The organism is Actinomyces minihominis (genome assembly GCF_900187855.1).
Taxonomy (GTDB): Bacteria; Actinomycetota; Actinomycetes; order Actinomycetales; family Actinomycetaceae; genus Scrofimicrobium; species Scrofimicrobium minihominis.
The window spans coordinates 56844-114514 of the sequence record NZ_FYEG01000006.1 but is presented as its reverse complement, the minus strand read 5'-3'; the positions used below and the strand labels follow the sequence as shown (position 1 = coordinate 114514).

Sequence of the window (57671 nt, the reverse complement as noted above, 5' to 3'; positions counted from 1 at the left end):
ATACCTTGTGCCTTTGTCATCGCGGTCCATCCGCGGAACCCAGTCATACCCATATGGGGGATCTCCTGGTGAGGGGTGCCCCTGTAGATGGCGGGTTTGATCATAGCGCTTGCGTCGGGCTTGTTTTTCGTGAATCTCTTGGTCTGCAACCAGGGCTAGCATCTTGAGGAAGAAATCATTCGTTGCTGTGTCGATGCCTTCCCTAACGGTGAGAATCCGTATGTCTCGCTTGGGACTGGTGACTTCGAGGATATCTTCGAGGCTACGAGTTAGCCTTGCTGTTGCTGCAACTATGAGGGCATCAAACTGGCCAGTGTCATAGGCTCTGAGCATCTGGTTCCAGCCGGTTTTTTCGCCGCGCTTCTTCGTTGCAGACACGTCGTTGTCAACGAACTCCGCAACTACTTTTAGCCCCATTTGACTGGCTTTCAGGCGGCAATCTTCTAGTTGCTGGGCAATGCCTTGCTGGTCTGCCATTGATTGCCTGGCGTAAATCGCGGCTCTACCTGGTTGGTCTGTGTTGCTCATGGTGTCACTGTAGCGCCCTATGGCAAACTGTGAGTATGCCTTATGTGTGGCGCAGTTGCTACAGCCCCGATTGCATATTCCACCGTTGTCGAGCCTTCTTCGCCAGAACCATCACCCCCATTCTGCGAGGGCATCCCCGGCTGAAAAGCCGAGTCCGGGAGCCGGTCAAGATGGGGGTGGCTTGAAGGACCACCCGGTCCTCTAACTGGAGCCAGTTGCATCATGTTTCTTGTCCTTTCAGGGTCGAACGCCACCAGATGTGACACCCCGAGCCTCTCGTGGTCAGAACCCCCAAACCAGACCGCCTTGTCACCCCTGTGAATGGGACCCAGGAGACCACCCTGTGGAAATACCTCCCACCCTCAGAAGCCAAGGGAGAGCTGCGAACCCACCAGGGAGAAGAACACGGGCAGCAGGCCCAGCAAAATGAACGAAGGAAGTAGAAGCAAACCGAGGGGCAACGCCAGCTTTACCCCAAGGCGCTCAGCGGCCTCTTTCGTCGCGCTAACTGATCGTCGGCGAGCGTCCTCGGCTGCCTGCTTTAGAAGGGGAGCCGGCGCTACCCCGTCCTCCCAAGCAGGTTGAAGAACCCTTCGCAGCAGGGCTCCGGCAGGTGGAAGCGGGGTCCAGGCTTCCTCCCAGGTTGCGCCGAGAAGAAGTTCGTTGGCGGTGATTATGAAAGCCGGTTCGTCTGTGGACTCTCCGAGAGACTCCAAAACCCGGGGGATGCTCGCACCGCCCCGCAAACCAGCCAGGGTGAGATCACAGAGAACTGGTTCCCGAAGCGCGTTCCTCTCGGATCTGGCGGCGGCCTCAATCAACCTTTTGCTCACCAGGTGCCCCGCAAGCGCCAGGACCACCCCGACCAGACCGCAGGCCATAGGTAGTGGTGCGGACAGGAACCATGACAGGGGCCGAGCCCCCAGAACCTCGCCGCCGATGAGACCGGCGACTGGAAGCAGTGAGAGGATCCGCGCCGAGAGACGGGGTCCAGTAAAGGCCACCTTCTGGGCTGCCAGCCCCTCTTCGAGCTGGTTGAGACTGCGTCCGCAGGCAAATAGAACATCAACCAGTGGGGCGCCCGTGAGAAGGGAAAACCTGGTAGCTGCCACCAAAACTGCTGCCGCTTCCCCCTGCATCTGCTCAAGCTGAGCCGGCACCCCTCCACTGATCTCCACTCGGGCCACCCCCGTGGCATGTTCCCAGGACTTTTGCCAAGCCCTTTCAACGCTGCTTCCTGCACGGAGGTGCGCGGCCACCTCAACGCAGATAGAGGCCAGGTCAACAGGTGCGTTGAGGTGGCTTCCACCCCTAAGTTGAAGCCACCGCACACGGCCCGCAGTTGGCCCATTTCGAGAGCCCGGCTCTAGACCCTCCATGATCTGCCTGCTCTTCCGCCAGGCTTCAAGCAGGAGAAAGCCGACCAGGGTTGTGAAGGTAACTATCAGACCCGTCAGGGCGGTCTCAAGACCCACGGGTTTCCGTTTGACCCGGGGCCGTCCACAGGGTCTCTCCGATCAGTTCACTTCCACGCAGTCTCAGTTGACCAAGAGAACTGACGAAGCGCCTGCCAGTTCGGTCCCGCTCCAGAAACACCACCGAGTCAAATGCCGCTGCCGCCATGGTCGCCACAGCAGTCCGATCCATTTTGGCGAGGAGACCAAGCGCTATCAGACGCGCCGGCACGTCCTCGATTGAGTTGGCGTGGATCGTGGCCATACCCCCGCGATGCCCAGTGTTGAGCGCGGTGAGGACCTCACGTACCTCCGGCCCACGACACTCACCGAGGACGAGACGATCGGGGGCCATCCGCATGGCGGCACGAACCAGTTCATCAAGTCCCACGCCCCCCTCTTTCTCAATGTTCTGGGCCCTTGCCTGAAGTGAGACCACGTGAGGGTGGTCGATTGCCAGCTCGGTGACCTCTTCGATCACCACCACGCGCTCAGCGGGATCAACCAGTCCGAGGAGAGTCGCCAAGAGGGTGGTTTTCCCAACCCCTGTCGCCCCTGCCAAGAGGATTGACTGTCTCCGATTAACCGCCTCTTCCAGCAGCTTGATGAGGTCGGGATCCAACGCCTTCCTTTCTTCTAGGTCACGAAGCGTAAATGGACGAGGACGAAGCACTCGAAGGGAAATCGAAGTTCCACTCTGCGCCAGCGGCGGAATAACAGCATGCAGCCTGATGGGTCCCGGCAGAACCGCGTCCACAATCGGTTGGGCATCATCTAGTCGACGCATTGCCGCGGCTGCCATGTGTGTTGCCAGGATCCGCACCTCAGCTTCACTTTCAAGACCCAGATCGACGGGCTCAAATCCACCTCCGGTATCAACCCATGCCCGTGTCCCAGAGATGACAACATCGGTAACATCCGGGTCCCGCACCAGTTGCCACAGTGCCAGAGTCATTCCACACTTGCTGGCCTGCATGGTGTGCCACTGCGCCACTTTGGCACGCGCACCAGCTGAAGCTTCAGACTCGTCCGCAACGGCCTCCGCTGGGGTACGTCCCCCAGCAACCGACCTTCGAGCACGCGCAGTTGCTAGGCGGCCCACAGTCGCTCTCCGGTTCTTCGCCAGGCCCGGGGTGCTGCCCGCCGGGGTGCCCTAGACCAACTCACCCCATGCCTCTCAGCAACGATGTGGAACATGGGGTGGGGTCGCCCCGTGACCAGGTAGAGCGGTTCCACCTCGCTCTGGAAACTCGAACGCCACCGGCCAAGAGCCGCTGCTCCCCTGTCAGTCCCAGTTCCTGTCAGGACAGCTCTGACCTTCTTTCCCCTCGCTTCAAGTTGCTCCGCGAGGGCAAAGAGCTGCTCAAGGTGAGTCCCGCAGTCGATGACTGTGGGCCGTCGCAACTGGTCTGCCACCTCTCGGACGAGGACGTCTCCGGGAGTGAGGGGAACCCCCGTTCTCACGGTCAATATGGGAACCCTGCCCACCCGCGGCAGGCTGGATACCAGCTTCCAAGGCGGGGGTAGATCCGAGGGAACCAGATCGGACCACGACAGATAGTCGCCAAGTGGAAGCTCGCCACCCCAGTTACCGGCTGCATCCAGAAGGACCGCGCGGGTCAGCCGCGCCAGATTACGGGCAGTCGTCGTGGCTCCCCCTCCCCCATTCCAAGCCCCAACCAGGACGACTGAATCAGCTTCCCTAACCGGGTCTGCTTCATCAGCCGGCTCTGAACGGCTGGTCAGAAGCTGAAGAAGTGCGACCTCATCACCGGGAAGAATGACATCTACCTGAGCCGACCCATCGAGGACCTGACTTCGTCCCGCAACACTGACCCTGGCCAGTTCAAGAAGGGGGTCGGGAACCTGTTCCCCCACTTCAACCAGGACTGTGTCGACGTCACGGACCCCACCCCGGGCCACCTTCACAGCCTCACCGTCAACAACTATCGGGCGCATGAGGGCGAGCCTGCTTAGATCAACTAGCGACTGCCTCAGTTCAGGTTCCTGGGCGATCACCCACGCTTGAGGACGGCGTTCAACTTGGTTTTCTCTCATGCCCCTAGGGAACGTGATTCAACCCGGGGCCACCTCCATCGAGCCGATCCTCTGTGTAGAGAACCGCCCCTACTGACCTGTGGACGGATTAATCTTGCCGACCTGAATCGACCTTGAGATCTGCTCCCCAACCGCGCACCCTTCGATAATGCAGAGGTTGACCAGGGACTCCCAGTCCGTTGCATCCCCGTCAGGACCAGCGGCCGCAAGGTAGGCGGAACGGTTCTGAGAGGGCCACGCTGAAAGCACCGCCACTCCGGTCGGTTCAACGCCTGTCTGAGCCAGCATCCACTTGGCAAAAATGACTCCGGTGGCCCCCGAGCCGACCTCAAACAACCTCTCTGCCGCAGTCATCCTCCACGCCCGCGCCACCCTCTCAAGAGCTGGTCCGTCGTTTCCCCCCACCATTCGAAGGAATCGGGAGAGGACACTGGCATCTCTCGGGACCGCCACGGATCCCGCTTCGAGGTACCCCCCGGCCACCATGTAGGAGCAGACGTTCCGATTGATCTTGGCAAGAAGCGCCGGGACCGCCAGGGGTGCCGATACCGATCCGACCGGTCCCGCCTGATTGAGGGGAGCCAGCATCTGCTCAACCTCCCACACCGCCCTCCACACGCCCAGCGCCTGAGCTTCGGTGGGGCTCAGGTCAGCTGCCTCAACCTCGCTGGCCACAAGCAACCTCAGCTCTTCAACGGGCATTCGCAACCCATCGACAAAACAGAGGTTACTGGCCTCACGTAGAGCTGCTTCGGCACGGGCTTCACGCCAGCGTCGCCGCAACCCCTCCGAAAATCGCAGCCTGGCACAGGCCTCGTGAACCGAGTCGCTGGAAATTTCCACGGTGTCGAGCTCTCTTTCAGCCTGCATTGGAGGACAGGTTCAGTCAGTTTATGGTGGCTACTTGTCTACTTTGCAACCAAACCGCGCGAAAACCCGTGGCGCTTCCTCTATAACGCACCCAGTGAGCGATATGTTTGCACCAACTGAGGAGGTTCATATGTCTGATCAGAGGAACGACGACGAGCTAACCGGGGACGACCCCGCCGTCGACATCACCCCCGTTGATAGCGAACGCCGTCCGGGTCTCACTTCCGAAGAAACTGACGCAGAAACTGCCGGGTTTACACCCTCGACCGAGCACACCTCGCGCTTCTTCGACAATGATGTGAATCCTCGAACCGAGGAAGAGTTCATTGGTTTTGAGGAGAATGTCAGCGTATCTGACCGCAGTTTTTCCGCTGCCTCCCAACCCGTCGAGGACGTCCTCGCCCAGCGCGCCCCCACTCCCGTTGACGGGATTGTTGAGGTCGATGATGCCGTGACTGTCGAAGAGGCCGTCGAGGATCCCACCCAGGTTCTGCGCCGCTCCTTCGTCCAGGGTGACATCGTGAGCCCAGAACCCGCTCCCGGCACAACCCTTGGCTTCCACCCCGCTGAAGGAAGCGCGACCTTCGAAGAGGCCATGTCGACCCCGGCCCAGGACTACACGTTCGAGGGCGAAGCGCTGCCAGTCCTTCCTGGACGCGGCTTGCCCCGCTTCCTTTCGGTTCTACTGACCCTGATCTTCACCCCGGTGGCCTGGTACCTGATTGCGGACTCCGCCGCACGTCTCGCATTCGCAACCGACAACCCGATGACCTCAGGCGTCGTCAATGTCGCAGCGCTCGGTGAACTACTGGCCGGCCTCATCGCCCTCGCCATCATTGCGATTCTGGCAGCGCAGTCCTCCCTGGGACTGCTGGTTGTCGGCGTCCTCGTCATGGCTGCGGGTGCCCCGTTCCTCTTTGTCCCCGGACTTGTGGCCGATACGGGCTACTGGGGTGCCTCTAACATCTCTAACTGGAACGACTTCGGTGGCAATATCGCGAACCACTTCCTGGCTTCCGGGTTCACCGGCCTTCTGTTCGTGTTCGGTTTCCTAATGGTTGCCTTCGGATGGGTCATCGCGGCCGTTCGTAGAACTGGCAGGGCTGAGGAAGCTCTGCGAATATCGGTTGCAACAACTAACCCCAACGCCATGAAGGCACGCTGGGGTCGTAAGGCAACAGAGAAGGCTCAGCGTTACCAGTGACAAAAATTTCCACCGTTCGTGCCGAAGGGCCATGGACGCACAGCAATATCCATGCCCGCGGCATGTCATTTCACGTGGTGATTGCAGGGGATGAACCCGGGCGTCCCACCGTCATTTTGCTACACGATTTTCCCCTGCACTGGTGGTCGTGGCGCCACCAGATCGCCGCCCTCGCCCACGGTGGCTACCGCGTTCTTGCCATGGACCTGCGCGGCATGGGCGGAAGCGACCTGCAACCCGGTCCCGTTGATCTCGTCGAACTTGCCGAGGACGTCCGGGCGGTTGCCAGCGCAACGGGAACCACCTCGTACACCCTGGTTGGCTCCGGTGTCGGTGGCGCGGTGGCTTGGACTCTTGCACACATGGCTCCCGGTGAACTGGAGTCCGTTGTAACCATCGCTGCACCCCACCCCCAGACCCGACGTCGCCGCGCCGCGTCGAGGGCGATTGCGGCCTCGCGTGTAGATCGTGAGTTGGGAATGCCCTTAATCCGTAGTCGCGGACTGCGTGACGGCACACTGGTGAGAGCGGTTCTGCGAACCTGGGCCGCCCCTGAACACGCTGAACACATGGCTGAAATCAGTGAGCAGTACGAGGTTCCGCTCAGCCGAGTCTTCTCGGCCAACGCAGCCCTCGAGACCCAAAAGGCAGCTCGAACGCCTTCTTCAGCGGCCAGGAAGCTGTTTGAACGTCCTGTGACAGTACCCCTGTTGTCGGTTCGGGGCGGTCGGGACGGGCGTATCAATCCGCAGGCATACTCGGGTGACACCACCTTTGCGAGACGATCTGTAATGCATGTGGAGATCCCTGGCGCGGGGCACTTCCCGAATGAGGAGACCCCGGATGAGGTGACAAAAATTCTGTTGGACCACCTCTTCGAGGTTACCCACCAGCACCCCAGGGACTCCCATAGTTAAGCTCACCACTGTAGATAAGTCGGTAATTCCCCTTATGGCGCCAATCTCTTGATAACATCTATCATTGGCGTGGGGTCACTCACATCACCGTGGGTGCTTAGACCGGGAAACCCCTCCTTAAGCAAACGCTATAGATACGGAGTCAAGTTAAGATGAGCATAGATGACCAGTTCATCAGCAGGGTGCCCCTGTTTGCCGGCCTCAATGAACAGCAGTTCGCCGCACTGGCAGCCCGGACCAGCCACGTGTCGCTGCGACGCGGTGAGGTCCTCTTTGAGGAAGGTGATCCCGGGGATCGCCTCTACATCGTTACCGAAGGCAAGATCAAACTGGGACACACCTCAAATGATGGGCGTGAGTCGCTGCTTGCCATCCTCGGCCCTGGTGAGATCATCGGAGAACTGACACTGTTTGATCCAGGTGCCCGCTCCACGACCGCAACCGCCGTTTCTTCGGCAACCCTGCTGTCACTGAACCACTCGGACCTGTCGGCTGTTCTGGATACAAACCCAGAGGCCGCGAAGCACATGCTGCGCGCGTTGGCCCAGCGCCTGCGCCGCACGAATGAGTCCCTGTCCGACCTCGTCTTCTCTGACGTTCCCGGACGTGTTGCCAAGTCGCTTCTTGATCTGGCCCGCCGCTTTGGCACCCAGACAGAGTCGGGTATTCACGTTCCTCACGACCTCACCCAGGAAGAACTGGCCCAGCTGGTCGGTGCCTCACGTGAGACCGTCAACAAGTCCCTGGCCGACTTTGTGTCGCGCGGCTGGATCCGCCTCGAAGGTCGTGCAGTCACGCTGCTGGACGTAGAACGCCTGCAGCGTCGCGCCCACTAGACAAAGACATAAGGGAATGGCGTCACCGACTGGTGACGCCATTCCCTGTTAACTACTGCTTCTCTCGCTTGAGGTAAGCAACGAGGTTCTCAGGGTTTGAGGGGCCCGGCACAACCTGCACCAGTTCCCACCCGTCCTCACCCCATGTGTCGAGGATTGCCTTGGTGTTGTGAATCAACAGCGGAATTGTCGCGTACTCCCATTTAGTCATGGGGCAACCCTATCGTGTTCAGAAGGCGGCGAACAGGTTCATCATCGGACCCGAACTTCAGTTATTGACGTCCTCGTCGGACTGCGAAGGACTAGGAACGGACGAGGGCGAGGACCCGGGGTGAGGCCGACAGCCTAAGCTCTGCAGCCACTGTCTCGTCAGAGGTCTCCAGCCACTCCATCCAGTCCTCAACAGCGGGGAAGCGACGTCGAATTGCACGCCGTTCCCTTTCTGTTAGGCCGCCCCAGACTCCGTAGTCACAGGCGCACTGAAGCGCATCAGCCAGACATTCGAGCCTTACGGGACAGCCGACACAACGTTGCTTGGCAATCCTCTGGGCAGCTCCACGGACGAACAGTGAATCTGGCGGATCATCGGCACACCTCGCCTTGACAACCCAGTGCTGATCATCCAAGTTTTCAGATCTAGACATCGGTCACCTCCGCGCACCCATTGCCCCGCACTCCAGTGTGACAGGGGTCTCGCAAGATGCGCTTCTATTCCACCACCCTAGTCTACTGGCTAGGCTATAGACATGGCCAGTTCGCCCAAACCACGTACTTCCCGTCGCCTTAACCCGGCCCAGTTCATCGCAATTATCGTTGCAATCGCACTGACATCAACCCTACTTGGTGCCCTGATTGCAGGTCTTGCGCTGCCCGTTGCAGGTGCCGCCGGGGCAATTACCAAGGCTGTTCCAGCGACTTTTGAAGAGCTTCCCTCGGACATGGAGGTGATTGAGCCTGCCGAAGAGTCCCGCATGCTCAATGCCGACGGCGGGGTGATGGCGCGCTTCTACGCCGAGCGACGCACCGTGGTGACGTCGGAGCAGATTGCTCCGATCATGAAGCAGGCGATGGTCGCCATTGAGGACCGCAGGTTCTACACCCACCACGGGATTGACCCCGACGGCATGGCACGAGCATTCATCAACAACCTCACCAGTGGCAACACCCAGGGTGCTTCGACGATCACTCAGCAGTACGTCAAGAACATGCTTCTTGAGAAGGGCCTTCAGGCCGGCGATCAGGACATGATCGACGATGCCACCGAGGTTTCGGCCGAGCGCAAACTGCGCGAAGCGCGCTACGCGATCAGCCTTGAGAGCGCTCTGAGCAAAGACGAGATCCTCACGGGCTACCTGAACCTGGCTACCTTCGGAACCAATCTGTATGGTGTCGAGGCCGCGGCTCGCACCTACTTCTCAAAGTCTGCAGCCGACTTGAATATCGCGGAGGCCGCTCTTCTTGCCGGCACCGTGCAGCAGCCGGGTCTCTACGATCCCCTCATCAACCCAGAGCAATCCCTGACCCGTCGTAACATCGTCCTCGGCGAAATGCTTGAGGAAGGCTACATAACCGAAGCCGAGTACGACGAGGCCTACGCCCTGACGATTGAGGACATGCTTAACCCCAACATCACGGTGGCGGGTTGCGCGGGGGCTGGGAGTGCGGCTTACTACTGCCGCTTTGCTGTCGAGACGTTCCTGAATGACCCCACCTTCGGTGAGGACCGGGCAGAACGCGAACACCTCCTCAACACCGGCGGCCTCACCCTGCGGACCTCACTGGACCGTGATGCCCAGAAGGCCGCATACAGCACGGTGACAGGGCGCGTGGCGGTGAATGACCCCTCGGGGCTCAACGTTGCACTGTCGTCTGTCGTTCCCCAGAACGGGCATATCGTCGCCATGGCTCAGAACACCAACTACGGGATCGGAACCGAGTCGGACCCCAGCGCTACCGAGATCTCCTTCAACGCCGATCCGGCTCACGGCGGCGGCCTGGGATTCCAGACCGGTTCGACCTTCAAGGTCTTCACCCTGGTTGAGTGGTTCTATGAATCCAAGTCGGCCTACCAGGTCGTCGGCGGTAAGGGTAATAGCTTCCCGACTGGATCGTTCAAGTGTGGCGGTCAACCGATCTACACCGAGACCTGGACTCCGGGTGAGTCGAATCAGGGCAAGGCCGGAGCCTACTCAGTAATCGACGCCACCCGATTCTCGGTGAACCAGGCATTTGCCGACATGGCAACCCAGGTCGACTTCTGCCAGATCTTTGAGCGAGCCAAGGCCATGGGAATCACCGACTCGGAGGGCAACGCGGTCCTTCCCGTACCCGGCAACCTCATCGGATCTTCAGAGGCAACCCCTCTCGATCTAACAGCTGCATTCGGCTCGCTGGCAGCAACTGGATCACTCTGCACCCCGATGGCACTCCTTGAAGTTGAGGACCGCGATGGACGCATCCTCAAGACATACTCACCTGACTGCGCCAATGTCATCGATCCGACGGTTGCCAAGCAGGTCACCAACGTCCTCTACAAGGCTTACGCCAATGAGACCTTCCAAATTGGCCGTCCCTTCGCGGGCAAGTCGGGCACGACTGATGGAAACTCAAATGTCTGGTTCGTTGGTTACACCCCGCAGCTGGCAACAGGCATCTGGGCCGGTGTCGCCAACAACCCCAACCGACCCGGTCAGAACCTAGTCGTCAACGGCGAGTACATCGACTACCTCTACGGCGGTCCCTTCCTGGGGCAGGCCTGGGCTAACTACATGATGGCTGCGCTAGAGGGCAAGGAGGTCCTCGGCTTCGAGGATGTCTTCATTGGTAACAAGCCTCTTCCCCCTAAGGTTGAGACACCCAAGACTGAGACCAAGCCCAACACGCAGGCCGACAGTGGCAACTCGGGAAATAACAGCAACAACAGTGGTAACACTGGAAATGCTGGAAATGTCGGCAGCGAGAACAACGACGATTAGTGAGTGACATGCTCTTCCCCAAGTTCAAGGAAATAGGTCGACGCGAATCACTGATGGGTTCGCAGTTCGTTGGCTTCATGCGTTGGACCGGGGGTGCGATTGCCGGAGCCGTGGCACTCGGTGGCGCCGCACTCGTTGCAGCAGCCGTTGAGGCACGCTTCCCGATTGTCCGTCGCTTCGATGTGCATGTACCCGCTCGACCCGGCCTCAGAGAGACGACGATCCTGCACATTTCTGACCTGCACATGTTTGAGCGGCAAGGGTTCATCAAGAAGTTCCTCAAGCGGGTGGCGCAGACCGAGCAGTTCGACATGGTGATCTCGACCGGTGACAACCTAGGTTCGGCCGATGCCGTTCCGGATCTTCTCGACGCGCTCCAGCCACTACTCGAAAAGCCGGGTGCATTCGTCCTCGGCTCGAACGACTACTACTCCCCCGAAATGAAGGCGTGGGGCACCTACCTGATTCCGGGGCATTCGGCGGGCAAAGCCAAGGACAAGTCAAAGCTGGAACCCGATCTGCCCTGGGTAGAGATGGTCAACGCGATGACGGAGGCCGGGTGGATCGACCTCGACAACCAGGCTGGGACACTGCACCTTCAGAATGGTCCCGAGGGCGAGGAATCTACCGTTGCCCTCGTCGGCGTCGATGACCCCCACATCAAACGAGACCGGCCGACACCGCCGAATCGCGACTGGTGGGAGGCCTCGTCACTTCGAGTCGGAGTCATGCACGCCCCATACCGCCGTGTCCTTGACCGCTTCGCCAATCTGGATGCCGACCTCATCCTTGCCGGACACACGCACGGCGGACAGATTCGCATTCCCCTCATCGGCGCGATTGTGACGAACTCCGATATTTCGAGGCGTTACAGTCGAGGTCTACACCGCTGGTTCCCCTCGGGTCATGGAACGCCGTCATTCCTGCATGTTTCTGCGGGTTTGGGAACTTCTCGCTACGCCCCCATCCGCCTGTTCTGCCGCCCTGAGGTCTCATTACTTCGATTTTGCCCGGAAGAATAGCGCCCCTATACTTGCTTAGTCACGGGGTGTGGCGCAGCTTGGTAGCGCGCTTCGTTCGGGACGAAGAGGTCGCAAGTTCAAATCTTGTCACCCCGACTCGTGAAAAGTTGGGACATCCTGGTTGGGTGTCCCAACTTTTTTGCTCTTCGGGGGTGCGTTTTCGAGGTCTTTGAAATGAACCTGGGATCTAGGTGTGGGCCCTCGGCACTTCTCACCTGCGAGAATGAGGTCATGGGAACTCGAGCATCATCTCCGTCAAAGCAGCGGGCGCGTCGCCTAGTTCGAGATGGTTGGATTTCGAACCAACACGGGGCTTGGGCCATGATGCTGGTTCCCGTCATCGTTGGCAGCCTGCTCGGGGGCCTGGCCTGGCAACAGCTGCTTCTGTTGGTGGCGTGGCTGGCAGCGTTCTTCTATTTCAGCGCCCTTGGGCTGTGGGTCAAGGTGTACTCAAGTGCTCGCGCTCGGGCGCGTGCAGCCGGAAAACCCCTTGGCGAAGCACGCCTAGCCACCATCAGGAAGCGTCAGGGACGCTTCCGCAACGCCTTGGTGGCCTACGCTGCGGTCGCTGCGGTCGGGGCACTCAGTTTGCTCATTCTCAAGCCGAGCCTGGCACTGTGGGCGCCGGCGTTCGCAGTTTGCTTCGGGATCGCCCTGTGGGAGATGTGGAACGACAACGAACGCGGACTGCTCTCTCGGGCCTCCGCCATCATCGCTTCACAGTTTCTGACCCCCATCGCCTTCTCGCTGGGATCACACCCGGACGATTGGGGTAGGGCCTGGCTGGCAACAGCCATCCTCACCCTCTACTTCATCGGGACCGTTCCGCTGGTGAAAACTCTGATCCGAGAGCGCGGTAGTTCGGCCTGGCTGATCGGCTCCCTGACATTCCACGGGGTCGTCCTCGCAGTCACCTTCGTGGCGGCCCTGCTCGGACACCTCAACTGGTGGATCGTTGCCCTGTGGGCACTCCTGCTGATCCGGGCGGCAGCCTTCCCGGCCTGGTCCTACCGAACCGGGAAGCCGCTTCGCCCAGCCATAATTGGCTTCAGTGAGATTGCGGTGTCGACGACCGTCGTCCTCGTCCTTACCCTGCCGACCACCCTCACCTAGTCACGACCTAGTCGTTGCAGCGCGCCGCCTCGTACTCCGCCATCATCTCGATGCGCTCAATGTGGCGCTCATCGTCCGAAAATGGAGTCTCCAGGAAGGCGTCAACCAGCCGCATGGCCTCTTCCATGGTGTGCTGACGCGCGCCGAGGGCGATGACATTCGCGTTGTTGTGCTCGCGAGCCAGGCGGGCCGTCGACTCATTCCACACCAGGGCCGCGCGGACACCGTCAACCAGGTTTGCAGCCATCTGCTCACCGTTACCGGATCCACCGAGGACGATCCCCAGGGAACCTTCATCGGCCACCACGGCTTCACCACAGGCAATGCACATCGGGGGGTAGGCGTCGAGGGCGTCGTAAACGTACGCGCCGTGGTCAACGACCTCGTACCCGCTGTCCTTCAGGTGCTCCAGTAGCGCTTCCCGAAGTTCAAAGGCTGCGTGATCAGCGGCGATATGTACGGTTTTCATTACTTCTCCCTCTGTCCCTTCGTGAACCATCGCGGTCACGACCTAGTCCATCATCCCAGACCCACGACTAACCGGCCCGCAGCTGCTCCAGGGTCTTGCTCAGCGCGATACACAGGAAGTCTATGTCGCCTTCCGTCGCACAGAGGGGTGGGCTAATCCTGACCACGGAACCATGCGCATCTTTGATGAGGACGCGGTTGCTCATCATCTGCTCACAGACCTGTCTGCCGGTGACGAGGTCGGGGTTGAAGTCGACACCGACCCACAGGCCGATCTGACGGAACCCCAGAAGAAGATCCGGGAACTGCTTCTGCAGTTCAACCAGGTGATCCCGCAACTGCCGGCCACGTTCAGCCGCGTTCTGCTGGTACTCGCCCGTCCTGATCATGGAGATGACCTCGAGGCCGATGGCAGCCGCAAGCGGGTTGCCACCGAAGGTCGACCCGTGGGTCCCAGCGGTAAACACCTCCAGGACCTCTCGTTTGCCGGCGACAGCTGAGACCGGGTACACCCCACCACCCAGCGCCTTGCCGAGGGTGTAAAGATCCGGCTGTACCCCAACCAACTCGCAGGCGAAGGTGGCTCCGGTGCGACCGAACCCAGACTGGATCTCATCAACAATGAGCAGAACATTGTTGTCATCGCAGATCTGACGCAGTTCTGGAAGGAAGCTGGCGGGTGGAATCACCACTCCGGCCTCTCCCTGGATCGGTTCGGTTAGGACTGCAACCGTATTCTTCGTGATGGCACGGCGCACGGCCTCAGCATCCCCGAATGGGACCGAGACGAAGCCGGGAGTGTAGGGGCCGAAGTCATCGCGGGCGTCGGGGTCTGAAGAGAATGACACGATCGTTGAGGTACGACCGTGGAAGTTGTCGTCCATGACGATGATCTCCGCGCGATCCCGCTCGACACCCTTGACGAGGTACCCCCACTTACGCGCCGCCTTGATCGTGGTTTCCACCGCCTCGGCGCCGGTGTTCATCGGAAGGACCATGTCCATTCCAGTCAGTTCGGCAAGGGCTGCGCAGAAGGGCCCCAGGTTGGCGCTGTGGAAGGCGCGGGCGATGAGGCCCAACTGCATGGCCTGGTCGGTCATGGCCCGAATGATCTGCAGGTTGGAGTGACCAAAGTTCACGGCTGAGTAGCCCGATAGCGCGTCGAGGAATTCACGGCCATCCACATCGGTGACCCATGCCCCCTCACCCTTTTCGAGTACGACGGGTAGTGGATGGTAGTTCCCAACGACTACACCCGCTTCGGCCTCAATCGCGCGCCTTGTCGCGTTGCCCGGCTGATAGGTAGTCCTGCCCATAATCTTCGCCTCCCCATTGAGTCTTACGCAGGGATTATCTGCGTCCCCGATTCTTCACCTCTTTCAAGAAACTACCGCAGTACGGGGGTGGAGGCGCAGGTTTACTGGCTTCGGTTCGGGAACACTACCCCGACGATGCCCGCGACGATCCAAGAAATGATGGCGGTGACAGTTCCGCCGAAGATTGCCCCGAACCAGCCGTCAACGATCAGGGGGACATTGACGAGGCCGGAGAGCCAACCCACCAGGAAGAACATCAGGCCATTGATTACCAGACTGAACAGTCCCAGGGTGAGGATGTACAGCGGTATGGAAACGAACTTGACAATGGGCCGAACCAGCTGGTTCGCCAGGGTCAGGATCAGCGCGATCACAAACAGGTAGGCAACTGTGTAGCGCCAGTCCTCATTCTGCCGGAAACTAACAGCCGGAATGATTGAAGCCGCCACCCAGATGCCGACCATGTTGCCGAGAGTCTTGATCAAAAATCGCATGGGGACAGTCTGCCACGCATCAAGAAACCGCAGTTCAAGGGATGTATCACCGGACGCGAGTGGTCTGGAAGTAGAGGGTCTCTGTTCTGGTTTCCACCTCGAAGCCAAGGGCAGATCTTCGCTGTTCCTCCCAGGCACCCACCGGGTCCACCATGGGGTTCACCCCGACCTCGCGCCCCATCTGAGCTGCGGCAGCCACGTAGGTGCCGAGGTCGTGGGAGTGCTTACCCTCCGGGAGTGCAAGGGAGGAGGAGTCGAAGAGAACCGTTGTTGTCGAAGGCGCCCGGTCAGCTGCCATGCCGTCCAACGCCGGCACAAGGTCATGGATGCTCTCCAGATTAAGGACGGCCGCATCAACCCCTCCCCCGAGGCGTGCAGTTGGAGCCCCAGCAGTCAGGACCGAGACGATATTGAACTGCTGCTTGAGTTGCGGGTCACCTGCAATCTTGAGGGCGATAGCCCCGCCCTGGGAGTGACCCACAAGTTCGACAGGGTCCCCCGGCTCGATTCCAGATGCCCTCATCGCCTCTTCTACCGCCCGCTGTTGATCACTCTGCTTCCCCGCGACCGCTGAGAAGTTGGACTGCATGTCCTGGGGGTTGAGGGAACCCGGAAGCCACTCCTGAGTTCCTCGAATCACCACCGACCACGACCTTGCGCTACTTGCAGAAGAGTGGCGCAGAACCTGCACCTCACCCACCGAGGGAGACGAACCACTACCGGCGACCCGGGCCAGCAATGCCGCTGCCGTCAGCGGGACCACCGTATCGATAGCCTGGGCCCTTGACGGGGCCATCCGTTCCAGGGGTAAACCAGAGGCGTCCAAACCCACCCCGGCCAGTAACTCCCGGACATCTTCACGCACCGGCTCCACTTGCTCGAGCCTGCTGTGTGCCTGGCGAAGCCCACGGTCACCAACCTGTTGAAAGGAATCACTTGAGAAACTGGCAACCGGGCTTGATTCCCCCTGCTCCCCCACCCAGGTGTAGTTCCGGGGGCCGGACTTGAGGAGAATGCCCCGGCTGGGAGAGGAGGCGAAATCACCCAGACTGCGCCACCAGGTTGCAACTGCAACCACGGCCGACAGGAACCGCTCCGATCCGCCCGCAAGCGACTGCAGGTGACCTTGAAGCAGCACCCCGGCTCCGGCCTCACCCCGACTGCCACCTCCGTGGGCCGTGAAGTCTCCTATCATTCCGGGCAGTGCTCCAACCAGTTGGGCACCGGCCTGCAGGCGGCCGCCAACTCCCTCTCCGGTTGTGAAAGAGCAACCCAAACCTTCCAGAAGAGAACAGGCCCGGGCGTACCCCGCCACCCCCTCCTCTGCGGCGGCATAGATGAGTGCCGCCTGGGCCACCCAGTCGGAGAAGGCACCGGTGCGACTACTAAAGTCCTGCAGGTCCTCATGCACCTGGCTGAGTCGAGACTGCACCAGGGCGGTGCGCTCAGCGATCTCTGCTGCCAGAGGGGAGTCCAGGGTCGTCACCACCTCCGAGAGCCACCCTGTGCTCAGGCCTGGTCCCCAGGAAAGTTCGTAGAGGTGAGCGGAAGCCGATCGACCCGCTGACAGCGCATCCGACACCTGCCCGGCAGCTGCCATCAGCTCACTTGTGTCCACACTGGTCACCACCTCGGTGACCCAGAGCCATGGTGTCGTCACCATCCCCCTCCTGTTGTAACAGAGCAGGCAGCTTGGGAAAGAAGTGTGCTCCTCAGCAACGCAATCTCTTCAATCTCAAGGCGCAGCACATGAAGCTGCCTGTAGAGGTCTGAGCCGAGAGTTGCCAGTTCCACCCGCATCTGGTCCGCGGCCTCGGCCGCACTACCTTTCCATCCCGGGCAGTGCGCGTGGGCAAGCGCGGTTACCGCGTAGTCAAGAACCCCCTGTGCCGAGGCCACGCGTTCGGCGTCTTCATATCCAAACATTCGACGACGCTACTGCGCCACACCCAAATCCCTCGCGGACCGAAGCGCAGTCTGTGGATCGTCGCGGCAACCGCGCCCTGGGAACGGCCGGGGTGATGGCTGCCGTTCACTCCTGGTGGCGGCGCGCCTATCCTTAGGGGTACCTCATTCCGAGCCGAGCAGTATTGGAAGTTCCATGTCCAACGCATCTTCACCCACGCCCCACAACGATTCGGCAGTAGCCGATCGCGGCTGGGCTCTTTCTCCACTGGATAGCCGCTACCGGGCTCAGACCTACCAGCTCACCGAGTACCTCTCTGAAGATGCGATCAACCGCCTCCGTCTCCACATCGAAGTTGAGTGGCTGGTGTTCATCTCCGAACATGCTCTGGTTCCTGGACTACCCGCCCTCTCGGAGGACGAGGTCGCCTACCTGCGAGACCTTCCAGCCGACTACAACGAGGAACGACGGGCCCGTCTGGGTGAGTTTGAGGCCGAAACCCGCCACGACGTCAAAGCCGTCGAGTACCTGGTTCGCGAACACATCGCCGGCTACGGTGACAGCACCTCTGACGGGGGTGGCTCAAGCGCGCTGAACCGCTACCAAGAGGCCGTTCACCTGCTCTGCACTTCCGAGGACATCAACAACCTGGCAGTCGCCCTCGGCACCCGAGGTGCCATCGAAGAGGTTTGGCTTCCCAGCGCCCGCTCCCTCGTCGCCACCATCTCAGCCATGGCGAGGGCGCTTGCGGAAGTTCCCATGCTGGCCCGCACCCACGGCCAGTCCGCAACCCCCACCACCGTCGGTAAGGAACTGGCCGTATTCGGCTGGCGTCTTTCCCATGCCATCAGGCGCATCGAGGGAGCCGAGTACCTGGGAAAGTTCAACGGCGCCACGGGTACCTACTCGGCCCACACCGTGGTTCTGCCGGGTCTTGACTGGTTTGAGATCAGCCGACTCTTCGTGGAGGGTCTGGGTCTGACCTGGAACCCGATCACCACCCAGATTGAGTCCCACGACTGGCAGGGCTACCTCTACTCAGACCTCGCAGCATTCAACCGTATCGCCCACAACCTGGCGACAGACATGTGGACCTACATTTCCCTGGGCTACTTCCGCCAGGAACTGGCTGCGCAGGGATCCACTGGCTCATCCACGATGCCCCACAAGATCAACCCGATCCGCTTTGAGAACGCCGAGTCAAACCTTGAGCTCTCAAATGCCCTGCTCAACACATTTGCCGAGGTTCTCTCCACCTCAAGGATGCAGCGCGACCTCTCCGACTCTTCCACTCAGCGCAACATCGGGGTTGGGCTGGGCTACAGTCTGGTTGCTTTCGACAACCTGGTGCGTGGTCTCAAGGGTCTGACTGCGAACGCTGAACTTCTTGAAGATGAGCTGACAGAACACTGGGAAGTAATCTCCGAAGCCATCCAGCAGGCTCTGCGGATCGCAGAGCTTGGCGCCGACGAGGACGCACACGCAGCGGCGTATGCCCCGGGGGAGGGACCCTACGAACTGCTCAAGGCTGCTACCCGCGGGCGCACAGTTACACGTGAGGCAATGGCCGAGGTCATCCAGGGAGCAGATCTGCCCGAAGATTTGCGGACCAGGCTACTCACACTGTCACCCCGCAGCTACACCGGCCTCGCCCCCCAGATCGTCAGCTTTCTGGACTAAGAGGTCGGGCGACTACGGGCGCCAGTCAGGATCTGAATCCGGGGCACCAAGGCGTTCGTAGAGGTCGCTGACCCGCGCGATCTCGTCCTCAAACCCCAGATCCGTCATGTCGGCAACCAGGTACTGCTCCCCACCCTCATCAGCCGGTGTGACGACGAGGACGCGCCCCCGCACACCCACGGGCGCCACCTCTGGGTTATCCCAGGCGACGGTGGCCGCGCGGTCGAGGAGGTCGGTGAAGATTCTCTTCAGGGTCTGGCGCTCTTCCGTTGAGTACTGGTCCATCTCGCTATGACTTAGTGTCGCCACCAGATCAATCGTTATGAGAAGCGGTTTACCAAAGCCCTCTTGGACATCAACCCGCACCTCAAGCTCTTCAGGATCCGGCAGCAACCGCACCGCTGGCGCAGCTAGGACCGTGTCCGTCACCAGCTTGAGAATGCGTTCGTTCCGGCCTGGGACCGGCTGGTGCTTCATATTGCCGAAAAGGTTCTTGACGGTGTTACGGACAGCCTTGAGCGCCGTATGGGGGACGAGGCCACGCAGGTCCAACGAAGTGGGATGCACCTTGAACTTCTCAATCCAGAGCCTTGGATCCGATTCCATGTCCCCCCTCCTTTTCAATTCCTACTGCGGCCAGGTGACTGGCTAGCTCTCCGATGCGGTCAACGACGGGAACCGCCACCGCCTCATTAATCTCAACTTCACCGTCGTATCGAACCGGCTGCCAGTCCTCGGGAAGCTTGACGTCAAAAATGTCGGCCCAGGGCTGCAGGTCCTCGGGGTCACGGACTTCCTGCCACACGTAGGAGTGGAACACCCTGGTCGGTTCCCCAACCTTTGGAAGGTAGTCCTGAAGCGCCTTGAGTGCCTCCGCCTCCCGACCCCAGGGAGCCACTGCGCTCTGCCGCTCCGCCCTGCGCAGCGTCTCCGTGTATGTCGATGAGGCGTGTGCATAGAAGAGGGGATTCCATCGCGGAGGGTTGAGTTTGCGCTGAATTGTCACCCGCTGATCGGGGTTACGACGCGGAGTTCCGTCGAGGGAGGGCACGATGTCCTGGTCATGTTCCACCGCGACAGCCACGACATCCTCGCGAAGGCGCAGGCGCCGAGTTGGGGAACCGAGGGTGAGAATGCGATCCACGTTGATTCCCACCTGCTTGGGATCCGCTGATGCCAGTGCCGCCGCAATCATGCCCCCCTGCGAGTGTCCGCAGATGAACACGTGCTCGTTGACAATCTCTTCGGGCTTCACCCCGTCCTCGAGCATGGCTGATCGAATCACCTCGATGGCACCACGGCGCATCGCATTGGGCATGTTCAGCTCTTCACGCAGATTGGCCTCAAGGTCCGCGGGGTTCGGCTGGGTCTCAAACTCAGAGTGATCCGTCCCGGGAAGGGAGACCAGCCACCGCCGCGCCTCTCCCTCTCCAACTCGAGTTACCTTGATGGACTGTCCGTAGGCGCTGGCCCAGTACAGATCATCAATGTCGGCAGCCATGTCACGAAGGGAGAGCGGGGCTTCAAACCTGCGCACCCGGGGCCTCGAATGCCCCTCGTCAAACTGCGGGTCCCTCTCAGGATCAGCGCTATCCCACCACAGCCGGCTAACGACCCGACCACCGCGGAAGTAGCCAAGCGCCTTCCCTGCCGACAGCCCAGTCACCATCAGGGCGTCATAGCCGGTCTGGGGAAGGACCTTCAGATTGCGAGTCGCCCTGCCGGATTTGTCCAGGCCCAGCTTCAGTTGAGTGCGCAGGATTCGGGCCGCACCGTAGGCAACCTCTCTTCCCATCTTGCTCATCATTCTGACAGTCAGGGTGTCGAGGCCGGGGTTCGCGAAGTAGATGTGCTGCATCCTCATCAGAGTCTCTTCACCAGCACGGCGCGCCTGCTCAGCCCGCGAGGCCCTCACCCTCTCATCCCCTGTGGGAATCAGTGATGCCCGTGCGTGCGCGGCAATGCTTCGAGAGAGTGGCCCTGCCAGTTCGCGCAGGTGAACCCACAGTTCCCGACCGGTTGCAGTCTGGGGTACGCGCCGCAGCGGATAGTAGTGCTCCACCTTCACCTCCCTGTACCTGGTTCATAGTATCCAGTACCCCCGACGTTTCCCGTCTCGTTCACCTTGGGCTTGCACCTCTAGAGGACTTCCGTGGACCCCGCTATCGTTGCAATTGGCACTAACTCGCCCACCTCATCGAAAGGTATTCCCATGGCGTCAATCGATCGCACCACTGAGATGTACGTAGATGGTCTGACCTGCGGACACTGTGTCGCAAGCGTCACCGAGGAGCTCTCAGATATCCCCGGAGTGAAGAACGTTGAAGTTATCCTCAACCCCGGCGCCACCTCCCGCGTCACCACCGTGTCCGATGTCGTTCTCGACGACGAAGCCCTCCGTGACGCCATTGCCGAGGCCGGTTTCGAACTTAAGGAGATCAAGCGGGACTTCTAACCGCCCTCCCCTATCACCGCACCAAACTATTGAAAGGGACATCTCTTGTCCACCACCACGCGTGAGGTAGCAAACACCGCTGGTCTCGACTCCTCCTACGACTCAACCCCCCGGGTCGGCGAGGATACGCTCGATCGTGCCAGAGTCCTGCGTCTCCGTTTTCTGGTGTCCCTCCCACTCGGCGTCATCATCATGGTGCTGTCAATGGTGCCCGCACTGCAGTTTCCGGGTTGGCAGTGGCTGGTTGCGGTCCTGACGCTGCCGGTGGTGACCTGGTGTGCCTGGCCTTTCCACAAGGCGGCTTTCGCTGCGATCCGTCACGGTACGACCACCATGGACACCCTGGTCAGTCTGGGAATCATCGCTTCGGCCGGGTGGAGCTACTGGGCTCTGTTCTTCGGGGGTGCCGGGCAAATCGGCATGAAGATGAACATGACTCTGCTGCCCCGCATGGATCACGGTCACGGCGGTGTGGCAGAGCTCTACTTTGAAGCCGCCGCCATGATCGTCACCTTCCTGCTTGTGGGCCGCTGGGCTGAGGCACGCACCCGCTATCGCGCGGGTGACGCCCTGCGAAAGCTCCTCGACCTCGGAGCTAAGGAAGCCACCCTGGTGACCTGGGATGGGGACGGAAACACGGTGGAGCAGGTCGTTCCCGCCCGGTCCCTGACGGTCGGGGACCACTTTCTGGTGCGTCCGGGCGAGAAGGTTGCAACCGACGGCGTGATCACCGAGGGCGCCTCCGCAATCGATACCTCCCTACTGACGGGCGAGTCCCTGCCCCAGGACGTCGTTGCCGGTGACGACCTGACCGGCGGAACAATCAACACCTGGGGCTCCCTGGTGGTTCGGGCCACCCGGGTTGGTGAAGAAACCACGCTGGCCCAGATCGGACGCATGGTTGCGGACGCGCAGGCCACCAAGGCGCCGGTTCAGCGTCTTGCCGACCGGGTCTCCGCGGTCTTCGTTCCCATCATCATCGGCATAGCGCTCATCACCCTGGTCGTGTGGCTGCTGCTGGGAAATCCCCTCCAGGCCGCCTTCACCGCAGCCGTCGCGGTTTTGGTTGTGGCCTGCCCCTGCGCACTTGGACTGGCCACGCCCACCGCACTTCTGGTGGGGTCCGGTCGAGCATCACAGCTGGGCATTCTGATTCGCAACGCCGAGGTTCTAGAGCAGACCAGAACCATCACCACCGCGGTCCTCGACAAGACGGGAACCGTTACCTCCGGAGTCCTCAGCGTCGACCACATTCTGCTGGCCTCTGATGATGCGGCACAGGACGTTGACGCCGGTGAGCTCATTCCCGCCAGCCCCGAAGCCGACCTTCTGGCCCTGGCCGGGGCGGTCGAATCGGGTTCTGAACACCCGCTGGCCAAGGCTATTCACCGCACTGCCAAGGAACATGACCTCCCCCTTCCGGGGATCAACGGTTTCGTGAATCACGCTGGCAAGGGTGTTTCAGCCGCCCTCAACTCTGAGGACTCCCCGGTGGTGCTCGTCGGTGGTTCCCGCTGGCTCAGCCTGCACGGGGTGACTCTGCCCCCCTCCCTGGCTGCCGCCCAGACGGAGTATGAGGCGTCCGGTGCGACCGTGGTTGCCGTCGTCACCGCTCCCTCACGTAACTTTGGGGAGGCAGATCCGGTCGACCGGAAGGCAATCGCAGACCTTCTGACCGAGGCCGAAGAGATCACCCACCTGGCTCGCATCACCATGGACGTTACCGGCATGACCTGCGCCTCCTGCGTGGGGCGGGTAGAGCGGAAGCTGAAGAAGCTGCCTGGCGTGTCAGCTGAGGTCAACCTGGCCACCGAAACCGCCACGATTACGCTCGATCAGGAGTACACGGATAAGCAGCTCGAGGACGTCGTTGTCGGCGCGGGATACGGCGGATCCGTTCGTCGCCGTGATGCCCTCGATCATCCGCCGACCCCCGCCGCGGAGCAACAAATCGGTGAGCGTATCCTTCCCGAACAGATCGAAGGGGCGGCAGTACTGGGTTTGATTGTTCTGCGGGACACCATCAAGCCGGATTCCGCCCAGGCCATTGCAGAGTTGAAGAAGCTAGGGATCTCCTCCCTCCTCCTTTCCGGCGACAACACGGCGGCGGCACAGTTCGTTGCCAGGCAGGTTGGAATCACCGAGGTTCGTGCCGAGGTGCTGCCCTCTCAGAAGCGTGATGAGGTCGAAAAGCTGCAGGCCAGCGGAAAGACCGTCGTCATGATCGGGGACGGTGTCAACGATGCGGCAGCAATGGCTCAGGCCTCCAAGCAGGGCCTGGGAATGGCGATGGGTTCCGGGACGGATGTGGCGATGGCAGTCGCTGACATCACCCTGGTCAACTCGGACCTGCGTTCTGCGCCCCGGGCCATCCGTATTTCCCGACGCACGCTGCGCATCATCAAGGGCAACCTGTTCTGGGCTTTCTTCTACAACGTGCTTGCGGTCCCGCTTGCCGTCCTCGGCCTGCTGAACCCCATGATTGCGGCAGCAGCCATGGCGTTCTCATCGGTCTTCGTGGTCGTCAACTCACTGCGGCTTCGAAGCGCTGGCTAGTCGACCTCGACCTCATCGGTTGTGCCGCTGACGGTCACTTTTCGCGCGGCACTTCCGCGGGGACCAGCCTGGTAGGGAACACCCACCTCCTGGCTGGTCTTCTCCGTGCGGTAGAGGCGCGGAACCCTGCGGGAAATGATGCGCTTGGTGCGCACCGTCCAGAAGATATCTCGCGGACCGGGAACGGAGTGCTTGTCGCGTCGCCCCACACTGCGGGCCGGAAGATCAAAGGCGCAGGGAATCTCTACCACCGAGAAACCCAGCGAAATCAGGTCGACGGTCATAGCAACATCAACCCCGAGCCCATTCGAGAACGGCATGATCGCGTTCACGGCCTCACGGGTCATGCACCTGTCAGATGACAGAGGATCGGAGGGGTTCCACCCGGTAGCGGCACGAATGGCCTTGTAGGCCGATTTACCCGAGGCCCGGTGCTTGCCGTTTCGCCTGGCATTAGGAACAACACCGATGGCACAGTCAGCCAGGCCCGCTTGGACGGCATCAACGAGCGCGCTGGCTTCGAGGGCACTGTCGCCCAGCGTGGGTTCCAAGAAGAGAAGGTGACGGGGAGGCCAGTCGACCCGATCCCGCATCGCGACAACCTTCACCCCGGTCTCAAGGGCAGATGCCCTTCCCCGAGGAACAGAATGCCGCACGACAACAGCACCTGCACCACGCGCAGCGTTTGCCGTGTCGTCCTCGGATCCGTCATCAACCACAACGATGAGGTCGACATCTGGAATCGCGTAACAGGCCCGCACTGTGGAGGCAATTGTGTTCCGGTCGTCGTGAGCAGCAATAACTACTGCCACCCTCTGGGGGCTTGCCGGACCTGTGGAATCGCTCACGCGTCCCATTCTAGACCGCTTTTCGAGTTGTTTCCGCAGACGATCAAAGACCCCGGCACCAGATACGGTACCGGGGTCTTGTGGGATATAGGAAACTAGCGGATTGTCACCTGGCGGGAGACGAGGCCGGCCCGGGCACGGCGCTCATCATCATTCAGCGGGGTGTCCAGAGCCAGGGCTGCATCAAGGGACTTACGCAGCTCGTGGGCCGGCTTTTCGAGGTCGGCGGCTGTCAGTTCACTGTCGACCTGGAACACCGGGATGGCAATGCCGCAGGCACGGAACGCTCCGACAAACTTGGAGCCTTCGCCAAGCTTGGCGGTTCCGGATGCCTGGAGGCGGGCCAGCGCGGTAAACAGCGGCGCCTCATCGATCTCTGTGACGTAGCGGACGAAGTTGTTGTTCATCGCACACCAGTACATGCCCTCGGTACCTGGAACGGCCTCGGTTGGAACCATGTCCTCGCGGTTCTGCTGCAGGGCATCAAGGGTGTCTTCAGAGAGTTCCTCATCGACTCCAAACCAGAAGCCAAAGTCCTCGGTGATCTCCATCTTTGCAGCCGCATCAGCCTGCTGTGCCCCCTCTGCGAGGAAGCTGGAGTCAAGAATCTCCTGGAGCCTCGGGGCCTCGTCCCTAACGTCGAAACGAACCACACCGGTTTCACCCGAGGCCTTCATGACAAGGGCGGAACCGAGCGCGCCGCCCAGGTCGTGGGAGAGATCTGAGGAGTTGAATCGGGTCTGCAACCCCACAAGGATGCGTCCGTCCTCACGAATCATCGCGGGTGCCCCATCCGGAACCAGTGTGACAAAGTCGAACTCAACCCCGCCGGTCTCCTTGCTGGACTTGGCGGTCAGCGTTGCACACGGAATCAGTTCGCGCATGGCAACTAGTTCCCGCTCAATGGTCAGTCCTTCAAACGGACGGTCCACAAAGGGGATGGGGGCACGGTAGGTGCCCTTCTTGGAAGGATCAATCTTTTTGCGTCTGCTTGCTTTACCCATGGCAGACAGAGTAGCGGCAACTACCGGGAAGATGCCTAATATTAGGGTTGACGAACTTTCCGGGCTCTGTCCGGAGCCATGCTCAATAACATAAGGAAGTGTTACCCATGCATGAGCGCGCTGGCACAGTTGCTCTGCCCGAAGACCTCATTGATGTTGATGGCCTACTCGGCGCCTTCTACGATGTGGTTCCCGACCATACTGACCCATTGCAACGTGTTTCCTTCGGAACCTCAGGTCACCGCGGAACCTCAACCAACGGCACATTTAACGAGGCGCATATTGTCTCTATCACCGCGGCGATTGTGGAGTACCGCGCAGAACAGGGAACCGACGGCCCCCTCTTTGTCGGAGCTGACCCGCACGCCCTTTCTGAACCCGCGTGGCGCAGCGCCCTTGAAGTCCTCTCGGCTGCGGGCGTGACAACCTATATCGACGCCCGTCGCTCCTGGACCCCGACCCCCGCCGTCTCGCTAGCGATCCTCGAGGCCAACGGTGCCCCTCACGAGCTGCGCCAGGAAGGTCCGGGCCTGGCTGACGGCATTGTCATTACCCCCTCCCACAACCCTCCGGCTGACGGCGGGTTCAAGTACAACCCCCCGACCGGGGGACCCGCCGACTCCGACGCCACCGGATGGATTGCAAACCGCGCCAACGAACTTCTCGAGGGCGGTTGGCGGGACGTCCCCCGGATCTTCTCTCAGGAGCCGTCCTCGATGCCGAACATCGAGTTCTACGACTACCTAGGTCGGTACGTCGACGCCCTCGACACCATCATTGACTTTGAGGCGATCCGCGAAGCCGGAGTCCGAATCGGTTCCGATCCCCTTGGCGGTGCCGCCGTTGACTACTGGGGTGCGATCGGTGAGCGCTATGGACTCGACCTCACCGTCGTCAACGAGACGGTCGATCCCCGCTGGCCTTTCATGACGCTGGACTGGGACGGCAAGATCCGCATGGACTGCTCCTCCCCCCACGCGATGGCCTCCCTACTCGACAAGATGGTTCCTGATGAGGACGGCGTCTACCCCTACGACATCGCCACCGGCAATGACGCTGACTCTGACCGCCACGGCATCGTCACCTCCGACGGTCTCATGAACCCCAACCACTTCCTCGCGGTCGCCATTCAGTACCTCTACACGCACCGCGAGAACTGGCCTACTGAGGCGCGTATCGGTAAAACACTTGTTTCCTCCTCTCTGATCGACCGGGTTGCGGCATCGATTGGCCGTGAGGTGATGGAGGTTCCGGTCGGGTTCAAGTACTTCGTCGCCGGTCTTCTTGACGCCTCCCTCGGCTTCGGTGGGGAAGAGTCCGCGGGAGCATCCTTCCTCCGCAAGGACGGCACGGTGTGGACAACGGACAAAGACGGGCTGGTCATGGGGCTTCTAGCCGCTGAGATCATGGCCGTGACCGGGAAGACACCCTCACAGATTCACGGGGAGCAGGTCGCAGAGTTTGGTCAGTCCTGGTACGCCCGCATTGACCAGGTGGCAACCAAGGCTGAGAAGGCCAAGCTGGCCAAGCTCTCCCCCGAGGACGTCACGGCCGACACACTGGCCGGTGAACCCATCACCGCCAAACTGGTGCGAGCCCCGGGCGACAACCAACCAATCGGTGGCCTAAAGGTGACGACTGAAAACAGCTGGTTTGCAGCACGGCCCTCCGGAACCGAGGACGTCTACAAAATCTACGCGGAGTCCTTCATCAGCGCAGAGCACCTCGTGGAGGTCCAGGAGGCCGCCAAGGTGGTCGTGGCCGCCGCCCTCGCAGAGTAGGCTGCTCCAAGCAGACTCAAAGGAAACCCCTCGGACTAAGTGCCTAGTCCGAGGGGTTTCCACGCCAACTGCGCCACACCACACACCGAGATGACAGCTTCCCTGTGACTTCACAGACAGCCGCTAGAGGGGGTCTATTTTGGTCCCTAGACTTCTCTAATGCTCAATCGTTATAAAGAAGTCCTCTCCCTGCCCGGAGCAATGCGATTCGCCATCGCCGGCGTGATCGCGAGAGCACCGATGTCAATGGTGGGCATCTCCATCATTCTTGGTGTGCGGGCCCTTTATGACAGCTATAGCCTGGCCGGACTGATCAGTGCCGTGCAGGTTATCGCCTACGCCATCTGCGCTCCGATTCTCTCGCGCCTGGTTGACCGTCACGGGCAAATGCAGATCATGTTGCCGTCGATCATGATTTCCGCGGTATCCCTCGTCGCCCTGATTTTCGCCATCGTCAACCTGGCTTCTCCAACCGTTCTGGTCATCCTGGCGGCGCTCATGGGAGCCACGGGTGGTTCACTGGGCGCCCTGGTTCGAGCCCGCTGGGCCATGGTTTGCAAGTCACCGGCCCAACTGCAGGTGGCCTACGCGATGGAGGCCGCCTTCGATGAGCTGGTCTTCGTCCTCGGCCCCGTCATTGCCACCCTTCTGGCCGCCTCGGTTCACCCGCTGGCGGGCCTGTGGGTCTCCGTGGTCTTCATGGTTGTTGGTGCGTTCCTCTTCCTGCTGCAGCGTTCCACCCAGCCCCCGGTGATGATTCCCGAACCCGGCGTGAAGCGCAGCTCGGTGATGCGCAACGGAGCCATGCTGACTCTGTTTGCCACCTACATCTTCAACGGCGCTGTTTTTGGCTCAATCGACCTTTCAGTCGTCGCGTTCTCCGATGAAGTGAACATGTCGTTTATGGCCGGAATCATCCTGGCCTCCATGTCGCTGGGTTCCCTCATTTCAGCGGTTATTTACGGAGGTCGCGTCTGGGACGCCCCGCTGTGGAAGATGTTCTTCTTCGGCGTCCTCGCCATCGCTGTCGGAGTCAGCACATTCCTCTTCGCGGGGAACATCGCGATCCTGGCAGTCCTGATGTTCATCGCGGGCGCCGCAATCGCCCCAACGATGACCAATGTCAACACCATCGTGCAGCGCATCAGCCCTCCCGATCGCCTCACTGAAGGTCTGACCTGGATGTCGACCGGCATGACGCTTGGTGTCTCACTTGGTTCGGCAATCGCGGGTCCCGCCATCGACCAGGTTGGTCACAGAGGTGGATTCGCCTTCACGGTTCTCTTTGCCTGGTTGATGGTTGTGGCGGCACTGGTCGGGCTGCGGAAACTCAAGCGACACCTCGAATCGACCCACATCACTCTTCCGGAGTTCACGGAAGAGAACGAGGAGCAGGACTTCGAGTCCAAGTAACTCACCACGATAACGAAAAGCCACCGCCCCACGATGGGAACGGTGGCTTTTCGCTCGTGTCTAGAGGCCCGGAATGATTGCCCTCGCCACCATGAAGTAGATCAGCAGACCCGTACCATCGACAATCGTCGAGATCATGGGGGCCGAAACCACGGCCGGATCCAGCTTCATACGCTTCAAAATCAGGGGCAGGATTGACGCCACCAACGACGACCACATCACGATTGCCGCCAGGGAAATGATGACGGTAATCGTTATGGGCCAACCAACCCCCAGTGTCCAGGCTCGAACCAGGCCCGCGACCGCCATGGTCAAAGCGACCAGGAGGCCGGTGCGGAACTCTTTCCAGAGGACGGCTCCGACATCGCTCAACCGCAGGCCGTCCGCGGCAATGGCACGAATCAGCGTCGTTGTGATCTGCGTTCCCACGTTGCCGCCGGTGCCAATCAGAAGCGGAATGAAGAATGCCAGAGCCGTTGCGGAAGCTAGAACGTCCTCGAACGACTGCATGACATTCGAGGTGTACATCGAAGCCAGGAAGAGGACGAGAAGCCAGACGATGCGCTTGCTCCACAGCAGGAGCGGAGTGGCCTGGTAGTAGGGGATCTCGAGTGGGGCCGATCCACCCATCATCTCGACGTCTTCCGTGGTCTCCTCACGGAGGATCTCATCGACTGAGTCCATGGTGATGACACCTAGGATGTACTTGCCATCCATAACTGGCACGACTTCGGAGTCTCGGGCCCGAACCCTGTGAATGACCCGCTCCTGGTCGGCAAGTGGCTTTACCGACCACTGCTGCAGGCGATCCGCGGGAACCATGTGGTCACGAACCAGGTCGGCGCGCCGTGCCAGGACCATGGCGTCGTGAGAGAGCCAGCCCAGGCCAACATCACCCTGCGGGGTGCGTTCGGTAACGAAGACGCCCTCTTCAAGCAGCTGCGGGTTGCGTCGTGCGGCAGCCACGGCGTCAGCCATTGTGGAATCGATCCCGACCTGGAGGAGGGTGGGCCGCATTCGGGAGGCAGCCGAGTCGTCCGGCCAGGCCAGAAGCCCACGCACCAGGGCTGAACGAGAGAACTCCATGGCCCGAAGGACGCTCTGTCGGTCTCCGTCATCCATGAACTCGATGACCTGTGCGGCCTCATCAACGTCAAGGGTGTCGAGAAGTCCCGCGGCTACCGGAAGGGGAAGCTTTTTCAGAAATGTGTAGGACTGGTAGGCATCGATCGACTCGAGTAACTCCCGCGCTGAGGCCGGAGTGAGTAGCTCTGTCAGGCGCTCTGCCTGCTCATCGGTCAGGTCATCGACCTGGTTGCCCATGAGGTCGTGATCGACATCTGCGAGCCAGAGGGAGAGTGCCCGGGGGGTTCCCAGGGAAACCACATCGACGAGGGTCTCGGGGATGGTGGGCCGAGGTTCAGGAGCGTGACTCGCGAACTTGTTTCTTTTCATCTGGAGCCTTGGATTGAGGTTGGCTTTCTGACGCTTCGTTCTCGCGTCCGGTCCCCGGCTCACAACCACTCAACCTGTGTTGCGTGGTGCGGCGGCTACTCTAAGTAGCGCTGAGAGGGAGGCGGACACGAGTTAATACTTTGACTTCCCAAGTCCTGGGCCACCCCCTTAGATCAGGAGGCCACGCCTCCGAAATTACTGCCCTTGAAAGTCTACCCTCCCACATGTGCCCTGACCGGTGGATTTACTCACCACACCCCCCCGTTTGAAGGTGCGCCGCAGAGGACGAACGTCCCACTTTCGGAACAAACCAGTAACACGATGACGCACTTTTTGGCGTGGATCTAGTCACGATGCCCACCATTTGGACCGAAACCAACTTGTAACCTTTGGGCAAGATCGGCTTGTTCACTGGCCTTTCTCGGTTTTTTCTCCCTGTTTTGCGCTCAGATGGTGAACGAACTTGCCGTTTGACAAGCGCAATTCTCTAGGGTTCATACGTCTGGGCATCTGGTGTGCCCCGAAAATCTATAGATCCTGTAAGGAGGGACTATGAGTCTTAAGAGGACATGGCTGGCACTGCCCGCCGTACTCGCACTCTCACTAGCCGCCTGCTCAACCGGCGGTTCCGGTTCCAGTGCAAGTGGTGAAGATCAGAGTGGTGGCATCGTCGGCGAAGTTTCAGCCGGAATGATCACCGCCAACTCGACTGAGCCCCAGAACCCACTGATCCCTACCAACACCAATGAGGTTGGTGGCGGCAAGCTGGTCAACCTGCTCTTCGCGGGCCTGGTTTACTACGCGGCTGACGGATCCGTCCACAATGATGCTGCAGAGTCGATCGAAACCGAGGACTCGCAGAACTACACGGTCAAGCTCAAGGCTGACCAGGTCTTCTCGGACGGCACCCCCGTTACTGCAGCCTCCTTCGTCGACGCCTGGAACCTCGGCGCTTCGAAGGGCCACCTCTCGGCCTACTTCTTCGCACCGATCGCCGGCACCTCCGACGACGGCCTCGTTGAGGACGGCGACACCATGTCCGGTCTGAAGGTCGTTGACGACACCACCTTCACCATCGAGCTGAAGCAGCCTGAGTCTGACTTCCCGATCCGCCTGGGCTACTCGGCCTTCTTCCCGCTTCCCCAGTCGACCCTTGACGATCTCGAAAAGGGTGGCGAAAACCCAATCGGTAACGGCCCGTACAAGGTCGGCGATGAGGGTTGGGTTCACAATGAGCGCATCCAGCTGGTTCCTTCGGAGACCTACACCGGTGACCGCGCCGCCAAGAACGGTGGAATCGACTTCATCTTCTACCCGACTCAGACCGCTGCTTACGCGGACCTTCTTTCCGGCCAGCTGGATGTCCTTGACGCCATCCCGGATGAGGCCCTTGCCGTGTTCGAGCAGGAGCTTGGCGAGCGTGCTGTGAACCAGCCCGCTGCTGTCTTCCAGTCCTTCACCATCCCCGAGCGTCTTGACCACTTCAGTGGCGAGGAAGGCGACCTGCGTCGCCAGGCCATCTCGATGTCGATCAACCGTGAAGAGATCACCGAGGCAATCTTCTCGGGCACCCGTACCCCTGCCCGCGACTTCACCTCACCTGTTATTGCAGGTTGGGACGGTAACCTCACCAACGCTGTGAACCTGGACTTCAACCCTGAGAAGGCTCAAGAGCTGTGGGCACAGGCAGACGCTATCAATGCCTTCACCGGTAAGTTTGAGCTTGCTTACAACGCTGACGGCGGCCACCAGGCATGGGTCGACGCAGTTGCCAACCAGCTGGTCAACAACCTTGGCATCGATGCACTTGGCAAGCCCTACCCGGACTTCAAGTCACTGCGCGACGAGGTAACAAGCCGCACCATCAAGACTGCTTTCCGTACCGGCTGGCAGGCTGACTACCCGGCTCTGGGCAACTTCCTCGGCCCGCTCTACGGCACCGGCGCAGGCTCGAACGATGGTGACTACTCGAACCCTGACTTCGACGCACTCCTTTCGGACGCGGCTGCAGCCCCGACCGTAGAAGAAGGCAACAAGCTCCTCCAGGATGCACAGGAAATCCTGCTTGAGCAGCTGCCGGCAATCCCGCTCTGGTACTCGAACGTAACCGGTGGTTACTCAGAGGCTGTCCAGAACGTTGAGTTCGGCTGGGATTCTGTCCCGCTGTACCAGAACATCACCAAGTGATCGTACTGATTACCATTTAGTACCACTTGTTCACGGGGTGGCGGACCAGTACCGCCACCCCGTGAAACCGTTATAGTCCTTCTCATCCTGTAGGCCTAGCCGAGGACCCCACATGCCTAGATACATTGGGCGCCGACTGTTACAAACCATCCCGGTTTTCTTCGGAGCCACCTTCCTGATTTTCGCCATGGTCTATCTCATGCCAGGCGACCCCGTTGCTGCCCTTGGCGGCGACCGCGGACTCGATCCCGCGGTTCAAGAGCGCATTCGCGCCGAGTACAACCTTGATAAGCCCTTCTGGATGCAGTACCTGCTGTACATCAAGGGCGTTCTCACCCTCGACTTTGGCAAGACCTTCTCAGGTCGCCCGGTGTTCGAGCAGATGGCCCACGCCTTCCCCATCACACTGCGCCTGGCTCTCATGGCCATCATCATTGAGACAGTCTTTGGCATCACCCTCGGCATCATTGCCGGTATGCGCAAGGGCAAGTGGTTTGACTCCACCATCCTTGTCTTCTCAATGGTCCTGATCTCGGTTCCGACCTTTGTGATCGGCTTCCTGCTGCAGTACTTCGTCGGTGTGAAATGGGGGATCCTTCCGACCACTGTCGGAACAGACCACTCGATTCGGGCACTGCTTATGCCAGCAATGGTGTTGGCCGCGGTGTCTCTGGCGTACATCATCCGTCTGACAAGGCAGTCCATCTCTGAGACAGCCGGGGCCGACTTCGTCCGTACCGCACGCGCTAAGGGACTGACCTCAGGCGCCGTCATGGGACGCCACATTCTGCGGAACTCGCTGATTCCTGTCGTCACCTTTATTGGTGCAGACCTCGGGGCCCTCATGGGTGGAGCCATCGTTACAGAAGGTATCTTCGGCATCAACGGCGTGGGCGGCATGCTGTGGAACGGCATTATTCGAGGTGAGCCCTCATCGGTTGTCTCGATTACAACCGCGCTCGTCCTCGTCTACATCGTTGCCAACCTTCTAGTTGACCTGCTGTACGCAGTCCTGGACCCAAGGATCCGTTATGTCTGAGAATCTACTTCCCACCGCGGGCCAGACGACTAGGCCCGGTCAGGAACGTTACGTCGCCACAACTGATGAGACCGGACTGGGTGCCGTTGACGCGGTTGCCGATGACTCCGCCCCCTCATCAATGTGGGGTGAGGCGTGGAAGAACCTGCGGGTTCGCCCCCTGTTCTGGGTTGCGTCCTTCATCATCTTCGTCGCCGTCATGCTGTCGCTGTTCCCCTCACTGTTCACCAACCTGAACCCCAAGTTCTGCGAACTGTCGAACTCTCTTGCGGACCCCTCCCCCGGACACCCCTTCGGCTTTGACCGCCAGGGTTGCGATATCTACTCGCGCGTTGTTTACGGTGCCCGTGCCTCAGTCTCCGTGGGTCTTTTCACGACCCTAATCGTGACGTTCTTCGGCACCCTGATCGGTACTCTGGCCGGCTTCTTCGGAGGTTGGGTTGACGCGATCATGTCGCGCCTCACCGACATCTTCTTCGCGGTTCCGCTGGTCCTGGCTGCCATCGTCTTCATGCAGCTGTTCAAGGAGAACCGCAACGTCTGGATGGTTGTCTTCATCCTCTCGGTCTTCGGTTGGACCTCAATCGCCCGTATTTCCCGCGGCGCAGTGCTCTCCGGCAAGAACGAAGAGTACGTGACGGCGGCTCGGGCCACGGGTGCGTCGAGGTGGCGCATCATCACCTCGCACATCCTGCCCAACGCGGCCGCACCGATCATCGTTTACGCCACCGTCGCCCTCGGTACCTTCATCGTTGCAGAGGCGACCCTGTCCTTCCTGGGTGTCGGTCTTCCGCCGGACATTGTTTCCTGGGGTGGCGACATCAGCCGGGCCCAGTCCGCGCTGCGTACGCAACCGATGGTTTTGTTCTACCCGGCTATCGCCCTGGGACTGACCGTTCTTAGCTTCATCATGATGGGCGACGTTGTTCGCGACGCCCTGGATCCGAAGGCGCGCAAACGATGACAAACATGGGATTCATTCCGGACGACAAGGACCTCAACCGGTCCACCGAGTCACCCGAAGATAAAGAGAAGCCGCTTCAGGACAACAAGAGCTCCTTCTTCCCGGGTGCCGATCCCCTCGTTGAGTACGAGGACGATGTTGACGCTCCCGACCCCCTGACTGATCGGAAGGACCGCGACGAACTACGCCAGGCAACCGCCGGTGAAGATCAGGCTCCCGACGGGCGCACCCTCTACGAGGAAAGTCTGGTTGAAGAGGCCGTTGCCGCGGCCGCAGCCAAGCAGCACGGGCTCAACCCTGACGTTCCCCTGCTTGAGATCACCGACCTCAACGTTGCCTTCACCTCCTCAACCGGTATGGTGCCCGCGGTACGTGACGCCAACCTGACCATCTACCCCGGTCAGACCGTGGCCATTGTCGGTGAGTCAGGTTCCGGTAAGTCGACGACAGCTGCCGCCATCATCGGCCTGCTGCCCGGCACCGGAAAGGTCACTGGCGGCTCCATCAAGTTTGAGGGCAAGGAAATCTCCGACCTCACCTCGAAGGAGTGGGTCAAGCTTCGCGGTTCAGAAATCGGCATGGTTCCCCAGGACCCCATGACCAACCTGAACCCGGTGTGGCGCATCGGTTCACAGGTCAAAGAGGCCCTCAAGGCCAACAACGTTGTCCCCCGCTCCGAGGTGGGTCAGCGTGTGGCGGATCTGCTCGAAGAGGCCGGACTTCCGGACGCCCCGAGGCGCGCTAAGCAGTACCCCCACGAGTTCTCGGGCGGTATGCGTCAGCGCTCTCTGATTGCCATTGGACTGGCAGCACATCCCAAGCTTCTGATTGCTGATGAGCCCACCTCGGCCCTCGACGTAACGGTCCAGAAGCGCATTCTGAACCACCTTGCAACCATGACCGCTGAGATGGGAACTGCCGTTCTCTTCATCACCCACGACCTCGGCCTGGCAGCTGAGCGTGCAGAGCAGCTGGTTGTGATGCACCGTGGTCGTGTGGTTGAGTCCGGACCGGCACTGGAGATTCTGCAGAACCCCCAGCACCCCTACACGCAGAGGCTCGTCGCTGCAGCCCCCTCTCTCGCATCCAAGCGGATCATCTCCGCTCATGAGCGCGGTATTCAGACCACCGAAGAGGAACTGGTTGGTGCGGGTAAGGGTTCGACCTCAACCGAAGAGATCATTCGGGTTGAAAACCTGGTCAAAGAGTTCGAGGTACGTGGCGCCAAGGGCGAAGAGAAGATTCTTCGCGCTGTCGACGACGTCACGTTCGGGGTTCGTACCGGCACCACCTTGGCGGTCGTCGGTGAGTCCGGTTCCGGTAAGTCGACGGTTGCAAATATCATCCTCAACCTGCTTGACCCGACCTCCGGCAAGGTCTTCATGCGGGGTCGTGACCTCTCCACTTTGAACAGGCAGGAACTGTTCGACCTGCGCAGCAAGCTGCAGGTCGTGTTCCAGAACCCCTACGGTTCGCTCGACCCGATGTACTCGATCTACCGAATCATTGAGGAACCACTCAAGGTTCACAAGGTGGGCAACAAGAAGGAACGCATCGAACGCGTCTCAGAGTTGCTTGATCTGGTAGCGCTGCCCCGCTCCGTGATGCGCCGCTACCCGAATGAGCTTTCAGGCGGCCAGCGTCAGCGCGTGGCTATCGCCCGGGCCCTGGCTCTGCGTCCCGAAGTGCTCATCCTGGATGAGGCCGTGTCAGCCCTGGACGTCCTCGTGCAGAACCAGATTCTCAAACTGCTCAATGACCTGCAGGCAGAGCTTGACCTGACCTACCTGTTTATCACCCATGACCTCGCTGTTGTCCGCCTCATCGCGGACGACGTGGTTGTGATGGAGAACGGCAAGATTGTCGAGTCCGGTTCATCCGAGGAGCTGTTCCGCAACCCGCAGCAGGAGTACACGCGTGAGCTAATCAATGCGGTACCAGGCCACTCGATTCCCCTCGGGATCGGCTAGCCTTTTAGAAGATTCGTAAATGTGACGGGGCCCGTCGGACTTTTGCGAGTCTGGCGGGCTCCTTTGCTGTTCAGATCGTTTCATCGAGGGCGCCACCGGCGCAGTGGAGGTACTGGAACACATGAGCCACATGAACGTTCGCGCTGTTCTCATCGATATGGACGGCACCGCCGTAGACTCAAACGCGGTTGTTGAGATGAGCTGGGCGAAGGTCGCCGAAGAGTTTGGGTTGAACCTTGAAGAGGTCCTGGCCTTTTCACACGGTCGGCCCGGCACAGAGACCTACGCCAGGTTTGTCCCCCAGCTGCCCGCTGACGAGGTCGAGCAGCGCATCACCGAGATGCTGGCCCACGAAGAGACGCTGGCCCACCTTGCCCAGCCGATCCTCGGTGCCGACCGATTCCTGCACCGCCTGGTTGAACTGGGGGTTCCGTGGGCTCTGGTCACCTCTGCCACACGAAGCCTTGCCAGCGCCCGCTTCAAGCATGCAGCTCTGCCTTGGCCTGAGATTGCGGTGCCCTTTGAGGACATCACGGTCGGCAAACCTGATCCAGAGGGCTACCAGACAGCGGCAGCCGCCCTCGGCATTCCCATCGAAGACTGCGTCGTGTTCGAGGACGCTCCGGCGGGGATCCGTGCGGGGCTTCGCTCGGGTGCTCCCGTCATAGTCGTGGATCCAACCGGCCCGCTTGACCACAGCCGCCTGGAAAGTGACCGGGCTCTGGCACCATTCATTGCAGCGCAGGTTCCCCACCTCGAATCAGTCGAGGTCGAAGCCACACCAGAGCCGGGACTGTTCAGACTGTCCTGGTAGCGGGATCGGCCACCCGGACTAGGCCGGCGCCGGGCATAGGCTCGGCAGTTCCCAAAACCAGGTAGTCCGCACGAAGCCAGGGCATGTCCTTTTCTAGGAAGTCCCGTTCAGATTCGTCCCACCGGTCCCAGAACTCGGCCGATTCTTCAGCATTGCCGTTGGTGGCATCCCTGATATCTCTCTCAAGGCCCAGGCGTCGCGCCACCTCATGATCGGACTGAACCCACACGGCAGCATCCAGGTACTCAGAGAAGGGTATCTGCGAGGATCCCACCCCTTCAAAGATCAGTAGATCGGTGCTGTCAGGAACAATGATGACCCCTTCACGTCCCCGCGCCTTCCACTGGGGCGGGGTCAGTTTAACGCCCTGCCCTCGGCGCAGAGACTCGAAGACACCGTCGATGGCGATGTGCGCCCACTGCCACATCGGCTCCCACCACATGAGGTCGTCGGCCTCCAGGATGACGGCCTCGGATCCACGCGTCTTCGCGACCTCCGCGAGCGCCATCGCCAGGGTGCTCTTGCCCGCACCACTGCGCCCGTTGATGGCGATGATGGCCGGTCCGTACGCTCCGCCTCGCAGGTGACGAAGTTGAGCCAGTTCAAAAACCGTGGCCGCTAACTCGGCAAGCGGCACCTCTTCCCACGCGCTGATCGCCTGTTCCAAGGTGCCGGGTGCCAGTTGTACCGAAATCGAAGTCTTCACCATGGGAAGAACACTACCGCTCCGGCCCTGCTAGACCTCCTCGGGGATCATCGAGATGGCACCGCAGGGACACTCTTCCGCACAGAGTCCGCAGCCCTTGCAGTAGTCATACTTGAACTCATACTCCCCCGGCTTCAACTTGGTGATCGCATTATCCGGGCAGACTCCGAAGCAGTTGTCACAGCCGAAGCAGTTGCCGCAGGACATGCAGCGTCTGGCTTCAAAGACCGCCGACTCTTCGTCAAGACCACTCACGACCTCATCAAAGGTTGAAGCTCGGCGCAGCCCTTCTAGCTTGAGGCGCACCGTCTTCGGGGCATCCGCGTAGTACCAGGTGTTCATACGGCCCAGATCAGCAACGGCGTGCTTAGAGGGCGGCGTGAACTCTCCACCGCGAAGGTAGGCGTCGATGTAGCGGGCCGCCTTCTTACCGTGACCGATGGCCACGGTCACCGTGCGCTCCGAGGGAACCATGTCTCCGCCCGCGAAAACTCCCTTCAGCCCGGTCATCATCTGCGAGCTGACCTTGACGACACCGTCCTCTACTTCGATCTCATCAACATTTTCGATCAGTCCGAGGTCGGCCTCCTGGCCGAGGGCCATGATGAGCGAGTCCGCCCCGAGCTCCTCGACCTCACCCGTGGGCTGGGGGAATCCGTTCTCATCCAACTCCATCTTTTCGATGGTGATTTTGCCGCCGTCGACGTGCTTAACGGTAGAGAGCCAGCGCATCATGATGCCCTCTTCCTCGGCCTCCGTAACCTCGGAGTCGTGGGCGGGCATCTTGTCCCGCGTGCGACGGTAGAGGATAACGGCCTCTTCCGCACCGAGACGCTTCGCTGTACGGGCTGCGTCAACTGCTGTGTTGCCGCCGCCGTAGACCACGACGCGACGACCCAGCAGCGGTTTTTCCCCGGCCTCGGTATCCGCCAGCATGGTGACAGCATCCATGATCTTGGCTGACTCACCGGCCGGGACATGGGCACGACGGCCGATGTGGGCGCCAACCGCGATGAACACGGCGTCGTACTTTTTCGCGACCTCGCGGACGTCCTCGACTTTGGAGTTGAACTCAAAGTTCACCCCCATTTCGTGGATCCGTTCAATCTCTGCGTCAAGGATCTCCCGTGGGAGGCGGTACTTCGGAATACCGAAGCGCATCATGCCACCGGCCATCGGACCGGCGTCCCGCACGGTCACGCGGTGTCCCATGCGGCGCAGGTGGTAGGCGGCCGACAGTCCGGAGGGGCCGGCTCCAACCACAAGAACGCGCTTACCCGTGGGGGGAGCTGTCACCGAGACCTTCCACCCCTCTTCAATCGCCTTGTCACCCAGGAACCGCTCAATGGAGTTGATTCCAACAGGTTCATCAACGAAGCCACGGTTACATACCGTCTGGCAGGGGTGGTAGCAGACGCGCCCCATCACTGCGGGCAGGGGGTTGTCCGCCATGATTTGGCGCCAGGCCCCCTCGTAGTCGCCCTCCTCAGCGCGGTAGAGCCACTGCTGGATGTTCTCACCAGCGGGGCAACCCTGGTTACAGGGGGGAAGAAGGTCGACGTAGATCGGTCGTTCACTGCGCCACGAACCTGTTTCATTCAGCAGCGAGGAGCCGACCTCGAGGGTAATCGCAAACGGCTCCGTTGCCGGACGGGGATCAACTGTGGTCATGGCTAGTTTTCCTCTACTTCATTGACGCCGAACTTCTCTGCTGTGGGGTCGAGGACGCTGGGGCCGGCGCTGATCCCCGAGGAGTCGATCAGCACCTCGCTGCGCTCCGGAGCCTCTTCCCCATCACGTCGGGTGGCCAGGGGCTTGTCTGTGGCAGAACCGGAGCCGGCCACGGTGTGCGAACGACCGTGCTCGCTACCAGCCGACATCGACCCTGTCCTCTGGAACTCGGGACGCATCACGGTGGAGAACGTCTCGCCCTCCAGCTTCTCTTTCTTACGCTTACCGAATGCAGCTTCCACCTGGGCCCGCTTTGTCTCTGAGGTGGCCTGACGGAGGGTGTCATAGCGTCCCTCTGGGTCCTCGGGGGCGTTGACGACGCGTTCGAGGACGTCCTCATCCAGCCTGTCTTCATCAATGAGGCCGTAGCGGCGGATGTTGCGGTCACAGATAGCCTGCAGCCGCGCCAGCGCCTCTTCATCCCGTTCGGGTCGGAACAGCGACGCGAAACGACGCTGGGACTTGAGGTACTCCTCAATGGGAGCCGGGCGACGGATCTTCGACACCGAGGTTACCTCGCCGGCCTCGGCCTCAAACACGGGGAAGAAGCCGGTCTGGGTGGCCAGTCGCGCCAACTTGATCGTCTCGTTCGAGGGGGTACCCCAGCCGAGGGGGCACGGCACCAGAACGTGGATGTAGCGTGCTCCGCTGAAGGTCATGGCCTTGCGGACCTTGTACTCGAGGTCGCGCAGGTCCGCCACGGTTGCGGTGGCGACATAGGGGATTTCGTGTGCCATGGCGATACGGGCCATGTCCTTACCCTGACCAAAAACGTTGCCCGGGTGTTCGCCGACGGCCTGCGTGGTAGCCGTGCGAGCGGTTGGGGGTGTGGCGCCGGAACGCTGCACCCCGGTGTTCATGTAGGCCTCGTTGTCGTAGCAGATGTAGAGGACGTCGTCGTTGCGTTCGAACATGCCCGACAGGCAACCCATACCGATGTCAACGGTGCCGCCGTCGCCACCCTGGGCAACAACACGGGTCGACTTGCCCTTGGCTTTCAGTGCCGCTGCGACACCGGTCGCCACCGCCGGGGCATTGCCGAACAGCGAGTGCAACCACGGCACCGTCCACGCCGACTCGGGATACGGAGTCGAGAAGACCTCGAGGCAGCCCGTGGCATTCACCGCCACCAAGTCACCCTCGGTCGCCTCCATTGCGGTGTCGAGGGCGTAGCGCGCCCCCAGCGCCTCTCCGCAACCCTGGCAGGCCCGGTGGCCCGAGGTGAGGGAGTTGAAGCGGTTGGGGTCCGACTGAATGGACCTGTCGATGACGTCTGCCAGTCGGTTTCCCACCGCGTAGGAGCCGACCTGATAGAACTTGACGTTGTCACGAGCGGGGATTTCTGTTTCCCTCGTTGAGGGAATACCCAGTTCAACCTTCATTTTCTCCTACTTTCCCAGCACCGCGTCGGTGCGCTCACGTGCCAGGCGAACCAGGTTCTCCGCGGCCGGTCCCGACTGCCTCGATTCGGACTCTCGGGCCAGTTCCTTGTCGACCAGTTCTTGATCAAGGTCGAGGAAGGTGAGTTCTTGCAGCTCATCAGCCTCGGCCTCATCAATCAGTTTGTGCAGCGATCGTTTGGTAATCGGACGTCCACCCAGTCCGGCAATCACCTCGTAGAACGGGATGCCCCCCGCAGGCAGCGCGGGTCGAACGTGGGGGCCAACGATGCCACCGATGCCGACGCTGAATGCCTTCTCAACGACAACCACCCTCTTGATATCCGCCAGCGCCTCACGAATAGCCTCGGTTGGGAAGGGACGGAAGGAGACAATCCCGAGGACGCCAATCTTCTCTCCCTTATCGCGCCGCTCATCGACCACATCCTTGAGGGTTCCCAGTACTGAACCGAGGGCGATGATGACGGTTTCGGCGTCTTCCATGCGGTAGGGCTTGATCAGTCCCCCGGAATCACGACCGAAGATCTGCTGCCACTCTTCCTGAACCTGGGGGATGAGGTCGAGGGCCTGCATCTGACGGTGGTGAGCAAGGTAGCGCACTTCTGTATAGGCCTCCGGGCCGACCATGGCGCCGATAGAGAGCGGACGCTGGGGGTCAAGCACCTGGCGGGGCTCAAAGTCGGGCAGGAACTCGCGAATTTTCTCTTCCTCGGGAATATCCACAATCTCTACGGCATGGGTGAGGATGAAGCCATCCATGCAGACCATGACGGGAAGCGAGAGCTCCTCGGCGATCTTGAAGGCCTGGACGTGCAGGTCCGCGGCCTCCTGGTTGGTCTCTGCATAGAGCTGCAGCCACCCTGAGTCGCGCTGCGACATGGCGTCAGTGTGGTCGTTCCAGATGTTGATGGGGGCGCCGATGGCCCGGTTGGCAACGGTCATCACGATGGGAAGGCCCAGGCCGGAGGCGTTGTAGACGGCCTCGGCCATAAAGAGCAGGCCCTGGGAGGCGGTGGCCGTATAGGTTCTGGCTCCCGCGGCACTCGCCCCAATGCAAGCCGACATGGCGGCGAACTCGGACTCGACATTGATGTACTCACAGCCCTGCAACACGTCTCGCTTCACCAGGTTGGAGAGCTCTTCGACAATGTGGGTCTGGGGGCTGATGGGGTAGGCGGCGATTACTTCGGGATGGCAGTGAGCGACCGCTTCAGCAACCGCCTTGGAACCCTCAATTTGCTTCCGCATCCGCGCTCTCCTTCACAAAGTTGTAGGCGGCCCGGGCAGCTGCCGAGTTTGATTCGCCTAGTTTCCCCCCGAACCGCTGCTTGATGGCGCCCTCGACACTGTCGATATCGACCAGACCGGTCATGGCCGCCATGGCTCCCAGCAACGCTGCGTTGGGAAGGGGACGACCCAGGTGTTCACGGGCAATCTCTGAGGCTGGAACCGTCTTGAGCCGATCCTCGCCGAGGTCCCCGAGCACTCCATCGAGCTCAAGTTCGGCAATGGTCTTACCGGAGTTGATGACGGCGTAACCCCCGGGTTTCAGGCCCGCAAACACGTCCATCACCGCCAACAGCGTGGGGTCTTGGACGATGACTATGTCTGGTTCGAGGACGGGTTCGCGACTGCGAATCTCCCGATCCTCAACCCGGCAGTAGGAGACGACTGGCGCCCCGGTTCGTTCTGAACCAAATGAAGGGAAGGCCTGTGCGTAGTGGCCCTCATGGAACGCGGCCATAGCGACCAGGTCGGATGCGGTAACAACCCCCTGGCCTCCTCGCCCGTGGATTCTGATTTCAACCATGTTTCCAACCTAGGCGTACCTAAATGCGCGTGGGTCGGATCACATATGTTTGCGCGAAATGGCTTCTGAGCTGGGCTTTTACAGAAGCCCTTCGGGGACTTTAGTCCCGATTAGGCTGACCTAACCGGGACTAAAAACACAAGGGGAATGTTGATAAACCAGGCTGGTCCCGACCTCGCCCTAGTCCTAGTCGAAACCGTGGGTGCGTGCGAGGTTTCCGAAACGTGCCTGCGCACCTTGGAAGACAACGGGAATGGTATCGGTCGGGCCGTTACGGTGCTTGGCAACGATAATGTCGGCCTCACCGGGTCGATCATCCGCATCGTAATAGTCGGGTCGGTGCAGCAGGAACACCACGTCAGCATCTTGCTCTAGCGAACCGGATTCACGCAGGTCAGCCATCATTGGCTTGTGATCGGCGCGCTGTTCCGGACCACGGTTGAGCTGTGCAACCGCAATAACTGGAAGCTCAAGTTCCTTGGCAAGTAGCTTCAGAGAACGGGAAAACTCAGAGACCTCTTGCTGACGCGACTCAACACGTTTACCCGATGACATCAGCTGCAGGTAGTCGAGGACGACGAGACCGAGGCCATGCTGCTGTTTGAGGCGCCGACACTTGGAGCGAATTTCCAACATCGACATGTTGGGGGAGTCATCGATAAAGAGGGGCGCTGCCGAGATTTCACCGACACGTTTCGAGACCCGGGTCCAGTCCTCTGTCGTCATATCGCCAGCGCGCATCTTGCTGAGAAACACCCCGGTCTCGGCGGAAAGGAGGCGCATGGCAATCTCAGATCGCCCCATCTCCAGGGAGAACATGGCGGCCGGAATCTGGTTATGGATCGCGGCGCTGCGGCAGATATCGAGCGCCAGCGTTGACTTACCCATGGCCGGCCTAGCGGCAACGATGATCATCTGGCCGGGATGGAGCCCCTGCGTCAGGTCGTCGAGGTCGGTGAATCCGGTGGGAACACCCGTGAGCCTGCCCTTGTTATTGGCGATGTTCTCAAGCTCGGTGAGGATGTCTTCCGACATGTCCCCCAGCTTGATGTAGTCCTGCTTCTGACGCCCCTCAGCCACGGCGTGGACCTCGGCCTGGGCCGCATCCATGAGGTCGTCGACCTCTCCGCCCTCTTCTGAGTAACCCAGTTGAACGATGCGGGTTCCCGCGCTGACCAGGCGACGCAGCATGGCCTTTTCACGGACGATACGCGCGTAGTGGGTGGCATTGGCAGTAGTTGGAACGGATGCCGTCAGGGTGTAGAGATAGGCACCCCCACCAACCCTCTTCAGCGCACCGGCACGCTCGAGTTCGGCTGCCACGGTGATGGGATCGGCCGGTTCCCCCCGACTGTAGAGATCGAGGATTGTGTCGTAAATCGTCTCGTTCTGGGGGCGGTAGAAGTCGATGCCGGTGATGATCTCACCAATCTCACCAATCGCCTCTTTCGAGAGCAGCATGGAGCCCAGCACCGACTGTTCGGCCTCAAGCGCCTGCGGCGGAACCCGATCGAACTCGCTGGGTGAGTTATCCACTGCTCTCCTGTCACAAGGTTCAATAACGGCCATCGTGGTGATCTTTGAGAGGCGTTTTCCGACCCTTTCGCATGATGCACCCTTGGGCACACTATGACCGTGAACTAACAATTCCTAATTCTAAATGTGTGCGGAGTGTGGATAAGTGGCCTCTGTGACCTAGTCTGCGGTGGATTGCCTGTGGATGAACTGTGGATTTAGAGTCAGAGTTGGGGAAAGTCCGATTTGGGACCTTAGTCTGGTTAGTGGCGGAACTAAGCCCCAGAAAACAGGTCAACCTATCCACAACGTTGTTCACAGTCTGGGGATAAGTATTGGGAAGGAAATCCGTGGAAACAGACGAGGGGTCCCCTGCCGCGGAGCCTGATAACTCTCAACCAGCGGATCAGGGTTTAACGACGGACATCTCTAGCCGTCGTATTCTCAGCCTCGCCGTCCCAGCACTCGGCGCCCTGGTCATTGAGCCCCTGCTTCTCTTCATCGACTCGGTGATGGTGGGCTCGCTGGGAACGGCACCCCTCGCGGGCCTCTCGCTAGCCTCAACCATCCTCACCACCCTGGTGGGAGTCTTTGTGTTTCTCGCCTATGCCACGACGGCTCTGGCAGCTCGCGCAGTCGGCGCTGGAAAGCCCAAAGAAGGAGTTCAGGCCGGGATTGACGCCATGTGGCTCGCCACCGGGATCGGCGTCGTCGTCGTCACCGTCCTCATTCTTACCGCCCCCTCGATCGTCCGATTCATGGGTGCGGATGCCGAGGTCTTCCCCCAGGCTGTGGCCTATCTGCAGGGCGGAGCCTTCGGCATGTTGCCGATGTTGATCATCCTGGCAGCCACCGGAACGCTGCGTGGCGTCCTCGATATGAAGACCCCACTCTACGTTCTCGCGGCCGGTTCCGTAGTCAACGTGGGGCTAAATCTGATCCTGATCTTCGGCCTCAAGCTGGGGATCCTCGGGGCTGGAATCGGCCTTTCCGTGACGCAGACCCTGATGTGTCTCGCCATGGTTACCGTGGTTATCCACAGGGCGCGACCCCTGGGGGTCTCGTTTAGGCCTTCTTTCACCGGCCTCCAGGGTTCCTTTGGGGCCGGCCTTCCCCTGCTGATTCGCACCATCTCCCTGCGGGTCGCCCTGCTTGCCACGGTTGCCATTGCAACCCAAGCCGGAGTCCTTGCCCTTGCCGGGCACCAGGTGGTCAACACAGTGTGGACCATGGCAGCCTTTGCCCTCGATGCCCTGGCCATCGCCGCTCAAAGCCTGGTCGGGGTCTCCCTCGGCAGTGGAAATCAGAGGGTGCTACGCGCCCTGGTGCGCAAGATGGCAGTCTGGGGGGCTGCCTCAGCCGCCGTACTCGGACTGGTAGTCCTCCTTGGCTCCCCGTGGATTCCCCTGGCATTCGGAACCGATCCGGGCATGCACTCCGTGGCTCGAGGCGCCCTCATTGCCGCCGGGGTCATGATGCCCATCGCCGGGGTCGTCTTCCTGCTCGACGGGGTCCTCATCGGCGCCTCCCAGGGTCGCTATCTGGCCTGGTCGGGGCTGCTCACCCTAGCCCTTTATCTCCCGACACTGTGGGCCCTTCACCTGTGGATCAACCAGATGCTCACGGTTGATGGCGGGGCGACTCCATCGCTCTCCACCGGCCAGCAGGGTCAGGTTCTCATGTGGTTGTGGATCGCATTCGCCGGTTGGTTCATGCTGCTTCGCGCCGTCATGAATGCCTGGCGAGCCTTCTCGAAGAAGCTGGCCCAGGGAACGACTGTGTGACTGGGTCAACCGAGGCCGTCCTCCACAACCGCTAGTTCAAAGTCAGAAGTGTCGGTAGAGTTGACCGTTGGGTATCGGTGAACTTCCACATGGTTGCAAACCGATTCCCAGTCGCAAGACCCTCCTGCCATGGACCGTCCATGGCCGTATAGACCGTAGGAGGTGGGTTAGACATTGCGCGCTTATGAAATGATGATCATCCTTGACCCGTCAGTCGAGGAACGCTCTGTGGGCTCTTCCATGGAGAAAATTCTGAAGCAGGTGACCGCTGCCGGCGGTACCGTCGACAACATTGATGTGTGGGGCAAGCGCTCGCTCGCCTACCAGATCAACAAGCTCGACGAGGGTATCTACGTTGTTGTCAACGTACACACCACCCCTGAAATCATCCAGGAAATCGACCGCCAGCTCTCGCTGAACGAGTCTGTCCTGCGTACCAAGGTTCTTCGTACAGAACACGAAGGCTAAACGTAAACCCGTTTCTGTTTAGAAGGTAGAGCAATGGCGAACGACACGGTTATCACCGTTATCGGCAACCTGACCAGCGACCCGAACCTGAGGTACACCACCTCAGGCGCAGCGGTCGTCGACTTCACCGTGGCATCAACCCCGCGCACATTTGATCGCAACACCAATCAGTGGAAGGACGGGGACACCCTGTTCATGCGCTGCTCGGCGTGGCGAGAGTACGCGGAAAACATCGCGGAGTCCCTGACCAAGGGAACCCGCGTGATTGTGCAGGGCCGCCTGGTCCAGCGTTCGTACACCCCGCGAGACGGTGGTGAACAGCGCACGGTGGTTGAGCTCCAGGTTGAAGAGGTCGGACCTGCACTGCGCTATGCCAAGGCACAGGTCACCCGTACTCCCCGCCAGGGCGGAGGAAACTTCTCGGGTGGTGGATTCGGTGGTGCGCCAACTCAGGCAGCACCCGCGGCCGCTCCAGACTACTCACAGGGCGCTTACGGCGCACCGGCCGGTGGTCAGGCAGACGATCCGTGGGGAGCCCCGGGCAACTCACAGTTCGACCAGGAACCACCCTTCTAGACTTTCAGAATTTTCGCCTGAGTCTCACACCTCAGGCAGTACCTTTCGGAGGAGAAAACCATGGCGAAGCCAAATCTTCGCAAGCCGATGAAGAAGAAGGTCGGCCCAGTCCGTACCGTCAAGGTCGGCACGATCAACTACAAGGACACAGCACTGCTGCGTAAGTTCATCTCGGACCGCGGCAAGATCCGCGCACGTCGCGTGACCGGTGTCTCCGTCCAGGAACAGCGCAAGCTCGCCAAGGCGATCAAGAACGCCCGCGAGATGGCACTGCTCCCCTACTCGACCACCGGTCGCTAGGAAGAGGGGAAGTAACTTATGGCTACCAAGCTCATCCTTAACCGCGACGTCGAGCGCCTCGGAGTTGCAGGCGAGGTCGTTGAGGTCAAAGACGGCTACGCACGTAACTACCTGGTTCCCCGCGGCTACGCCGTGCGTTGGACCAAGGGCGCCCAGCGTCACATCGACGCCAACCTTGAGCGTCTTCGCAAGAGCGAGATCGCTTCCGTCGAGGAAGCTATTGCCCTGCGTGACCGCATCGAGGCTGAGGGCTCGACCACCATCACCGCCAAGGCTGGCGTAAACGGACGCCTCTTCGGCGCCGTGAGCCCCAAGCACATGGCAGCTGCCCTTCAGGAGCAGTTCGGTGTTCCGTTCGATCCCCGCAACATTGAGTTCGCAGCATCGATCAAGCGTACGGGTGCCTACCCTATCTCGATCAAGCTTCTGGCCGATGTGGTAGCGAAGACCGAACTGGTCGTCGCCACCGCTGACAGCGAGTAGTAGCGCCTCTCAAGGTAATAGAGAACGCCCCCAACCAAGTTGGTTGGGGGCGTTCTTCACGCTCAGTTAGCTGGCGTTGCCGGTGTCGTTACTGCCACCACCCTCGGTGGTGCCTTCACCGGACTGACCCGGCTCAGGATCAGGTTCCGGCTCTGGCTCCGGGGTCGGCTCTGGCTGCGGAGTCGGCTCAGGCTTGACCTCAGGCTTCTCTACCGGCTTGGGCCTCGACTGGGGGATCTCTGGCTTCTTATCCACCAGAGTCTTATCGAACCAGGAGAAATCTAGAACCGGAACGCCCTCGAGCGCCTTGGCCATATAGGCCACCCAAATATCGGTGGGCCAGTCACTTCCGTGGACCGACCAGACATCACCGATCGGTGGAAGCGGGAGCACGGCCCCGCCCTCACCAACATTGAACATGGAAACAACGGTGGTGTACTGGGGGACGAACCCAGCGAAAAGGGCCGACTTCGTCTCTTCTGAAGTGCCCGTCTTACCGCCTGCAATACGTCCCAGAGCGGCAACCTTTTCTGCGCTTCCCCCGTCCTCGACAGGTGCCATGATCGCCGGCATAGCCTTTGACATGGTCTCGGTGGAGAAGACCCTCTCACGAGGTGTCGGTGCCTTGTAGACCTCATTGCCGCGCGAGTCGGCTACCGAACGGACAATGTGTGGGTCAATCTTTTCTCCGCCATTCGCCAGCGTCGCAAATGCGCGACTCATCTGCAGGTTGGTGGGAGACGCGGAACCAAGAATGTTGAGAAGTGTCGGCTCAAGTCCCGGGGTGTCCTCGGGAAGACCCGCTTGAACAACGGTGTTCATGAACTGGCTCGGGGTGATGAGTTCATTCATGGCGACGTAAACGGTGTTGGACGATACCGCGGTTGCCTCAATGACATTGATCTTGCCATAGGAGTAGTTGTTAACGTTCTGCACCGTCAGGCCCATGAAGTCCTGGGGTGAGTTGCCATCAAACTCCCGGTAGAGGGAGTTGCCCTGCTCCACGTAGGGGATGAGGGCGAAGGGCTTGAAGGTGGAGCCCGCCATCGCAGTCTCCTGGGTCACCGAGTTAATTTGGCGCACTGCATAGTCGCCTCCCGCGTACTCGGCAACAATCTCTCCGGTTGCGTTGTCGACTGAAGAGAGCGCCACCTGGACGGAGTCCGGGGTGTCTTCGGGCAGGATCGCCACGGCATCAACCGCCGCCTGCTGCTGCGCCTGGTTGAGGGTCGAGGTGATGTTCAGACCGCCCTCGTAGATTTCCTCTTCAGTAAAGGATCCCGTATCCAGAAGTTCCTGTTTCACCTGCTGCAGGAGGTAGCCGGACCAGCCGGTGAGCTGGTTTGAAGCCTGCAGTGTTTCGGGCGGAATGGTCTCGGGGAAGGTTTGCGCCGCGGCTTCCGCTTCAGAAATGTACCCCTCTTGAACCATGAGGTCGAGGACACGCGCCCAGCGCTCCTGAGCCATATCCGGATCAAACGCTGGGTCCCAGGCATTGGGAGCCGGGATGATACCCGAGAGCATCGCGGCTTCCGAAAGCGTCATCTGCACGGCAGGCTTGCCGAAGTAAGCCTCCGAGGCAGCTTCGATACCGTAGGCATTACGCCCGAAATAGATGGTGTTCATGTAGTTCTCAAGGATTTCCTCCTTGGTTTGATTGCGGTTGATTTTCAGCGCAATCAGGGCCTCTTCCATCTTGTCGAGGTAGGTCTTCGTCGGGTTCCCGATGTAGTAGTTCTCAACGTACTGTTGCGACAGGGTTGAGGCACCCTGGCGGGCACCCCCCCTGAGGTTGTTGATTGCGGCGCGTGCGATTCCCTTAATATCCACGCCCGAGTTGGTGTAGAAAGTTCGGTCTTCCGAGGCAATTACCGCCTGGGTGACGTAATCTGGCAGTTCTGCGACATCGATGATTGTCCGGTTGACCTCCGAGAATCGTCCCAGTTCCGTCTCTCCATCGTTGTAGTACACAACGGTGGTCTGAGCGAGGGCGAACTCCGTGGGTTGGGGAATCGAGACCCGGCTGTAGGCCCACATGAAGAAGGCGCCCCCCAGGATTATCATGAGGGCGATTGCCGCAACCAGACCGAGAGCTAGTCGCTTCGGCCACTTGCGTTTCTTCTTAGCCACGGCTTCACCACCTTCTTCCCCACCGTCATCGAAGCGGGGAGAAACAATCCCAGGGACATCCAGGTCTTCAGCCAGCGGAGCCGGGGCGGCAGGTCGACCGGATGGAGTCTGGCCCGACTGTTCCCCATCTCCCCCGGGCGTCGAAAGATCCTGAAAACGGCTGGCTAGCGTGGATCGCGTCGGCGCCTCATCTGTCTTCGGCGTCGGGTCCTCTGGAAGCGGACTCTGCCCACCCTTACGGTGGCGCGCCGAACGGCTTCCCACGGGGGGTGGGGGAACTGAGGACGCAGGCTGCACGGACTCGGTCCCACCCTCGTCACTCCGGCTCCCAAACTGGTTGTTGTCGGCCACTTACTCTCCGCTCCAGGTTTCCCAGACTCGTACTTAGTCCAGACTATTCCAAGAGCCGTGCCGATTCAGAGAGTGAGCCGCCACATTGTGACTAATCCGCTCCCTTAGTTTCGGGTGTCCCACCATCTCAGAAGACGCTTTTTCGCCTCTTCCGGGTCGATGGATCCCTCTTCCATGCGGATCGCCATCAGGAACCTGTAGGCCTCCCCAACCTCTCGGGAGGGCCCGATGTTGAGCAGCTCCATGATCTGCTCCCCATCAAGGTCAGGACGAATGGAGTCCAACTGCTCCTTCTCACGGAGCTCCGCAATACGCCGCTCTAGATCGTCGTAGGCGGCAGAGATAAAAGCGGCCTTGCGTCGGTTACCCGTTGTCACATCGGCACGGGTGAGACGGTGGAGGCGTTCCAGCTGGTCCCCAGCGTCCGTGACATATCGACGAACCGCAGCGTCGCTCCACTGCTGTTCACCGTACCCGTGGAAGCGCAGGTGTCCGGATACCAGATCTGAGACAGCGTTCGTCGTCGCCTTGTCGAAACGAAGGGCCTTCATTCGGCGACGTGTGATCTTTGCACCCACGACATCATGCTGGTGAAAAGTCACCTTCTTCCCCTCGAACCTCCTGGTCGCGGGTTTTCCAATGTCATGCATGAGGGCGGCGAACCGCAGGATGAAGTCGGGGCCGGGCACGGGACCTTCAGGACCGGTTTCAAGGGCAATCGCCTGGTCGAGGACGGTCAGAGTGTGCTCATAGACGTCCTTATGGCGCCCGTGCTCATCCACCGTGTCCTGCAGCTGCGCCAACTCGGGCAGGACATAATCAACGGCTCCGGTGTAAACCAGCAGCTCTAGGCCCCGGCGTGGGTGGGGGCTAATCATCAGCCTCTCCAACTCGGAGCGGATGCGTTCGGCGGAGACTATCTCAAGACGCTTGGCCTCATTCCCCATGGCTCGCATGACGTCCTCGTCCACGTCAGCACCCAGCTGCGCGGTGAAGCGGGCTGCCCGCATTATTCGCAGAGGATCGTCACGGAACGACTGGGTGGCGGACACAGGAGTGCGCAGCACGCCCTCAGCCAGATCTTCCAGACCCCCAAAAGGATCCACTAGTGCAAGCTCCGGCAGGCGCATAGCCATGGCGTTAACCGTGAAGTCACGACGCGACAGGTCACCCTCAAGGGTCTTGCCGTACACCACAACTGGCTTACGCGAGTTCTCCTCATACTCTTCAGTCCGGTAGGTGGTCACCTCGACTTCGAGGTCCCCTTTACGACCTGCAATAGTCCCGAACTCTCGACCGACAGTCCACACCGTGTCTGCCCACTCACGCATGATGGCCTCGGTCTCATCCGGTGTGGCCGAGGTGGTGAGGTCGATGTCCTTGGCTTCCACGCCAAGAAAAGCATCCCGGACGGGGCCGCCAACCAGGGCAATCTCGTGTCCCCGCTGGGTAAACACCTCGGAGAGGCGCAGGATCTGACGGGGTAGGTTAGAGAGAGTCGTTAGTCCGGAGCTGAGGAGAGCGGGGACATCCCCCCCACCGACCAGCGACGTCATTTGCTGCTCAAGTTGTCCCATTGGATCCATCCAGCTCGTAATAGAAGGTGTCAGTACGCACTCTAGGGGAGGACGCACACCCCAAAGATAAGGCTCTCCTGCCCAGCCGACCTAAGCTGGGGTCATGCACATCCACAAAAGCGTACGTGGGGGATCCTATCCGGTCCCCCGCCGCCCCTCCCCGCCCAGGGAGATTAGTGTGCGTAAGTCCGCCCTGCGCCTACCGGCTGTGCATGAAACCAGTGCGGGTGGACTGTGCGTCAAAGTGGAGGGCGGCATCGCCTACGTCGCCGTCATCCTGCGCCGCAACCGGGCCCGTAACCTTGAGCTCTGTCTGCCCAAGGGTCACCTCGAGAAGGGGGAAACTCCAGCTCAGGCTGCAGTTCGTGAGGTAGAGGAAGAAACCGGAGCCCGCGGCAGGGTCATCTACCAGCTCGGAACGGTCGACTACTGGTTCTCTGGCTCCTCGAAGCGAATCCACAAGGTGGTCTATCACTTCCTCATGGAGTACCTCGGCGGTGAGCTGACGGTTGAGAACGACCCTGATGAAGAGGCCGAGGACGCAAAGTGGATCCCACTCCTTGAGGCGACCACCCTGCTCTCCTACCCCAACGAACGCCGTGTGGCGGCACTGGCTATTGAGCTGCTGTTTCCGCCAGCCACGAGTTCCTAAAGCGGCAGATCGACGGTGACAATGACTCCCAGACCCACATGGCCCGGTATGATACGGTCCCGCTTCCTCGCGGTGACCATGGCACTTGTCGTCATGATTGGCACCCTGGTTCTGGCACCGGTTGGCTACGCGGTCCCCGGTGAGGACAACTCGTCCTCCCCCATCATCACAATCGAGGGCATCAGTCCTGAGATTCTGACCAACGAGGACAGCATCAAGCTCACCATCGGAATCACCGCGGATGAGGCCGATGACCTGGTGGGCGCCCGGTTAGGCACCTTCGTTCATGCCGACCCGTTCGAGGATATTGATGAGGTCGATGCCTTCCTCGCAGAGGGACGCAATGACAGCTGGTCGGCGGATGAGTACGAGCTCAGTGACTCGGATATCTCTCAGGCCACCTCGGGCGGCGCACGCATCTCCATTGATATTCCTTTCGCCGATCTTCCCCTCTGGAACACCGCTGCGTGGGGCCCCTATGGGGTAACCGTTCGTCTTCTGCCCAGAAGTTTTAGCTGGGGCGGCGATGTACCCCAGTCCCGAACACTGCTGCTTTGGTATCCCCCCGGATCCGAAGGTGACACCCGGGTGAACGTGACGGTACCAAACCTGGGGAATGACGAGGAGGTCGAGGACTGGTCTGAGTTCATAGGCAAAGGGGTCACCATTGGACTCTCGCCCGCCGAACTTCGCCTTTTCATGGCAACCTCTCCCCAGCGCGGCCTCGAGGTCGTTTCGCTGCCCTCCGCACATGCATCCCTGTCGCTGCTTGCCGCAACCGAGCAGGGAGATCTCTTCGACCTCGCGGCATTTTCACGCCTGGTTGATCCGACAGCCCGTGATGAAGGGGACGGGACACGGTCGGCAACGGGTAGCACCTCAGACTCTGGGACCACCCCCCAGTCGCAGGGTGGCGAAGTCGCCCAAAGCGGTGGGGAGTCGTCTCTCGATGACGAGGACGGGTCCCGTGAGCATGAGGCTCACAGGCAGTTTCTGGCCACCCTCGACAAATACTCGGTCGATGTTATCGATGACGTCATCGTTGCGGACGAGGACTGGTGGGGACTACGGACCCTGCAGTTGGCAGGAAATGAGACTGTACTCAGTCCACCCTCGGGAACCAAGACCCTTTTCTCATCTTCCGCAACACCGTCCTCACCAGTACTGATCGACCCACTCACCGGAGCAACCGTCATTGACGGGGGCGCCCAGTTGGGTGTGTCCCCGGGTGCGGTCGCAGTGCTGGACTCCTGGGGTGAAGGCGTTGAGGCTCTTTCTGATAGCACGCGGGTGGGGCTAGGTGATCTGGCTGCGCGTCAGAGGGTGCGTGCCCTGACCGCGACCGCCACCAGCGCTAGCGAAGGCGATCTAGACCTGTGGGTCAACCTTTCCGCCTCGGAGCTCGGAGAAGACCCTGCCACACGACTCAACGAGCTGCTGGGAGCCCCGTGGATAACTCCGGTGACCCTTCGGGAGATGCTCGCAGCTCCCCTTTCCACCTTTGCCCGGGAGCCTGTTACTTCCCTGGACTCTTCTCTCCGGGATGAGGTCCGCTCGCAACTCACCCCGCTGTCAAGTGAGTACCAGGCTGCCCGGGATGTTCTTGCCTCCAGCCCCAGCAACACCGCATCGGTTGCCCAGGAACTGAACACCGTACTCGCGGCTACCGCTGCCGACCTCGACCAGGAACTTCGGCAGAAGCTGGTCAATGAAGCCCTCGAGACTCTTCACGGTGTCACCCGGGCCGTCGAGGTCGTTCCCTCTGGACCCGTGAATGTCGTGGGGCGAAACGCGCCGTTCCCGGTCACCGTCAAGAACAACGGCTCATTTACCCTGGAGATTCGAGTTGGCTTGGAGGTGTCCGACCCGCGACTGTCTGTGAAAGAGTGGGCCACCACGGTGTTGCCCCGCGACGGATCCGTGACTGTTCACATCCCGGTGGAAGCAGTGGGAACGGGTGAGGTCACAATTAATGCGGTGGCAATGACGGAGGGTGGTACTACCCTGGACGTTTCAGATCCGATTGTCGTTCGCGTGCGGGCAGACTGGGAGGGTCCGGGTATCTGGATCGTCGCGGGGCTTCTCGGTTTAGCTTTCATTGCGGGTGTGGTCAGGACCATCAAGAAGGGGCAGCGTCGTATGAGTCGTATGAGCAGTAGCGGTGGCCCGGCGAACCAGGGGGCTTGACTTGACTGAGAAGATACCGGAAGAAAACGTTCACGGGATAGCGCCGAAGCAGCAGACGCTGCTCAAGTCCTCCCTGGTGATGGCCTCGGGAACCCTTGTGTCGCGCATGCTCGGTTTTGTCCGTTCGGCGCTCTTGGTCGCTGCTCTCGGAGCCTCTGCCGGTGCCATGGGTTCATTCCAGGTGGCCAACACGCTTCCAAACATGGTCTACAACCTTTTGGCTGCAGGCATCATCGATGCCGTCCTCATCCCCCAGATCGTCCGGGCGCTCAAGGGGCGGGCTGGCAGCCAGTACGTCAACAAGCTGCTGACAGCTGCCGGATCCCTACTTTTTCTGCTGACCGTCTTAGCGATGGTGGCCACGCCGGTAATCGTCACGATCCTGGCTTCGGCTTACAGCCCCGAGATGCGTTCTCTGACGATCACGTTCGCCCTTATCTGCGTCCCCCAGATTTTCTTCTACGGCCTCTATAACCTGCTCGGAGAGTTACTGAACGCCCGCGGGATTTTTGGTCCCTACATGTGGGCCCCGGTCGTCAACAACATCTTCGGAATCGCCTCCCTGCTACTGTTCCTTTCCCTCTGGGGCAAGGCGGGTGATATCCGGGCAGCCGAGTCGATGACCCCGGGTCAGATCCTGGTCGTGGCGGGAATGGCCACGCTGGGGGTTATTGCCCAGGCCCTGGTGCTGCTTATTCCCCTGCGTAAGTCAGGCCTCAAGCTTCGCCTCGACTTCCGCTTCAAGGGGACCAGTTTCGGCTCTGCCTCCAAGGTTGCCTTCTGGACTTTCGCCACCCTCTTGATCAGCCAGTTTGCAGTTGTTTCTACCTCGCAGCTGGCAACGCGCGCCGATGCCTACACCGAGGCTACGGGTATCTTGGTCGCTGGAAATCCCGCGTACCAGTTCGCCTACATGATCTACATGGTGCCCTCGTCTCTGATCGCCCTCACCCTGGCAACGGCTATTTTTACCCGCCTGGCCAACGATGTTGCGGACGGAAATATCCAGGGGGTGGCAAGTAACTACCATCGCGGTGTCGAACTTATCGTCCTCCTCTCCTTCTATGCGGCGGCGGTCCTGATGGTGGCGGCTACCCCGGTCATGCAGGTCATCATGCCGACCCAATCGGCGACCAGTGCAACTCTTTATGGCATGGTCCTGGTGACCCTGATGTTTGCCCTGCCGGCCGCGGGACTAACGATCATGTCCCAACGTGTCTTTTTCGCGTTCGAGAACGCCAAACCCGTCTTCATCATTGCGATTGCCCCGATCATCCTGCAGCTCATCATCGGCTGGTCCGTGTACTTCCTCGCCGACGCAAAATGGTGGACCGTTGGGGCAGCCGCCGGAGAGACGGTCTACCGCATCGTTCAGGGCTTTGTTTCCCTGGCTTGGGCCGGATACATGGTTCGACAGATCAACATCGGAAGGGTCGTTGTCTTCTACCTTCGCTCGATGCTGGCCTTTGCGATCTCTGCCCTGGTGGCATGGGGTGTCCTCCACCTGATTGGACCTACCGCCAATACAGACTCCATACTCGGCCGCTTCCTTGACGGAACGTGGAAGTCGGTGTTGGTGGCAGTCATTGTTGCCATCGTCTACTTCGGTTTTCTCCAACTCGCAGACCCGCGGGGAATGAACGCAATTATCGGCGCCCTGGTCGCCCGGTTCCGCCCTCGGACCACCACCCCCGAACCGCCACTTGAACCAGGTGTTGAAATAGACAGCGAAGAGGAGTTGCACGCAAGCCTCGCTGAGGCCGCCCTCCGGGACCTGGATGATGCTGAGCGTCCTCAGCTACCGACAGCGCAGGTCTACCCTGTGTTGCCCCAACCTCAGGACGAGGACGAACGTGTGGGGCGTGAGCTACCTCAGGCAGCCCGCTGGGGGGATGCTCCCCCGCAGTGGGACGATATCTTCGGAACTGCCACGCTCACTGCAACCGGCGCGACATCGGCACTTGCCAGGGGAATGTCACCACTTGACATGCCTGCAACGGGCGCGATTCCAATTCTTTCGGGTCCTATTCCCCAGGTTTCGAAGAACCCCAAGACACCGGTGAGTTTGCCCGTGGTCGATGCCCTGCTGACCCCCGAAGAGGACGTAACACTGCACCATCCACCCGTGGCTACGCCACCAGAAGATACTGACTCAGCGGATGATTCGCACGGTAACGTAGAGGACGATGAATCAGATAAGGACACAGAAATGAGCAGTCAAGGCCATCACCTCCGTGGAACCCCCGTGTCATCTAACGCCGGGAAGAAGGACTTCAACCCGACGGTCCCCGCCTTGATTGTGGGCTTCGTACTCGTCGTTGTCGCCGCATACTTTGCTGTCACTACTCTGATGGGCTCGCGCCCCGGCCTGCTAGAGGGTGTTGGTGAAACCGGAGGGACGGGTGCCTCTCAAAGCAGCCAGTCCGGTGAAGAGGGCGCGGAGCAATCTGAAGAGAAGCCAGAGGAAACGGCTCCTCCCGCGGCGGTACCTGTCATCACCAGTGCCACAATCTTCTCGTGGAATGACGATGATGGGGACCACCCTGAACTCTCGGCCGCGATTCTTGATGCTGATCCCGGTTCGGTATGGCGCTCACGGTACTTCACAGAGAATGCGTTCCAACCGGGCAGCGAGATAGCGATCCTACTCAGCTTTGCAGAGCCCGCAGTGGTC

General features: G+C 60.5%; 49 protein-coding genes and 1 tRNA gene (2 of these 50 cut by a window edge). 25 read left to right on the top strand and 25 right to left on the bottom strand.

Annotated elements, in window-relative coordinates; translation table 11 throughout:
• The 5 genes from CS903_RS07285 to CS903_RS07265 form a co-directional block, all read right to left on the bottom strand.
• A protein-coding gene (locus CS903_RS07285; RefSeq protein WP_099332884.1) for a recombinase family protein crosses the window boundary here: on the bottom strand, positions 1-528 show its 5' portion. Its footprint begins 1116 nt before the window's first position; only the first 528 of its 1644 coding nucleotides appear in the window; the start codon lies at positions 526-528; its stop codon lies beyond the left edge, outside the window.
• Between the two features lie 362 nt (positions 529-890).
• Complete coding sequence (locus CS903_RS07280) at positions 891-2003, bottom strand: hypothetical protein (RefSeq protein WP_099332883.1); 1113 nt, start codon at positions 2001-2003, stop codon at positions 891-893.
• Positions 1993-3084: a TadA family conjugal transfer-associated ATPase gene (locus CS903_RS07275; RefSeq protein WP_164996709.1), complete on the bottom strand. Its 1092-nt coding sequence runs from the start codon at positions 3082-3084 to the stop codon at positions 1993-1995. Before CS903_RS07275 ends, CS903_RS07280 begins: the two co-directional genes overlap by 11 nt.
• Positions 3072-4040 (bottom strand): hypothetical protein, encoded by a 969-nt coding sequence (locus CS903_RS07270; RefSeq protein WP_099332881.1) that lies wholly within the window; start codon positions 4038-4040, stop codon positions 3072-3074. The genes CS903_RS07275 and CS903_RS07270 overlap by 13 nt, the downstream gene beginning before the upstream one ends.
• A 69-nt stretch (positions 4041-4109) precedes the next feature.
• On the bottom strand, positions 4110-4883 hold the full coding sequence (locus CS903_RS07265; protein WP_129587625.1) for a hypothetical protein: 774 nt from the start codon (positions 4881-4883) through the stop codon (positions 4110-4112).
• A gap of 157 nt (positions 4884-5040) precedes the next feature.
• Here CS903_RS07265 and CS903_RS07260 point away from each other — a divergent pair, with 157 nt between their 5' ends.
• The 3 genes from CS903_RS07260 (at position 5041) to CS903_RS07250 (ending at position 7867) form a co-directional block, all read left to right on the top strand.
• The gene (locus tag CS903_RS07260; protein ID WP_099332879.1) at positions 5041-6114 is read left to right on the top strand and encodes a hypothetical protein; all 1074 of its coding nucleotides are present in this window, start codon (positions 5041-5043) and stop codon (positions 6112-6114) included.
• Positions 6111-7031, top strand: coding sequence for an alpha/beta fold hydrolase (locus CS903_RS07255; RefSeq protein WP_129587624.1), 921 nt, complete (start codon positions 6111-6113; stop codon positions 7029-7031). The genes CS903_RS07260 and CS903_RS07255 overlap by 4 nt, the downstream gene beginning before the upstream one ends.
• Before the next feature lie 152 nt (positions 7032-7183).
• Positions 7184-7867, top strand: coding sequence for a Crp/Fnr family transcriptional regulator (locus CS903_RS07250; RefSeq protein WP_099332877.1), 684 nt, complete (start codon positions 7184-7186; stop codon positions 7865-7867).
• 52 nt (positions 7868-7919) lie between these two features.
• Here the strand turns inward: CS903_RS07250 and sp36 are convergent, their stop codons facing one another.
• Positions 7920-8078: a Sp36 family protein gene (gene sp36, locus CS903_RS07245; RefSeq protein WP_099332876.1), complete on the bottom strand. Its 159-nt coding sequence runs from the start codon at positions 8076-8078 to the stop codon at positions 7920-7922.
• Between the two features lie 91 nt (positions 8079-8169).
• Positions 8170-8511: a WhiB family transcriptional regulator gene (locus CS903_RS07240; RefSeq protein WP_099332875.1), complete on the bottom strand. Its 342-nt coding sequence runs from the start codon at positions 8509-8511 to the stop codon at positions 8170-8172.
• 102 nt (positions 8512-8613) lie between these two features.
• Here CS903_RS07240 and CS903_RS07235 point away from each other — a divergent pair, with 102 nt between their 5' ends.
• The 4 genes from CS903_RS07235 (at position 8614) to CS903_RS07220 (ending at position 12977) form a co-directional block, all read left to right on the top strand.
• Positions 8614-10842 carry a transglycosylase domain-containing protein gene (locus CS903_RS07235; protein WP_099332874.1) on the top strand — a complete coding sequence of 743 codons (2229 nt, stop codon included), beginning with the start codon at positions 8614-8616 and terminating at the stop codon, positions 10840-10842.
• A gap of 8 nt (positions 10843-10850) precedes the next feature.
• Positions 10851-11864 carry a metallophosphoesterase gene (locus CS903_RS07230; RefSeq protein ID WP_242491796.1) on the top strand — a complete coding sequence of 338 codons (1014 nt, stop codon included), beginning with the start codon at positions 10851-10853 and terminating at the stop codon, positions 11862-11864.
• Positions 11865-11886: 22 nt separating this feature from the next.
• Positions 11887-11960 (top strand) — tRNA-Pro (locus CS903_RS07225).
• Positions 11961-12095: 135 nt separating this feature from the next.
• Positions 12096-12977 (top strand): YwiC-like family protein, encoded by an 882-nt coding sequence (locus CS903_RS07220; RefSeq protein WP_164996708.1) that lies wholly within the window; start codon positions 12096-12098, stop codon positions 12975-12977.
• A 7-nt stretch (positions 12978-12984) separates the two neighbouring features.
• Here the strand turns inward: CS903_RS07220 and CS903_RS07215 are convergent, their stop codons facing one another.
• The 5 genes from CS903_RS07215 to CS903_RS07195 all read right to left on the bottom strand — a co-directional run bounded on the left by CS903_RS07215 (position 12985) and on the right by CS903_RS07195 (position 17181).
• Entirely contained in the window at positions 12985-13446 is a 462-nt protein-coding gene (locus CS903_RS07215; protein WP_099332872.1) for a ribose-5-phosphate isomerase, read from the bottom strand.
• Positions 13447-13513: 67 nt separating this feature from the next.
• The gene (gene rocD, locus CS903_RS07210; RefSeq protein WP_099332871.1) at positions 13514-14761 is read right to left on the bottom strand and encodes an ornithine--oxo-acid transaminase; all 1248 of its coding nucleotides are present in this window, start codon (positions 14759-14761) and stop codon (positions 13514-13516) included.
• Between the two features lie 101 nt (positions 14762-14862).
• Positions 14863-15255, bottom strand: a complete 393-nt coding sequence (locus CS903_RS07205; RefSeq protein ID WP_099332870.1) for a phage holin family protein — start codon at positions 15253-15255, stop codon at positions 14863-14865.
• A 46-nt stretch (positions 15256-15301) separates the two neighbouring features.
• Positions 15302-16918, bottom strand: a complete 1617-nt coding sequence (locus tag CS903_RS07200; protein ID WP_099332869.1) for a hypothetical protein — start codon at positions 16916-16918, stop codon at positions 15302-15304.
• Positions 16912-17181 carry a hypothetical protein gene (locus tag CS903_RS07195; RefSeq protein WP_099332868.1) on the bottom strand — a complete coding sequence of 90 codons (270 nt, stop codon included), beginning with the start codon at positions 17179-17181 and terminating at the stop codon, positions 16912-16914. Before CS903_RS07195 ends, CS903_RS07200 begins: the two co-directional genes overlap by 7 nt.
• 175 nt (positions 17182-17356) lie before the next feature.
• Between CS903_RS07195 and purB the strand changes: the two genes are divergently transcribed.
• On the top strand, positions 17357-18841 hold the full coding sequence (gene purB / locus CS903_RS07190) for an adenylosuccinate lyase (RefSeq protein ID WP_099332867.1): 1485 nt from the start codon (positions 17357-17359) through the stop codon (positions 18839-18841).
• 12 nt (positions 18842-18853) lie between these two features.
• Here purB and CS903_RS07185 read toward each other — a convergent pair whose 3' ends face one another.
• Complete coding sequence (locus tag CS903_RS07185) at positions 18854-19447, bottom strand: hypothetical protein (protein ID WP_099332866.1); 594 nt, start codon at positions 19445-19447, stop codon at positions 18854-18856.
• Entirely contained in the window at positions 19419-20903 is a 1485-nt protein-coding gene (locus CS903_RS07180; protein ID WP_129587622.1) for a PGAP1-like alpha/beta domain-containing protein, read from the bottom strand. Before CS903_RS07180 ends, CS903_RS07185 begins: the two co-directional genes overlap by 29 nt.
• Positions 20904-21053: 150 nt before the next feature.
• On the opposite strand from CS903_RS07180, the gene CS903_RS07175 reads away from it, so the two are divergent.
• Together CS903_RS07175 and CS903_RS07170 are read left to right on the top strand one after the other, a co-directional pair.
• Positions 21054-21296 (top strand): heavy-metal-associated domain-containing protein, encoded by a 243-nt coding sequence (locus CS903_RS07175; RefSeq protein WP_099332908.1) that lies wholly within the window; start codon positions 21054-21056, stop codon positions 21294-21296.
• Between the two features lie 45 nt (positions 21297-21341).
• The gene (locus CS903_RS07170) at positions 21342-23852 is read left to right on the top strand and encodes a heavy metal translocating P-type ATPase (RefSeq protein ID WP_370737657.1); all 2511 of its coding nucleotides are present in this window, start codon (positions 21342-21344) and stop codon (positions 23850-23852) included.
• Here CS903_RS07170 and CS903_RS07165 read toward each other — a convergent pair.
• Positions 23849-24709 (bottom strand): glycosyltransferase family 2 protein, encoded by an 861-nt coding sequence (locus tag CS903_RS07165; protein WP_099332864.1) that lies wholly within the window; start codon positions 24707-24709, stop codon positions 23849-23851. The two genes, CS903_RS07170 and CS903_RS07165, sit on opposite strands and share 4 nt — an antisense overlap.
• An 86-nt stretch (positions 24710-24795) precedes the next feature.
• Entirely contained in the window at positions 24796-25704 is a 909-nt protein-coding gene (locus CS903_RS07160; protein WP_099332863.1) for a DUF5926 family protein, read from the bottom strand.
• 107 nt (positions 25705-25811) lie between these two features.
• Here CS903_RS07160 and pgm point away from each other — a divergent pair, with 107 nt between their 5' ends.
• Both pgm and CS903_RS07150 read left to right on the top strand, forming a co-directional pair.
• The gene (pgm, locus tag CS903_RS07155; RefSeq protein WP_099332862.1) at positions 25812-27485 is read left to right on the top strand and encodes a phosphoglucomutase (alpha-D-glucose-1,6-bisphosphate-dependent); all 1674 of its coding nucleotides are present in this window, start codon (positions 25812-25814) and stop codon (positions 27483-27485) included.
• Between the two features lie 159 nt (positions 27486-27644).
• The gene (locus CS903_RS07150) at positions 27645-28898 is read left to right on the top strand and encodes an MFS transporter (protein ID WP_099332861.1); all 1254 of its coding nucleotides are present in this window, start codon (positions 27645-27647) and stop codon (positions 28896-28898) included.
• Between the two features lie 60 nt (positions 28899-28958).
• On the opposite strand, the gene mgtE is transcribed toward CS903_RS07150, so the two are convergent.
• Complete coding sequence (gene mgtE, locus CS903_RS07145) at positions 28959-30353, bottom strand: magnesium transporter (RefSeq protein ID WP_099332860.1); 1395 nt, start codon at positions 30351-30353, stop codon at positions 28959-28961.
• A 552-nt stretch (positions 30354-30905) separates the two neighbouring features.
• Here mgtE and CS903_RS07140 point away from each other — a divergent pair.
• From CS903_RS07140 to CS903_RS07120, 5 genes are all read left to right on the top strand, one after another.
• The gene (locus CS903_RS07140; protein ID WP_099332859.1) at positions 30906-32540 is read left to right on the top strand and encodes a peptide ABC transporter substrate-binding protein; all 1635 of its coding nucleotides are present in this window, start codon (positions 30906-30908) and stop codon (positions 32538-32540) included.
• 112 nt (positions 32541-32652) lie between these two features.
• Positions 32653-33579, top strand: a complete 927-nt coding sequence (locus CS903_RS07135; RefSeq protein WP_099332858.1) for an ABC transporter permease — start codon at positions 32653-32655, stop codon at positions 33577-33579.
• On the top strand, positions 33572-34543 hold the full coding sequence (locus tag CS903_RS07130) for an ABC transporter permease (protein ID WP_099332857.1): 972 nt from the start codon (positions 33572-33574) through the stop codon (positions 34541-34543). The genes CS903_RS07135 and CS903_RS07130 overlap by 8 nt, the downstream gene beginning before the upstream one ends.
• Positions 34540-36513: a dipeptide ABC transporter ATP-binding protein gene (locus CS903_RS07125; RefSeq protein ID WP_242491791.1), complete on the top strand. Its 1974-nt coding sequence runs from the start codon at positions 34540-34542 to the stop codon at positions 36511-36513. Before CS903_RS07130 ends, CS903_RS07125 begins: the two co-directional genes overlap by 4 nt.
• 121 nt (positions 36514-36634) lie before the next feature.
• Positions 36635-37327, top strand: coding sequence for an HAD-IA family hydrolase (locus tag CS903_RS07120; protein WP_099332856.1), 693 nt, complete (start codon positions 36635-36637; stop codon positions 37325-37327).
• Here CS903_RS07120 and CS903_RS07115 read toward each other — a convergent pair.
• The 6 genes from CS903_RS07115 to dnaB form a co-directional block, all read right to left on the bottom strand.
• Complete coding sequence (locus tag CS903_RS07115; protein WP_099332855.1) at positions 37311-38036, bottom strand: nucleoside/nucleotide kinase family protein; 726 nt, start codon at positions 38034-38036, stop codon at positions 37311-37313. The two genes, CS903_RS07120 and CS903_RS07115, sit on opposite strands and share 17 nt — an antisense overlap.
• Positions 38037-38063: 27 nt before the next feature.
• Positions 38064-39704, bottom strand: coding sequence for an NAD(P)-binding protein (locus CS903_RS07110; RefSeq protein WP_099332854.1), 1641 nt, complete (start codon positions 39702-39704; stop codon positions 38064-38066).
• Positions 39705-39706: 2 nt separating this feature from the next.
• Positions 39707-41146: a thiamine pyrophosphate-dependent enzyme gene (locus CS903_RS07105; RefSeq protein WP_242491790.1), complete on the bottom strand. Its 1440-nt coding sequence runs from the start codon at positions 41144-41146 to the stop codon at positions 39707-39709.
• 6 nt (positions 41147-41152) lie between these two features.
• Entirely contained in the window at positions 41153-42412 is a 1260-nt protein-coding gene (locus CS903_RS07100) for a transketolase C-terminal domain-containing protein (protein ID WP_099332853.1), read from the bottom strand.
• The gene (locus CS903_RS07095) at positions 42396-42974 is read right to left on the bottom strand and encodes a 2-oxoacid:acceptor oxidoreductase family protein (RefSeq protein ID WP_099332852.1); all 579 of its coding nucleotides are present in this window, start codon (positions 42972-42974) and stop codon (positions 42396-42398) included. The genes CS903_RS07100 and CS903_RS07095 overlap by 17 nt, the downstream gene beginning before the upstream one ends.
• A 186-nt stretch (positions 42975-43160) precedes the next feature.
• The gene (gene dnaB, locus CS903_RS07090) at positions 43161-44510 is read right to left on the bottom strand and encodes a replicative DNA helicase (protein WP_370737656.1); all 1350 of its coding nucleotides are present in this window, start codon (positions 44508-44510) and stop codon (positions 43161-43163) included.
• Positions 44511-44839: 329 nt separating this feature from the next.
• Between dnaB and CS903_RS07085 the strand changes: the two genes are divergently transcribed.
• The 5 genes from CS903_RS07085 to rplI all read left to right on the top strand — a co-directional run bounded on the left by CS903_RS07085 (position 44840) and on the right by rplI (position 48100).
• Entirely contained in the window at positions 44840-46273 is a 1434-nt protein-coding gene (locus tag CS903_RS07085) for an MATE family efflux transporter (protein WP_242491789.1), read from the top strand.
• Between the two features lie 174 nt (positions 46274-46447).
• The gene (gene rpsF, locus CS903_RS07080) at positions 46448-46741 is read left to right on the top strand and encodes a 30S ribosomal protein S6 (RefSeq protein WP_099332851.1); all 294 of its coding nucleotides are present in this window, start codon (positions 46448-46450) and stop codon (positions 46739-46741) included.
• Positions 46742-46774: 33 nt separating this feature from the next.
• Positions 46775-47317 carry a single-stranded DNA-binding protein gene (locus tag CS903_RS07075; RefSeq protein ID WP_099332850.1) on the top strand — a complete coding sequence of 181 codons (543 nt, stop codon included), beginning with the start codon at positions 46775-46777 and terminating at the stop codon, positions 47315-47317.
• 60 nt (positions 47318-47377) lie between these two features.
• Complete coding sequence (gene rpsR, locus CS903_RS07070) at positions 47378-47617, top strand: 30S ribosomal protein S18 (RefSeq protein ID WP_099332849.1); 240 nt, start codon at positions 47378-47380, stop codon at positions 47615-47617.
• An 18-nt stretch (positions 47618-47635) separates the two neighbouring features.
• Entirely contained in the window at positions 47636-48100 is a 465-nt protein-coding gene (gene rplI, locus CS903_RS07065) for a 50S ribosomal protein L9 (protein ID WP_099332848.1), read from the top strand.
• Positions 48101-48166: 66 nt separating this feature from the next.
• Here the strand turns inward: rplI and CS903_RS07060 are convergent, their stop codons facing one another.
• Complete coding sequence (locus tag CS903_RS07060) at positions 48167-50581, bottom strand: transglycosylase domain-containing protein (RefSeq protein ID WP_099332847.1); 2415 nt, start codon at positions 50579-50581, stop codon at positions 48167-48169.
• Positions 50582-50685: 104 nt separating this feature from the next.
• Positions 50686-52158 carry a CCA tRNA nucleotidyltransferase gene (locus CS903_RS07055; protein ID WP_242491788.1) on the bottom strand — a complete coding sequence of 491 codons (1473 nt, stop codon included), beginning with the start codon at positions 52156-52158 and terminating at the stop codon, positions 50686-50688.
• 103 nt (positions 52159-52261) lie between these two features.
• Between CS903_RS07055 and CS903_RS07050 the strand changes: the two genes are divergently transcribed.
• The 3 genes in view from CS903_RS07050 to murJ are tightly spaced (at most 48 nt apart) and all read left to right on the top strand, a layout consistent with a single transcriptional unit that may run on beyond the window.
• Positions 52262-52810 (top strand): NUDIX hydrolase, encoded by a 549-nt coding sequence (locus CS903_RS07050; RefSeq protein ID WP_099332846.1) that lies wholly within the window; start codon positions 52262-52264, stop codon positions 52808-52810.
• 48 nt (positions 52811-52858) lie between these two features.
• Positions 52859-54997 (top strand): DUF6049 family protein, encoded by a 2139-nt coding sequence (locus tag CS903_RS07045; protein ID WP_099332845.1) that lies wholly within the window; start codon positions 52859-52861, stop codon positions 54995-54997.
• A 1-nt stretch (position 54998) separates the two neighbouring features.
• A protein-coding gene (gene murJ / locus CS903_RS07040; protein ID WP_129587621.1) for a murein biosynthesis integral membrane protein MurJ crosses the window boundary here: on the top strand, positions 54999-57671 show its 5' portion. It continues 234 nt past the right edge of the window; the window shows 2673 of its 2907 coding nt (coding positions 1-2673); it begins with the start codon at positions 54999-55001; its stop codon lies beyond the right edge, outside the window.

Coding starts and splice junctions, on each gene's coding strand:
- rplI (WP_099332848.1), top strand. CDS start 47,636: ATGGCTACCAAGCTCATCCTTAACCGCGACGTCGAGCGCCTCGGAGTT.
- purB (WP_099332867.1), top strand. CDS start 17,357: ATGTCCAACGCATCTTCACCCACGCCCCACAACGATTCGGCAGTAGCC.
- CS903_RS07095 (WP_099332852.1), bottom strand. CDS start 42,974: ATGGTTGAAATCAGAATCCACGGGCGAGGAGGCCAGGGGGTTGTTACC.
- CS903_RS07175 (WP_099332908.1), top strand. CDS start 21,054: ATGGCGTCAATCGATCGCACCACTGAGATGTACGTAGATGGTCTGACC.
- CS903_RS07250 (WP_099332877.1), top strand. CDS start 7,184: ATGAGCATAGATGACCAGTTCATCAGCAGGGTGCCCCTGTTTGCCGGC.
- CS903_RS07120 (WP_099332856.1), top strand. CDS start 36,635: ATGAGCCACATGAACGTTCGCGCTGTTCTCATCGATATGGACGGCACC.
- CS903_RS07055 (WP_242491788.1), bottom strand. CDS start 52,158: ATGGGACAACTTGAGCAGCAAATGACGTCGCTGGTCGGTGGGGGGGAT.
- CS903_RS07075 (WP_099332850.1), top strand. CDS start 46,775: ATGGCGAACGACACGGTTATCACCGTTATCGGCAACCTGACCAGCGAC.
- CS903_RS07140 (WP_099332859.1), top strand. CDS start 30,906: ATGAGTCTTAAGAGGACATGGCTGGCACTGCCCGCCGTACTCGCACTC.
- CS903_RS07165 (WP_099332864.1), bottom strand. CDS start 24,709: ATGGGACGCGTGAGCGATTCCACAGGTCCGGCAAGCCCCCAGAGGGTG.
- CS903_RS07230 (WP_242491796.1), top strand. CDS start 10,851: ATGCTCTTCCCCAAGTTCAAGGAAATAGGTCGACGCGAATCACTGATG.
- mgtE (WP_099332860.1), bottom strand. CDS start 30,353: ATGAAAAGAAACAAGTTCGCGAGTCACGCTCCTGAACCTCGGCCCACC.
- CS903_RS07260 (WP_099332879.1), top strand. CDS start 5,041: ATGTCTGATCAGAGGAACGACGACGAGCTAACCGGGGACGACCCCGCC.
- CS903_RS07105 (WP_242491790.1), bottom strand. CDS start 41,146: ATGAAGGTTGAACTGGGTATTCCCTCAACGAGGGAAACAGAAATCCCC.
- sp36 (WP_099332876.1), bottom strand. CDS start 8,078: ATGACTAAATGGGAGTACGCGACAATTCCGCTGTTGATTCACAACACC.
- CS903_RS07135 (WP_099332858.1), top strand. CDS start 32,653: ATGCCTAGATACATTGGGCGCCGACTGTTACAAACCATCCCGGTTTTC.
- CS903_RS07185 (WP_099332866.1), bottom strand. CDS start 19,447: ATGGAATCGGATCCAAGGCTCTGGATTGAGAAGTTCAAGGTGCATCCC.
- CS903_RS07205 (WP_099332870.1), bottom strand. CDS start 15,255: ATGCGATTTTTGATCAAGACTCTCGGCAACATGGTCGGCATCTGGGTG.
- CS903_RS07130 (WP_099332857.1), top strand. CDS start 33,572: ATGTCTGAGAATCTACTTCCCACCGCGGGCCAGACGACTAGGCCCGGT.
- rpsR (WP_099332849.1), top strand. CDS start 47,378: ATGGCGAAGCCAAATCTTCGCAAGCCGATGAAGAAGAAGGTCGGCCCA.
- CS903_RS07045 (WP_099332845.1), top strand. CDS start 52,859: ATGATACGGTCCCGCTTCCTCGCGGTGACCATGGCACTTGTCGTCATG.
- CS903_RS07115 (WP_099332855.1), bottom strand. CDS start 38,036: ATGGTGAAGACTTCGATTTCGGTACAACTGGCACCCGGCACCTTGGAA.
- rocD (WP_099332871.1), bottom strand. CDS start 14,761: ATGGGCAGGACTACCTATCAGCCGGGCAACGCGACAAGGCGCGCGATT.
- CS903_RS07100 (WP_099332853.1), bottom strand. CDS start 42,412: ATGCGGAAGCAAATTGAGGGTTCCAAGGCGGTTGCTGAAGCGGTCGCT.
- CS903_RS07050 (WP_099332846.1), top strand. CDS start 52,262: ATGCACATCCACAAAAGCGTACGTGGGGGATCCTATCCGGTCCCCCGC.
- CS903_RS07150 (WP_099332861.1), top strand. CDS start 27,645: ATGCTCAATCGTTATAAAGAAGTCCTCTCCCTGCCCGGAGCAATGCGA.
- CS903_RS07125 (WP_242491791.1), top strand. CDS start 34,540: ATGACAAACATGGGATTCATTCCGGACGACAAGGACCTCAACCGGTCC.
- CS903_RS07235 (WP_099332874.1), top strand. CDS start 8,614: ATGGCCAGTTCGCCCAAACCACGTACTTCCCGTCGCCTTAACCCGGCC.
- pgm (WP_099332862.1), top strand. CDS start 25,812: ATGCATGAGCGCGCTGGCACAGTTGCTCTGCCCGAAGACCTCATTGAT.
- CS903_RS07160 (WP_099332863.1), bottom strand. CDS start 25,704: ATGGGTAAAGCAAGCAGACGCAAAAAGATTGATCCTTCCAAGAAGGGC.
- CS903_RS07195 (WP_099332868.1), bottom strand. CDS start 17,181: ATGTTTGGATATGAAGACGCCGAACGCGTGGCCTCGGCACAGGGGGTT.
- CS903_RS07220 (WP_164996708.1), top strand. CDS start 12,096: ATGGGAACTCGAGCATCATCTCCGTCAAAGCAGCGGGCGCGTCGCCTA.
- CS903_RS07200 (WP_099332869.1), bottom strand. CDS start 16,918: ATGGTGACGACACCATGGCTCTGGGTCACCGAGGTGGTGACCAGTGTG.
- CS903_RS07215 (WP_099332872.1), bottom strand. CDS start 13,446: ATGAAAACCGTACATATCGCCGCTGATCACGCAGCCTTTGAACTTCGG.
- CS903_RS07240 (WP_099332875.1), bottom strand. CDS start 8,511: ATGTCTAGATCTGAAAACTTGGATGATCAGCACTGGGTTGTCAAGGCG.
- CS903_RS07110 (WP_099332854.1), bottom strand. CDS start 39,704: ATGACCACAGTTGATCCCCGTCCGGCAACGGAGCCGTTTGCGATTACC.
- CS903_RS07270 (WP_099332881.1), bottom strand. CDS start 4,040: ATGAGAGAAAACCAAGTTGAACGCCGTCCTCAAGCGTGGGTGATCGCC.